A 43,529-nucleotide genomic window follows, 5' to 3' on the forward strand; every position below is an offset into this window, starting at 1 on the left:
GGCATTTCGCAGCGCTGAACAGAGTGAGTCTGCCAGGAGAGCCCGCAGGGATGCGGGCGAAAGGTGGGGCTGGAACAGGGATGTTCCATCCCCGCCGGTCCGTCAGGCAGGCGAATGGCGTGAAGGTACCGCGTCAGCGGCGCGAGGACCGCCCGCCTCTGAGCGGCCCCAGACTGCGTTATCCCCCCATGCTTAACGGGTAAGTATTACGCCTGATAAGGCGGCCTTTTTCACACTCAGGGTTACAGCCCTTTATGCGGCCCAAACACTTCATAGTGAATGCGTGACGCCTCTACGCCCGCGTCGCGCAGCTGACCGGCGACAAACTGCATAAAGCCCACCGGTCCGCACAGCCAGAACTGCGTGCGCGCATCCTGTAACCGCGCGGATTCGCTGGCCAGATCCATGGTGCCTTCGGCATCGAAACGGCCTGCGTCAGCGGCTTCCGGCACGCGATACCAGACGCGCTTAGTGAAATCGCGCAGGCGAGCGCCGGTTTGCGCCACTTCATCGGCAAAGGCGTGCTGCGCGCCGTTTTCCGTGGCGTGCAGCCAGGTTACCGGCGCGGCGTGCTGCTGCTCGGCAAGCGCGTGCAGCATCGCCAGCGTCGGCGTGACGCCGACGCCCGCCGAAATCAGCGCCACTGGCGTATCGGTTGCGACATCCATAAAGACGTCGCCGTGCGGCGCGGTCAGCTCCAGCACATCGCCCACCTGCGCCTTCTCATGCAGCCAGCCGGAAACGCTGCCCTGCGCGTCGCGCTTCACCGCGATACGGTAGGTTTTGCCGTTGCTGGTGTGGGTCAGAGAGTACTGGCGGTTCTGCTGAAAGGCGAATTCCACAGGATGCAGCTGCACGGTGAGATACTGGCCTGGCTTAAACGGAGCGACAGGGCCGCCATCCACCGGCGTCAGGGTAAAGCTCTTAATCACCGCGCTCTGCGCCTCGATGGCGCTAATGCGGAAGGCGCGCGTGCCGCGCCAGCCGCCCTGCAGTTGTTCGGTTTCCTGATAAATCGCCTCTTCGCGCTGGATAAACACATCCGCCAGCACGCCATAGGCGCGTCCCCATGCCGCCAGCACTTCCTCGCCCGGATTCAGCAGCTCTTTAATCGTCGCCAGCAGGTTTTCGCCAACGATGGCGTACTGCTCTGGCTTAATTAGCAGACTGGTATGTTTCTGCGCGATTTTTTCTACCGCCGGCAGCAGCGCCGCCAGATTATCGAGATTCGCCCCGTAGGCGCAGATGGCGTTGAACAGCGCTTCGCGCTGATCGCCGTTGCGCTGGTTGTTCATATTGAACACGTTTTTCAGTTCGGGATGCTGAGAGAGCATGCGGTCATAGAAGTGCGCGGTCAGTTTTGGCCCGACGGCTGCAACGGCGGGAAGGGTCGATTTCACGGTAGCGATGGTTTGGGCGTCAAGCATGGGAAGATCCTCGGGTTACTTAAAGTTGTATTTTAAATGCATGTTATAATCGCGCATCAAAGCTTGTAAATAACCCACAGGGAAATCAGGGGTTGCCGGTGGCAAGCTTTAGGTACAAATTGAAAAAATCTGCGTCACAACCTGAGGAAAAATCGTGGTAATGCCAGCAGGCGGAAAAGCGTAAAAAACCTTTGCCAGCGGCGAGCCAATCGTTTGCGTGCCAGGGCGAATTGGCGCTACCGTCCCCTGGCAAAACGGTTTACACTGTTGGCCTTTGCTCCTTAAGGGAGCCTAAACCGCCGTTAAAAAGTTAGCTGAGTCAGGAGATGCGGATGTTAAAGCGTGAAATGAACATTGCCGATTATGATGCCGAGTTGTGGCAGGCGATGGAGCAAGAGAAAGTGCGTCAGGAAGAGCACATTGAACTGATTGCTTCTGAAAACTACACCAGCCCACGTGTAATGCAGGCGCAAGGTTCGCAGCTCACCAACAAATACGCGGAAGGGTATCCGGGGAAACGCTACTACGGCGGTTGTGAATATGTCGACATCGTTGAGCAGCTGGCTATCGATCGCGCTAAAGCGCTGTTCGGCGCCGATTTCGCCAACGTGCAGCCGCACTCCGGCTCACAGGCTAACTTCGCCGTCTACACCGCGCTGCTTCAGCCGGGCGACACCATTCTCGGCATGAACCTGGCGCACGGCGGTCACCTGACTCACGGTTCGCCGGTCAACCTCTCCGGCAAGCTTTACAACGTTGTGCCTTACGGCATCGATGAGAGCGGTAAAATCGACTACAACGAACTGGCCGAACTGGCGAAAACCCATCAGCCGAAAATGATCGTCGGCGGCTTCTCAGCCTATTCCGGCGTCTGCGACTGGGCGAAAATGCGTGAAATCGCTGACAGCGTCGGCGCTTACCTGTTCGTCGATATGGCGCACGTAGCGGGCCTGGTCGCCGCTGACGTCTATCCGACGCCCGTGCCGCACGCGCACATCGTCACCTCGACCACCCATAAAACCCTGGCGGGTCCGCGCGGCGGCCTGATCCTGGCGAAAGGCGGCGACGAAGACCTCTATAAGAAACTCAACTCTGCCGTCTTCCCGGGCGGGCAGGGCGGTCCGCTGATGCACGTTATCGCCGGTAAAGCGGTGGCGTTCAAAGAGGCGATGGAGCCGGAGTTCAAAACCTACCAGCAGCAGGTGGCGAAGAACGCCAAAGCGATGGTGGAAGTGCTGATCGAGCGCGGCTACGACATCGTCTCAGGCGGTACCCATAACCACCTGTTCCTGATCGATCTGGTAAGCAAAAACCTGACCGGTAAAGAAGCGGATGCCGCGCTGGGCCGCGCCAATATCACCGTCAATAAAAACAGCGTGCCGAACGACCCGAAAAGTCCGTTCGTCACCTCTGGCGTGCGTATCGGGACCCCTGCCGTAACCCGTCGCGGCTTTAAAGAGGCGGAGGTGCGCGAGCTGGCTGGCTGGATCGCTGACGTGCTGGACAACGTTAACAACGAAGCGACCATCGAACGCATCAAGCAGAAAGTGCTGGACGTCTGCGCACGTCTGCCGGTTTACGCCTGAGCATTTAGCGTGTGACCGCGATAAAGGATGGCCTCGGCCATCCTTTTTTATTGCCGTTTTTAGGCTAAAGTAGCGCGCAATTCTCATTATGGACGTTTACTGCGGGAGGCAGAATGGCGATCGGCTCGGCAAAATGGCTCGGTCTCGGCTATTTCACTTACTTTTTTTGCTACGGCATCTATTTGCCTTTTTGGGGCGTCTGGCTAAAGGGCATTGGACTCGACGCGGAAAAAATCGGTCTGCTGCTCGGTTGCGGCATGGTGGCACGCTTTATGGGCAGCCTGCTGATCGCATCGCAGGTCAAGCATCCGGCGCAGCTAATTACCGCGCTGCGGCTGCTGGCGCTGATGACCTGCCTGTTCGCCGCCGGCTACTGGGTCGGGCAGCAGTGGCTGTGGCTGCTGCTGGTGATGGTGGGCTTTAATCTCTTCTTCTCGCCGCTGGTGCCGCTCAGCGATGCGCTGGCCGCCACCTGGACGCAGCAGATTGGACTGAAGTACGGCCCAGTGCGGCTGTGGGGCTCGCTGGCGTTCGTCATCAGCTCGGCGCTGACCGGGCTGCTGGTGAATCACTGGTCGTCGCAGGCGATTCTGGCGCTGCTCTCCGTCGGCGTGCTGGCGATGCTGGGCGGCATGCTGTTGCCGCCGCTTACCCAACCGCAGGGGGAAGAGCGCCACGGCGCGGCCGGCGGCGGCTGGCGGGCGTGGCGCGATCTGCTGCGTGAAAACAGCGTATGGCGCTTTATGCTGTGCGTCACGCTGCTGCAGGGGGCACACGCCGCCTATTACGGCTTCAGCGCCATCTGGTGGCAGCAGAGCGGCTACTCCTCTTCGGTGGTGGGCTATCTCTGGTCGCTTGGCGTAGTGGCGGAGATTGTGGTGTTCGCGCTGAGCAATCGCTTGTTCCGTCGCTGGCGCGCGCGCGACCTGCTGCTGCTCTCTGGCCTCTGCGCCCTGGTGCGCTGGTCGCTGCTGGGGGCAACAACGGCGCTGCCCTGGCTGATTGTGGGACAGATCCTGCACTGCGGCAGCTTTACCGTCTGCCATCTGGCGGCGATGCGCTTTATCGCCGCGCGCAGCGGACCAGACGTGATTCGTCTGCAGTCGATCTACTCGGCGCTGGCGATGGGCGGCGGCATCGCGGTGATGACCATGATCTGCGGCGTGCTGTTTACTCCGCTGCAGGGCCACCTTTTCTGGCTGATGGCGCTGGTAGCGCTGCCGGCGCTCTTTTTGCGTCCGCGCGCGGCTTAAGCTTCCAGCAGCGCCCGAATACGCTGCTGCTGATGTTCGCTCAGCGGCAGCTCGGCGTGGATCAGCGGCGGTGAATAGAGCGGCAGCGAGGTTGCGTAAGGGGAGATCACCAGCGCAATCTCGCGCGGCGCGCCGTCGCGCTGGAAGTCCGCCATATCCTGATACTTGATATTAATCGGCAGCAGGGAGATTTCGCGGATCTGCTGCTCTAGCTGCTGTTCAAGGCAGGGATCGTCGCCGGTCAGCAGCAGCACCTGCTTCTCCTGCAGCGCGCTCTCCTGCATCAGCCAGGCGCCGAAGATCACCGCAATCAGGCTCACCTCTTCCTGACTGAAGCGCAGATTGTAATGGGCCTCAAAATCAGTCAGCGCCTGCTGCGTGGTGCGCAGCAGGCGCGGATAAAGCTTCGTCACCTCCAGCGCCACGCTGTTATCAATGCCGATACCGAAATGAGAGCGGTCGAGTGCCTGCGCCAGATGAGTATAGAGCTGCTCTGTCAGTTCCTGAGGTTCGGCGAAGCGCAGCGCCGCAAGCTGTTCGAACGCGGCAATAAGCCGCTGCGTTGCCTGCATCAGACGCTGGCTGGCAGGATGATGCAGCGTATCGGGACCCGGCGCGTGGATCAGGCTGAACAGCAGCGTCCAGAAGTCCGCCTCGCTGATATGCGGCGCCAGATGGCAGCGCTTTTGCCAGTGAAGAATGACATCCATCGCCGCCTCGCGCTCATATTTTTCCTGTAGCCAGGCGAGCTGGCGCGCGTTGAACAGAGCGGGCTGGCGCTGCATCAGGCCGTACTTCATAAAGATTTGCAGAAACAGGCGATCGCGCGCGCTAAAGTCGCGCGACAGCTTCAGGCTGCAGTGCTGGATCAGCGCCTGGAGGTTGATCTCGTCGTAGAGCGCCTTCTCAATTTTCATCACCTTGAGCCGCTGCCGCAGCGGCGCGGCAAAATGGTCGCGTACGAAAGCTTCAGACAAGCGTAGCCCGCGCCGCAGCCAGTGCAGCAGGCAGAGTCGCCGATCCAGCTCGGTGCCGTGAATACGAAAGCTGCCGTCCACCATCTGGTGCAGTTCCAGCTGGTGATAGCGCTGTATCTCCTCCCCGACATCTTCGATATCCTGTCGGGCGACGGCAGCGTCAACCCCATTCAACTGACAGAGTTTTTCAAGCGTGAGCGCGGGCGTGGGAAGATATAACAGCAGCAGCAAATGGCAACGGCGCTGTGATCGGGTGAAGAGTGGTGCCGAAGAGGGAGCAGAACTCATCAGTCTAGATTCCAGCGGTCCGGTATTGCGCTAAGAATAGCCAATGGCGAAAAAGCCTGCGGCTCTGGTCTGGTTTTTTCTGCAATGCTTCAGCACGGGTCACAATTTTTTGTTACTTATATGCGCTTTCAACGAGGAATGTAACTTTATAACATTATGAGAGGCCTTCTTTTAACGCTACTGCTGCTGATGAGCGCGGCCAGCTCCGCCCATCCGCACAGCTTTATCGACATGAAAACCGAACTGCTTGCCGACGGCGAGAGATTTACCGGACTGAAAATGAGCTGGACGATGGACGAAATTACCTCAGCCGACCTGCTTTATGACGCGGGCAACGCGAAGCCGGGCAGCGAGGCGTGGAAAAAGCTGGCGGCAGAGGTCATGGCGAACGTGCTAGGACAGCACTACTTTTCCGAGGTGTGGCACAACGGCCAGCGCGTCAAATTCCTTAATTTGCCGACCAGCTACGGCCTGTCGCGCAGCGGCAACAAAGCGGTGCTGGACTTTACCTTGCCGCTGGCGGAGCCACCCTTGTTAGCGGACCAGCACTTCGAGATCCTGACCTTCGATCCCACCTATTTCGTCGATATGACCTATGAGAACGCCCGTGCGCTTAGCCTGTCGAAGGAACTCCAGGCGCGCTGTCAGCTTGCCCTGCAAACGCCGAAGCCGGACGATAACCTGAAGCAGTACGCGCTGTCGCTGGACAAAGCCGACGCGCCGCCCGAGCAGATGGACCTGGGGCGACAGTTCGCGCAAAAGGTGACGCTGACATGTCGCTAACGCTTTCCGCTTCCCGTGCGCGGCGCGTCTGGCCGCTAGCGCTGCTGGCCGTGGCGCTGGCGGGAGCCGCCTTCGCGCTGTGGCAGCACTGGCCGCAGATCCTGCTGCAAAGCGTTATCTGGCAGAAAGGGCTGCATCAGCAGATGACTCAGCTGCTGCAACAGGTCAAAACCGATCCCCGTCAGGCAGGCGCGATGCTGATGCTGTTCAGCCTGGCCTACGGCGTGCTGCATGCGCTGGGGCCGGGCCACGGCAAAGTGGTCATCACCACCTTTCTCGCGACGCATCCGGCGCGTCTGACGACGACGCTAAGGCTGACGTTGCTGGCGTCGCTGCTGCAGGGCGCCGTGGCGATTGGGCTGGTGACGCTTATGCTGGTGATATTACAAACCTCCTCGCGCCAGCTGCATCTGAGCAGCTACTGGCTGGAGAAGAGCAGTTATCTGCTGGTGATCGGGCTGGGTCTGTGGATCGGCGCGCGGGCAATAAATAGCCTGTGGCGCCAGCGGCAGCCGCGCGCGCCGGTGACAATCCATCGTCTGCGCGCCGCGCATCAGCACGACGCGTACTGCGGCTGCGGGCATGCCCATGTGCCGAGCGCGCAGCAGGTTGCCGGCGCGGTCAGCGTCAAAACCCAGCTGCTGCTGGTGGCATCGATGGGGCTGCGTCCCTGTTCGGGCGCCATCATGATGCTGCTCTTTTCGCGCGTTATCGGCGTCTACCTGTGGGGCGTGTTGTCGGCTGTGGCGATGGCGCTGGGCACGGCGCTGACCATTTCGGCTATCGGCCTGCTGGTGCAGCGTTCGCGGGCGCTGGCGCAGCGGCTGGGCGCAAACAGCGGCGCGGCTTCCACGGCGGCGCTGGCAATACCTCTGCTGGCGCTGGTCGGCAGCGCGCTGCTGATCGCGGCAGGCCTGGCGTTATGGCAGAGCGCCGCGCCCGGCATCGGCGGCGGCCTGCGCGCTTTCGCCTGAACGATATAGCAAGCGAAGCAGATAAAGTATTATTTTTTGCCTTTGCTTTATCGCGCTTTGCTTATCGCATGCTTTGCGCTGCGCTAATCGCACTATATTGCTGCGGATGGTGGTGAAAATAGTTTTCTCGTCTACGCTAAATAACACAACCGGATGTTATGTCCCTTTAATAATATTGATTATTTAACGTTGTCTGTTGCGAGGAGAACTACCATGCATGAAACCCGGATTAATAATGGTACAACAGAAACCATTACTGAAACGCACGCGGGATTACCGTTAAAACGTATTTCCTGGAGCGCAGTATTCGCTGGGGTAATTGGCGCGCTGATTGTCCATATTTTACTGACGCTGCTCGGCACCGCCATCGGCGCTACTACGGTCGATCCGCAGCAGGAACAAAACCCGCTGCAGCATCTTGGCACCGGTGCCCTGATCTGGACCGGCGTCAGCATGTTAATCGCGATGGCGGTGGGTAGCTACCTCGCGGGCCGTCTGGCGCAGCGTGAAGGCGCGCTGCACGGTCTGCTGATGTTTGGTCTGAGCACCTTATTTACCATCTGGCTGGCGGTCTCTTTAGCCAGCAGCCTGATTGGCGGCGCGTTCAATATTATTGGCGCGGGTTTCCAGGCGGTGGGCAGCGGTATTTCCGCCGCGGCGCCAACGGTCACCGATTATGCCAAACAGAAGCTGCAGGAAAATAATATCAATCTGGACGATCTGCAAAATGAATTGCAGACCACGCTGCGCCAGACCGGCAAACCTGAGTTGCAGCCTGAGAATTTAAAGCAGGATGCGAACAACGAAGCGAATAATGCGGAGAACCAGGCGAAAAACACCGCGCAAAATCCGCAGAATGCTGATACCGATATTACCAACTGGATTAGCGGCGTGATGAATCGTCATGCTGATACGCTGCAGGCGGCTGACCGCGACGCGCTGAAAAATATTATCAAGGCGCGCACCGGCAAAAGCGATCAGGAAGTTGAGCAGATCGTTAGCCAGACCGAACAGAGCTATCAGAAAGCGATGCAGCAGTATCAACAGCTGAAGCAGCAGGCAGAACAGAAAGCGCGCGAAGCGGCGGAGCAGGCTGCTGCGGCAACCGCGAAAGCGAGCTGGTACGCCTTCTTTATGCTGCTGATTGAAGCGGTGCTGGCAGGGGTGATGGGACGCGTAGGTCGTCGCACTCAGCCGCGTCAGGTACTGAGTCACGAACGTCGTTAAGATTGAGATGTAGCTAATAAAAAGGCGGCTGAAAAGCCGCCTTTTTTTATGCAAATACGCACTGATTCTGAAACGGGGGTGGCATAAACCGAAGAGCAAAGCGTCCCGCGCCATGGATGGCGCGGGCCGAGCGGTCAGGGATGACTCAAGCGACTTTGCGATCGGTTTATGCCGCCCACGTGGGCACGGAATCTATTTGAAAACAGCGGCTGAAAAGCCGCCTTTTTCATTTTAGCGCTTCAGCGCTTCGCTCAGCTCGTCACGCATGCTGGAGAGCAGCGATTTCACCACGCGCGGATTGCCCGCCACGATGTTGCCCGAGTGCATATAACCGTGGCCGCCGGTAAAGTCCGTGACCAGACCGCCCGCTTCGCGTACCAGCAGTTCGCCTGCGGCGAAATCCCACGGCTTCAGGCCGATCTCAAAGTAACCGTCGACGCGGCCGGCGGCGACATAGGCCAGATCCAGCGCGGCGGAGCCGGTGCGGCGGAAATCAGCGCACTGGGTAAACAGCTTCGCCACCAGGTTAATATAGGCAGGCGCGTGCTGCTTGGTCTTGAACGGGAAGCCGGTAGCGAGAATAGTGCCGTCGAGGTCGCGCGCGGTGCTGCCGCGCAGACGATAGCCGTTAAGCTGCGCACCCTGACCACGTACCGCGGTAAAAAGTTCGTTGCGCATCGGATCGTACACCACGGCCACTTCGGTGCGGCCTTTGATGCGTACGGCGATAGAAACAGAGAAATGCGGCAGGCGTTTGATAAAATTGGTGGTGCCATCCAGCGGATCGATAACCCATTGAATGTCCTGATCGTCGCCCGGCAGTTCGCCACTCTCTTCCGTTACGATAGAGTGCTGCGGGTATGATTTGCGAATCACTTCGATAATCAGTCGTTCTGCATCACGGTCAACATTGGTAACAAAGTCGTTGCTGCCTTTCTGGCTCGCTTCGACCGCGTCCGGGGTTTCATAATTCTTGGCAATCAGGTTGCCGGCCTTGCGCGCAGCGCGCACGGCGATGTTGAGCATCGGATGCATCGGTATCTCTCACTGGATGTTAAAGAACGAGGAAAAACGGCGCGGAGTATAGCAGCGCGTTCTTTAAATGTCTCGACTTATGTTAGCATGCTGCCCATCATTTCCTCACTGACGCCAATCTATGCTGCATAACATTCGAATCGTACTGGTGGAAACCTCTCACACCGGCAACATGGGCTCCGTGGCCCGCGCCATGAAAACCATGGGCCTGAGCAATCTCTATCTCGTTAACCCGCTGGTCAAGCCTGACTCGCAGGCGATCTCCCTGGCGGCGGGCGCCAGCGACGTTATCGGCGATGCCCAGATCGTCGATACGCTTGACGAGGCGATCGCCGGCTGCAGCCTGGTGGTCGGCACCAGCGCCCGATCCCGCTCGCTTCCCTGGCCGATGCTCGATGCGCGCGAATGCGGCGTAAAAAGCGTGGAAGAGGGCCAGCAGGCGCCGGTGGCGCTGGTGTTTGGCCGCGAACGCGTCGGCCTGACCAACGAAGAGCTGCAAAAGTGCCACTATCACGTCGCCATTCAGGCCAACCCGGAATACAGCTCGCTCAACCTGGCGATGGCGGTGCAGATCATCGCCTATGAAGTGCGTATGGCGTGGCTGACGGCGCAGGAGAAGGCGCAGCCCGCGCCAGAATATGCTGAATCGCCCTATCCACTGGTGGACGATCTGGAGCGCTTCTATCACCACATGGAGCAGATGATGCTCAACAGCGGATTTATCCGCGAGGGCAATCCAGGCCAGGTGATGAGCAAGCTGCGTCGCCTCTACACGCGCGCCCGTCCCGAGCGCGACGAGCTGAATATCCTGCGCGGCATGCTCGCCTCGTTTGAAAAGCGCAAAGGCGAGAAAGAGTAGTTGAGTAAATTACTCGGTTAAATAGTTGAGCAAAATAGTAGGTTAAATAGTTGACCAAAACACTCGGGAATGTCAGACTTCGGCTATCTTTTGCTAATCCTCCGATAACCGGACGCTATTGAGGTAGTACGCTATGAGACTGACATCCAAAGGACGTTACGCCGTTACCGCCATGCTGGACGTTGCCCTGCATTCCCATGAAGGGCCGGTTCCGCTGGCTGATATTTCCGAGCGTCAGGGCATTTCGCTCTCCTATCTGGAGCAGTTATTCTCGCGTCTGCGCAAGCACGGCCTGGTGGCCAGCGTGCGCGGCCCAGGCGGCGGCTACCTGCTGGGCAAAGCGTCGAACGCCATCGCGGTGGGTGAAGTGATCACCGCCGTCGATGAGTCGGTTGACGCCACCAAGTGTCAGGGCAAAGAGGGTTGCCAGGGCGGCGAACGCTGCCTGACGCACGTGCTGTGGCGCGATCTCAGCGTGCGCATCAGCGAGTTCCTCAACAACATCACGCTGGCTGAACTGGTGAATAACCAGGAGATCCTTGACGTGGCCGATCGTCAGAATACCCAGGACAATCGTCGCTTCCAGAACAATCGCGTTCAGGAAATCAACGTCAATCTCCGCGCCTCCTGATCCCCCGCTTTGCGGCCCTTACTGCTAACGCGGTCAGGGCCGAATCTGCTATAAAGACGTATGATTTTCGATACGGAGCTTTAGCGCAATGAAATTACCGATTTACCTGGATTATGCCGCTACCACGCCGGCCGATCCGCGTGTGGCCAGCAAAATGATGCAGTTCCTGACGCTGGACGGCACCTTTGGTAATCCGGCTTCACGCTCGCACCGTTTCGGCTGGCAGGCGGAAGAGGCGGTAGACGTTGCGCGTAATCAGATCGCGGAACTGGTCAACGCCGACCCGCGTGAGATCATTTTCACTTCCGGCGCCACCGAATCCGACAACCTCGCCCTGAAAGGCGCCGCCCATGCCCAGCGCGCGCGCGGCAACCACATCATCACCAGTCAGACTGAACATAAAGCGGTGCTCGACAGCTGCAAACAGCTGGAGAGCGAAGGCTTTAGCGTCACCTATCTGGCACCGCCCGCTAACGGCATCATTACGCCGGATGCGGTGCAGGCGGCGCTGCGCGACGACACCGTGCTGGTGTCGCTGATGCACGTCAATAATGAGATCGGGGTGATCCAGGATATCGCCGCCATCGGCGAAATCTGTCGCGCGCGCGACATCCTCTTCCACGTCGACGCCACCCAGAGCGTCGGCAAACTGCCGATCGATCTCAGCGAACTCAAGGTCGATCTGATGTCGTTCTCCGCCCACAAACTCTACGGGCCGAAAGGCATCGGCGCGCTCTACGTGCGCCGCAAACCCAAAGTTACTCTCGACGCGCAGATGCACGGCGGCGGACACGAGCGCGGCATGCGCTCCGGCACGCTGCCGGTGCATCAAATCGTCGGCATGGGCGAAGCCTTCGCGCTGGCTCGAGAGGCGCGCGACAGCGAAATGGCGCGGCTGGCGACGCTGCGTGCGCGCCTGTGGCAGGGACTGAGCGCGCTGGACAACGTGCAGCTCAACGGCGATCTGGCGCAGAGCACGCCCACTATTCTTAATGTCAGTTTCGCAGGCGTTGACGGCGAATCGCTGATTATGGCGTTAAAAGACCTGGCGCTCTCATCGGGTTCGGCCTGCACCTCCGCCAGCATGGAGCCCTCTTACGTGCTGCGCGCCATCGGGCTGGACGAGGCGCTGGCGCACAGCTCGCTGCGCTTCTCTCTTGGCCGCTTCACCACGCAAGAAGAGATCGACTACGCGATTGCGCTGGTGCAAAAGGTGGTGACCCGCCTGCGCGCGCCCGTGTCCGCCGCACGATAATAGTCGCGCTGCTGTCCGGTGAAGGCCGCTAACGGCGCGCCTTCCACCGGATCCGCTGGCGTCACCCGACAATATCTGTTATCAGGTCTGACGTTTAACCGCTAAAGCCTGCGCTTCTGGCTGGACGATACTTATTACGCATACGGAGTTTCGCGATGACAACACAACCGATGAACATTACGCTGAGCCACCAGCCCGCTGATGCGCGCTGGGGCGAAAAAGCGATTCTGACCAGCAACGACAGCGGCCTCACCATTCATCTGAGCGGCGCGGATCAGCTCACTACCATTCAGCGCGCGGCGCGTAAAATCGACGGCCAGGGCATTCGCCATGTGGCGCTGAGCGGCGAAGGCTGGGATCTCGAGCCGTGCTGGGCGTTCTGGCAGGGCTATCGCGGGCCGAAAGGGCAGCGCAACGTGGTGTGGCCTGCGCTCAACGAGCAGGATCAGGCGGAATTTTCCCGCCGTCTGCGCATTATCGACTGGGTGCGCGACACCATTAACCTGCCGGCCGAAGAGCTGGGTCCGGAAGATCTGGCGCACAGCGCGATCGATCTGATCCGGGAAGTGGGCGGCGACGCGGTCAGCTATCGCGTCACGCGCGGCGACGACCTGCGCGCGCAGGGCTATCTTGGCCTGCACACCGTGGGTCGCGGCTCCAGCCGTCCGCCCGTGCTGCTGGCGCTGGACTACAACCCGAGCGGCGACGAGAGCGCGCCGGTCTTCGCCTGCCTGGTGGGTAAAGGCATCACCTTCGACACCGGCGGCTACAGCCTGAAGCAGAGCGCCTTTATGGACTCGATGAAGTCCGATATGGGCGGCGCGGCCACCGTGACCGGCGCGCTGGCGCTGGCGATTGCGCGCGGCCTTAAGCAGCGCGTGAAGCTGTTCCTCTGCTGCGCCGACAATATGGTCAGCGGCAACGCCTTCCGCCTCGGCGACATCATCCGCTACCGCAACGGCAAATCGGTCGAAGTGATGAACACCGATGCGGAAGGGCGCCTGGTGCTGGCCGACGGCCTGATCGACGCCAGCGAACAGCAGCCGACGCTGCTGATCGACGCCGCGACGCTGACTGGCGCGGCGAAAACCGCGCTGGGCAACGACTACCACGCGCTCTTCACCTTCGACGACGTGCTGGCGCAGTCGCTGATGGGCAGCGCCACCAGCGAGAACGAGCCTTTCTGGCGTCTGCCGCTGGCGGAGTTCCATCGCAGCCACTTGCCGTCTAATTTCGCCGATCTCAACAATATCGCCAGCGCGGCGCATGCAGCGGGCGCCAGCAGCGCAGCGGCGTTCCTGTCGCACTTTGTCAGCCGCTATCAGGAGGGCTGGCTGCACATTGACTGTTCGGCGACCTACCGCAAAGGCGCGGTGGATCAGTGGTCGGCGGGCGCAACCGGTATCGGCGTGCGCACCCTGGCGAACCTGCTGCTCAAGTAAAGGATCTGGCGACGGCGCGCGCCGTCGCCTTAGCGAGAAAGGCAAATCATGAACCGTCTTGAAGAAGTGCTGAAGCTGGCGGCGACCGAGCCGGCGCACCGTCCGGAATTTTTTCAGCTGCTGCTGACCGCCGACGTCTGGGTGCCGGGCGAAAGCACCGAAGCCCAGTTCGCGGCGGATACGCCGGTCGAGCTGCAGCACTGGGAAAAAGAGGATGGCCGCAGCGTCATTCCGTTCTTTACCTCGCAGGAGGCGATGAGCGAAGCGATTGCGGGCGAGCAGGCTTATCTGCGCCTGCCGGTGCGCACGCTGTTTGAGATGACGCGCGGCGAAACGCTGTTCCTCAATCCCAAACTGCCGGACGGCAAAGAGTTTTCTCCGGCGGAGATTGCGCATCTGCTGGGGGAAGAGGGCGACGCCCTGAGCCAGCAGACCGTGCTGGAAGGCGGCCACGCGCTGCTGCTGTCGGAGGTGGCGACGCCACCCGCGCAGATGATCGACTCGCTGACGCAGCTGTTCAGCAAATACAAACAGGTGCGTCGCGCCTTTGTCGCCAGCATCCGCGAACGCGCGGACGAGCAGCCCAATCTGCTGATCGGCATCGAGGCGGAAAGCGACATCGAGGCAATTATCCAGGCGGCGGGCCGCGTCGCAACAGACACGCTGCCGGAGGACGCGCCGATCGACATCTGCGAAGTGGTAGCGGACGAGAAGGGCATCAGCCACTTTTTTACCGCCCACATCACGCCGTTTTACGAGCGTCGCTGGGGCAGTTTCCTGCGCGATTTCAAAGGCAGCCCGCGCATTATCTGATTCGGGTGCGGCGTCCTGCCGCACCTGCTGTTTACTTCTCGATCGGCAAATCGTCCCGGCTGCCCCATTCGCCCCAGGAGCCATCATAGAGGGCAACGTTGCGCGCGCCCAGCACGGTCAGCGCCAGTATCACCACCACGGCGGTCACGCCTGAACCGCAGCTCGCCACCACCGGCTTATCCAGCTTCACGCCCGCGCGGGCGAAGATTTCGCGCAGCTCCGCTTCCGGCTTCAGCGCGCCGTTCGCCACCAGTTCGTTCCAGGGCAGGTTAAGGCTGCGGGGAATATGACCGCGATGCAGACCCGGACGCGGCTCATCCACCTCGGCGTTAAAGCGGTTCGCCGCGCGCGCGTCAACGATCTGCGCGCCGCCTTCGTGGCTGATCAGCAGCACATCGGTCAGGCGTTTAACCTGGGTCTCGTCGAAGGTCGCGTCGAATTCCCCTTCCGGCAGCGCGACCGGTCCGGTGGCCAGCGGCAGATCGGCCGCTTTCCAGCCCTGCAGGCCGCCCGCCAGAATCGACACCTGTTCCACGCCGAACGCGCGCAGCATCCACCAGGCGCGCGGCGCGGAAAACAGGTTGCCCTCGTCGTAGACCACCAGATGCTTATCGCTGTTAACGCCCAGCTCGCGCATCGCCACGGCGAAACGCTCGGCGCGCGGCATCATATGCGGATAGGGGCTGGTGTGATCGGAAAGCGCTTCGATATCGAAAAAAGGCGCGTTCGGCAGATGACCCGCCAGATACTCCGCCGTGATATCGCGCACCGCCTCCTGGCCAGGGGGGAGCATGCGGGCGTCCAGCACCTGCACGCTCTCCTCGGCGTAATGCTCCTGTAACCAGTCGGCGGAAACAAATATGGCTGTCATAGCAACCTCTTCTTATCGTCAGGAAAAGCCCAGTGTCGGGGAATGTGAAGGCTATCTCAAGGGCGGCATTGCTAAAATTGCGGGTTTGCGGTGAAATTGCGCGGCGAAATTATACCATCTGGGACGGGTAGGGGATTGACCATGGAAAGAGCTGTTAAACGCCTGCTCTCTGGCGTCGTGCTGGGCGCAGCGCTGCTGGGCGGTGCCACCTTTATGCTGACCGCCGCCGAGCCGACCGCGCAGCAGGCGGCGAAAACGCTGAGCGTGATCGACTTTTCTGAGCTGCAGCTGGACGGCGCGGCCGCGCTGGTACTGACCTTCAACGCGCCGCTCGACGACAAGCAGGATGTCGCCGCGCAGGTCACGCTGGTTGACGACAGCAGCGGCAAGGTCGACGGCGGCTGGGAGCTGGCGCAGAACGGCAAGTCGCTGCGCTTTCGCCATCCAGAACCTTCGCGCAAGCTGACGGTCAACGTTGCGGCGGGCGTGCGCGCCGCCAGCGGCGCCACCTTAGCCAGCCCCTTTAGCCAGTCCCTGACCACGCGCGATATCCAGCCGATGGTCGGCTTCGCCAGCCGCGGTTCGCTGCTGCCGCTGCGCCTGACGCAGGGGCTTCCCGTACTGGCGCTCAACGTTTCCAGCGTCGACGTCGATTTCTTCCGCGTTAAAAGCGCCGCGATGAACGATTTCCTCGCGCAGTGGAACTACGGCAACAATCTCTCTTACTGGCTGTCGCGCGAGCTGCTGAAAAACGCCGATCTGGTCTATACCGGCCGTTTCGACCTCAACCCGGCGCGCAACACGCGCGAGAAGCTGCAGCTACCGCTGGCGGATGTGGCGCCGCTGAAGCAGCCGGGCGTCTATCTGGCGGTGATGAAACAGGCGGGCGCCTATAACTACACGCTGCCCGCGACGCTTTTTACCCTGAGCGACATCGGCCTGTCGCTACACCGCTTCCCCGGTGAACTGGAACTCTTTGCCCAGAGCCTGGCGAGCGGCACGCCCCTTGCCGACGTCAGCGTGCAGCTGCTGGATGAGAAGGGCCGACAGCTGGCCAGCGGCGTCAGCGACGGCGACGGTCATCTGCGCCTGCCGGCGCAGGGGAAAGGCAAACTGCTGCTCGCCACGCAAAAGGGCCAGACCTCGCTGATTGACCTTAAGCTGCCCGCGCTCGATCTGGCGGAGTTTCCCGTCGCCGGCCCGCAGGGCTACGACAAACAGCTGTTTGTTTTCGGCCCGCGCGATCTCTATCGTCCCGGCGAAACGGTGATCGTCAACGCGCTGCTGCGCGATGCCGACGGCAAGCCGCTGCCCGCGCAGCCACTGAAGGCCGAGGTGGTGCAGCCCAACGGCGAGGTGGCGCAATCCTTTGTCTGGCAGCCGGAGAACGGCTTCTATCAGCAGCGCTTCGCGCTGCCCGCTTCGGCGATGACCGGCGACTGGACGCTGCGCCTCAACAGCGGTGACGGCCAGCCGCGCAGCTGGATCTTTCACGTCGAAGATTTCCTGCCAGAGCGCATGGCGCTGACGTTGCAAAACAGCGACAGCCCGCTGTCGCCTGACGACGACGTCGTGTTCGCTATTGAAGGTCGCTATCTCTACGGCGCGCCCGCGGCGGGCAACGAACTACAGGGGCAGCTGATGTTGCGACCGGCGCGTGAGGCGGTCGCCGCGCTGCCGGGCTACCAGTTCGGCGACATCATGGAAGAAGAGAGCAAACGCAACCTGGATGATATCGACGACACGCTGGACGACGAAGGCAAGCTGCAGCTGACGGTAGAGAGCGAGTGGGCGCAGATCCATTCGCCGCTGAACCTGATCCTGCAGGCGAGCCTGCTGGAGACCGGCGGGCGACCAGTCACGCGCCGCGTAACCCAGGCGATCTGGCCCGCGCCCGCGCTGCCCGGCATTCGTCCCTTGTTCAACAGCGAATCGGTCTATGACGACCGCTACGATCGCTACACCCAACAGCCGACGGTGCCGGAAAACAGCGTCGCTGACTTTGACGTGGTGTATGCCAACAGCAAAGGCGAGAAGCTGGCGGCAGAGGATCTTGAGGTGCGGCTGATCCGCGAACGGCGCGACTACTACTGGAGCTTCTCCGACAGCGAAGGCTGGCAGATGCGCCACGACGAGAAAGATCTGCAGGAAGAGGCGCAGCGTATTTCGCTGGCGGCGGGCAGCAGCCGGAAGGTGAGCTTCCCGGTGGAGTGGGGATCCTATCGTCTTGAAGTGCAGGCCGGGGAGAAGATCGTCTCCAGCGTCCGCTTTCGCGCAGGCTACTGGTGGGAAGACAACACCAACGGCACCGGCGCGCTGCGCCCGGATCAGGTGAAGCTTAAACTCGACAAAAGCGTCTTGCGCCCCGGTGAAACCGCCCATGTGCAGGTGGAGTCCCCGGCGGCGGGCAAAGGCTATCTGATGGTGGAGTCGAGCAGCGGCACGCTCTGGTGGCGGCCGATTAGCGTGCCGGCGGGCGGCGCGACCATTGACGTGCCGCTCGACCCCAGCTGGACGCGCCACGACCTCTATCTCAGCGCCATTGTGGTGCGCGACGGCGATAAAGCCAGCGGCGCGACGCCGAAACGCGCCGTTGGTCTGCTGCATCTGCCAATGGCGACCGAGGCGCGGCGTCTCGACCTGACGCTGGACGCGCCGCCGAAAACGCGTCCTGACCAGACGCTAGAAGTTAAGGTGAAGGCCAGTCGCGCCGGCGGCGAACTGCCGCAGCGCATTCAGGTGCTGCTGTCGGCGGTGGACAGCGGGGTGTTAAGCATCACCGACTATAAAACCCCCGATCCCTGGGAAGGGTTCTTTGGCCGCAAGCGCTATAACGCCGATCAGTATGACGTTTTCGGTCAGCTGATTGAGGGCGGCGGACGCCTGGCGGCGCTGCGCTTCGGCGGCGACGGCGACGATGACTCGGCTTCGCGCGGCGGGAAAAAGCCGCTGACCCAGGTCAATATCGTGGCGCAGCAGCTGCAGACCCTGACGCTGGATAGCAACGGCGAGGGCACGCTGGCGCTGCCGATCCCGCAGTTCAACGGCGAGCTGCGGCTGATGGCGCAGGCGTGGAGCGACGACAGCTTTGGCGCGGCGGATCGCAAAGTGGTGGTGGCCGCGCCGCTGATCAGCGAGCTGGCGACGCCGCGCTTTATGGCCAGCGGCGATCAGGCGATGCTGGCGCTCGATCTCACTAACCTCACCGACGCGCCACAGTCGCTGAAGGTCGAGGTGCAAACCCAGGGGCTGCTGGCACTGAGCGGCGCCGCCTCCCATCGCGTTCAACTGGCGAAAGGGGCGCGCACCACGCTGCATATTCCGGTGAAAGCGCAGGGCGGCTTCGGCGAAGGCGCGGTGCAGGTGCGGGTCTCCGGGCTAACGCTGGCGGGCGAAGCGCTGGCCGACAGCCAGCGCAGCTGGACCATCGGCGTACGTCCCGCCTATCCGGCGCAGACGCTGAGTTTCGACGGCGAGATGCAGGCCGGGCAGAGCTGGCAGCTGCCCGCCAGCGCCTTTAGCGGGCTGCAGCCTGACACGCTAATCGGCCAGCTCTCGCTCAGCAACCAGCCGCCGCTGAACATCGCCTCCTATATCAGCGCGCTGTACGCCTATCCCTACGGCTGCCTGGAGCAGACCGCCAGCGGCATCTGGCCGTCGGTGTTCACGAATCAGGCGCAGCTTCGCGCCATGGGCATTAAAACAGGCAGCGACGAGGCGCGCCGCGCCGCCGTCGATACCGGCATCGCGCGTCTGACGGGCATGCAGCGCGGCAACGGCAGCTTCGGCCTGTGGAGCAAAGAAAGCGAAGAGGAATTCTGGCTGACCGCCTATGTCACCGATTTTCTGCTGCGCGCCAGCGAAGCGGGCTACGGCGTACCGGCCGAGACAATCGCCCGCGCCGACGAACGGCTGCTGCGCTATCTGCAGGATCCGGCGCAGATCGACACGCACGGCAGCAGCGACGAAGAGGCGCTGCGCTTCAGCGTGCAGGCCTACGCGGGTATGGTGCTGGCGCGTCAGCAGCAGGCGCCGCTTGGCGCGCTGCGCGCCCTCTACGAGAAGCGCGACAAGGCGAAATCGGGACTGGCGCTGGCGCAGCTTGGCGTGGCGCTGAAGCTGATGGGCGATGCGCAGCGCGCCCAGCTGGCGCTGGCACAGGGCGTTGGCCTGACGCGCGCCTCAGACAACTGGCTGGGCGATTACGGCACGCCGCTGCGCGACCGCGCCCTGATCCTCGCGCTGCTGGCGGAGAATCAGCTGATGCCGGACGCGCAGCGCGCGCTGATGAACGATCTGGCGAAAGAGGCGCGCGGCCAGCGCTGGTTCTCAACCCAGGAAAACAACGCGCTGTTTCTCGCGGCGCGCACGCTGCAGCAGCATAAGGGCGAAGCCTGGCAGGCGACGCTGGCGGGCGAGGCGCAGCCGCTGGAGAGCAGTGCACCGCTGACGCAGGGATTGAATGAGAGCCAGCTGCAGCGCGGCGTGACGCTGACCAGCCGCAGCCAGGCGCCGCTCTACGGCGTGCTCAACGTAACCGGCTATCCGCTCGCCGCGCCGACGCCGATGCACAACGTGCTCAACATCACCCGCGACTACTTTACGCTCGACGGCAAACCGGCGGATCTCGATAACCTCAGCAGCGGCCAGCTGCTGGTGGTGCGGCTGAAGATTTCCGCCAGCAAACGCGTCAGCGACGCGCTGGTGGTGGATCTGCTGCCGGCCGGTCTGGAGCTGGAAAACCAGAACCTCAGCGACAGCAGCGCCAGCCTCGGCGACGGCGCAGATGCGCTGAAAGAGAGCATGATGGATATGCAGCAGGCGGATATCCGGCATATCGAATTCCGCGACGATCGCTTTGTCACGGCGCTGGCGCTGAGCGGCTACAAAACCGAGACGCTGCTCTATCTGGCGCGCGCCGTGACGCCGGGCAGCTACCGGCTGCCGCCGCCGCAGGTCGAGTCGATGTACGTGCCGGAGTGGCGCGCGGTCGGCGCGACGCCGGAGAAAATCAGTGTCCGGTAAGCGATGAAGCAACAGGGCGGGAAAACGCGGTGGCGCTGGCTGCCGCTGGCTTTTTTAGCGCTTCTGCTGGCGCTGTTCGGCCTGGATAGGCTGTTTCCGCTGCCGCTGCGCGAGGTGCAGCCGGCGCGCGTGGTAGTGGCGGAAGATGGCACGCCGCTCTGGCGCTTCGCCGATCAGCAGGGCGTCTGGCGCTATCCGGTCACGCTCGACGAGGTGGCGCCCGCCTATCTCGAGGCGCTGCTCAACTATGAAGATCGCTGGTTCTGGCGTCATCCAGGCATCAACCCCGTGGCGATTCTGCGCGCGGCGGGGCAGAACCTGCGCGCGGGCACCATCGTTTCCGGCGGCAGTACGCTGACGATGCAGGTGGCGCGTCTGATCGATCCGCAGCCGCGCACGCTGCGCGGCAAGGCGGTGCAGGCGTGGCGCGCGCTGCAGCTGGAGTGGCACTTGTCGAAGCGTGACATTCTGACGCTCTACCTGAATCGCGCGCCCTTTGGCGGCACGGTGGAGGGGGTGGGCGCGGCGAGCTGGATCTGGCTCGGCAAGCCGCCGTCTCAGCTGACGCAGGGCGAAGCCGCGCTGCTGGCGGTGCTGCCGCAGGCGCCCGGCCGGCTGCGACCCGACCGCTGGCCGCAGCGCGCCGAAGCGGCGCGCAACAAGGTGCTGCGGCGGCTGGCGGAAAACCGCGTCTGGCCGCAGCAGCGGGTCGACGAGATCCTGCAGGAGCCGGTCTGGCTGCCGCCGCGCCAGATGCCGCAGACCGCGCCGCTGCTGGCGCGCCGTCTGCTGCAGCTCTCGCCGCAGAACAAGATTGTGTCGACGATCGATTTTTCACTACAGCGCGAGCTGGAAAGCCTCACCGCCGCGCTCAGGCCACAGTTGCCGCCGCGCACCTCGCTGGCGATGCTGGTAGTGGATCACACCGATATGCGCGTGCGCGGCTACGTCGGCTCGGTGGATCTGCGCGACGACAGCCGTTTCGGCCATGTCGATATGATCGCCAGCGTGCGCTCGCCGGGATCGCTGCTGAAACCCTTTATCTACGGCATGGCGCTCGACGACGGCCTGATCCACGGCGAATCGCTGCTGCAGGATGTACCGCGCCGCTTTGGTGACTACCGGCCCGGCAATTTCGACAGCGGCTTTCACGGCCCGGTCAGCGCCAGCGAGGCGCTGAAGCGATCGCTGAACCTGCCTGCGGTGCAGCTGCTGGACGCGCTCGGACCGAAAAGCGTAACGGCGCGGCTGCGCAACGTGGGGCTGAACCTGCGCTTCCCGCCGGGCGCGGAGCCTAACCTGTCGCTGGCGCTGGGCGGAACCGGCACGCGTCTGGATGAGCTGGTAGCGGCCTACAGCGCCTTCGCCCGTCAGGGCAACGCCGCGCAGCTGCGCTGGCTGGCGGACCAGCCGCTGCAGCAGCGTCGCCTGCTGTCGCCGGGCGCAGCCTGGATCGTACGACGTATGCTGGCGGGCGAGGCGCAACCCTCGGCCAGCGGCACGGCGGGCGACATCGTGCCGCTGGCGTGGAAAACCGGCACCAGCTACGGCTACCGCGACGCCTGGACGATTGGCATTACGCCGCGCTATCTCATCGGCGTCTGGGTTGGACGACCGGACGCCACGCCGGTCGCCGGGCAGTTCGGCTTCGCCTCGGCGGTGCCGGTGATGCATCAGGTGGCGAATCTGCTCGCCGGACATATGCCGGCCGGCGGCACGCCGCGCGATCCGCGTCCCGCCTCGGTCAGCGCGCAGAGTATCTGCTGGCCGGGCGGCCAGCCGCTGCCTGCTGGCGATGAGAACTGCCGCCAGCGCCGTCAGAGCTGGGTGCTCAACCAGACCGTGCCGCCGACGCTGCTGGCGCCAGGTCAGGAGGGGATCAACGGCCTGCGGCTGCGCTACTGGCAAAGCCCGCAGGGCGCGCGCGTGGCGGCGGACTGCCCCGACGCGCAGAGCCGCGAGCGGCTGATGTGGCCGCTGCCGCTCGAGCCCTGGCTGCCGCAGGCCGAGCGACGCGCGCAGCGCCTGCCGCCAATCGATCCCGCCTGCCCGCCGTTACAGCAGGGCAACGCGCCGCCGATGATCGTCACCGGCGTCATCAACGGACAGCATCTGCAGCCGCTGCCCGGCAGCGCGGTGCTGCTGCTGCCGGTGGCGGTGCAGGGCGGCCAGGGCGCGCGTCGCTGGTGGTTTTTAAACGGCGAACCCGTGGAGCAAACGGAGGCATCGAACCGCGTGCAGCTGGCGCTGCGCGAGGCCGGCCCCTGTCAGCTGGTGGTGATGGATGAGGCGGGACAGCTGGCCAGCGTCGCCTTTACCCGCGACTGAACCGCGGCCTGTTGCACAAAATTTGCCTGCCTGCACCGACGAAAATCAATAAATTTCCATAAATCATACGATAGCTAATAGGCAACGCCCGTTGATCTCCCTATAATCGGCGCGTTTTCTTACCGGGAGCGGGTTCCCGGTTTCTTCAGGATGCTAAAGACAGAGGTCAACATGGCAATCGAACGTACCTTCTCCATCATTAAACCAAACGCCGTTGCTAAAAACGTGATTGGCGCCATCTACAACCGTTTTGAGAGCGCAGGCTTCAAAATCGTTGGCGCTAAAATGCTGCAGCTGAGCAAAGAGCAGGCTGAAGGTTTCTACGCTGAGCACCAGGGCAAACCGTTCTTCGACGGCCTGGTCGAGTTCATGACTTCTGGTCCGGTTGTGGTGTCTGTGCTGGAAGGCGAAAACGCCGTTCAGCGTCACCGCGATCTGATGGGCGCCACCAACCCGGCTAACGCCCTGGCTGGCACCCTGCGCGCTGACTACGCAGACAGCTTCACCGAAAACGCCACACACGGCTCTGACTCTGCCGAGTCTGCCGCGCGTGAAATCGCCTACTTCTTCGGCGAAAACGAGATCTGCCCGCGCACGCGTTAATCGCGTCGAGGCCAGCTGGAGCGCGCGCTTTACAAATTTGTTGCTAGCGCGTTGCCCTCTACCCTGGCATCACACCGCAGATGTTGTACAATATCGCGCCCTTGTTGAGCCTGGCTCAGCAAGGGCGTCTTTTTTTCCTATCCTTAACCAGAGCCATAACGTGTAATAACGAGGCCAGAGAACATTATGTCCGAACAGATTGTGACGCCGTCGTCCGCTTCCCCCGTTGTTGTCGCCCCTAAAAGCGAAAAAATTAACCTGCTCGATCTTAATCGCCAGCAGATGCGCGAGCTTTTCCTCTCGATGGGCGAAAAGCCGTTCCGCGCCGATCAGGTGATGAAGTGGATGTATCACTACTGCTGCGATGATTTCGAGCAGATGACCGACATCAACAAGGTGCTGCGCAACAAGCTGAGCCAGATCGCGGAAATTCGCGCGCCGGAAGTGGCGGAAGAGATGCGTTCCAGCGACGGCACCATCAAGTGGGCGATCCGCGTCGGCGATCAGCTGGTGGAAACCGTTTATATTCCGGAAGACGATCGCGCCACGCTCTGCGTCTCCTCGCAGGTGGGCTGCGCGCTGGAGTGTAAATTCTGTTCGACGGCGCAGCAGGGCTTCAACCGCAATCTGCGCGTTTCCGAGATCATCGGACAGGTGTGGCGCGCGGCGAAAATCATCGGCGCCGCGAAGGTGACCGGCCAGCGTCCTATCACCAACGTGGTGATGATGGGCATGGGCGAGCCGCTGCTCAATCTTAACAATGTCGTGCCGGCGATGGAGATCATGCTGGACGACTTCGGTTTCGGCCTGTCGAAACGTCGCGTTACGCTCTCGACTTCTGGCGTGGTGCCGGCGCTGGATAAGCTGGGCGATATGATCGACGTCGCGCTGGCGATTTCGCTGCACGCGCCGAACGACAAGCTGCGCGACGATATCGTACCGATTAACAAGAAGTACAATATCGAGATGTTCCTCGGCGCGGTGAAGCGCTATCTGGCGAAATCAAACGCCAACCAGGGACGCGTCACCATCGAGTACGTCATGCTGGACCACGTCAACGACAGCACCGACGACGCCCATGAGCTGGCGGTGCTGCTGAAAGAGACACCGTGCAAAATTAACCTGATCCCGTGGAACCCCTTCCCAGGCGCGCCTTACGGCCGCAGCTCCAACAGCCGGGTTGACCGCTTCGCGAAAGTGCTGATGGAGTACGGCTTTACCACTATCGTGCGTAAAACCCGCGGCGACGACATCGACGCGGCATGCGGACAGCTGGCGGGCGACGTGATCGACCGCACCAAGCGTACGATGCGTAAAAAAATGGCGGGCGAGCCCATCTCTGTGAAGGCGCTCTGAAAAAGGGAAAATAGCGATTTTACCGGGTCGTGACGCGTGGCAGTCTGCCTCCACGCGCCCTCTTCGCGACCAGGAGAATCGACATGGGTAAGGGATTGCCGGCCAGCCTGCTGGCCCTGATTGTTGTAACCGGGTGTGTCAGTCGCAGCCCGCAAACGGGCGCGGCGGAGACCCGTCTGACGCTGGGGATGCACTATCTGGCGGCGGGGGATTTCGCCGCCGCGCGCCGCAACCTCCAGCGGGCGCAGGCTGCCGCGCCGCGCGACTATCGAATGGCCCTGGCGCTGGCGCGGCTGGCGCAAAAACAGGGGCGTCGCGATGAGGCGGCGCGCCGCTTTCAACAGGCGCAACGGCTGGCGCCGGCAAATGGCTTTGTCGCTAACAATTACGGTGCGTTTCTCTGCGCTTTAGGGCAGTATGACGAAGCGCATCAACAGTTTAAGCGGGCGAGGGATGCGTCGGAGAGCGAGGCCCGCGCCGATGCGTGGGAGCTGTCGGGATATTGCTATCTCCAGGCGGACGACACGCTGGCCGCGCGAGCGGCGCTGAGTCGGGCGCTCGAGGCGAATCGCGCAAAAGGCGATGCGTTGCTGGATGAGGCGGAAAAACAACGTGTACTCTATCCGGCGCGTGCTTTACTGTTAACTGAGCTTTATCAGCAATATCTGCCTGCTACGGCGCGCAGCTTAGAGTTACAGATACGTTTCGCCGCGCAACAGGGAAACGCTGCTGACGTTACACGTTATGGCGACCGGTTGGCGCGAAGTTTTCCACAATCGATACAGTACCAGCGTTATTTAGCTAATGAATACTGAAGCCACTCAAGACAACTCTGCAGTACATTCCACAGGCGAACGCCTGCGTCTGGCCCGTGAGAAAATGGGGCTGACCCAGCAAAACGTGGCTGAACGCCTGTGCCTGAAACTTACGACCGTACGCGATATCGAAGAGGACAAAGCGCCTGCCGATCTGGCGTCGACCTTTTTGCGTGGATACATTCGCTCCTATGCCCGTCTGGTGCACATTCCTGAAGAGGAACTGCTGCCGATGATGGCGAAGCAGACGCCGGTGCGCGCGGCCAAAATCGAGCCGATGCAGCACTTCTCGCTGGGCAAACGCCGCAAGAAACGCGACGGCTGGCTGATGATTTTCACCTGGCTGGTGCTGTTCGTGGTCATTGGCCTGACCGGCGCCTGGTGGTGGCAAAACCATAAAGCGTCGCAGGACGATCTGGTCTCTATGGCCGATCAGAACGGCAGCAGCGGCGACAACAGCCAGTCGATTCCGCTCGACGGCGGCAATGACGCTGGCGACCAGACCGCCGCGCCAGCCGCGCCGGACGAAACCAACGGCGCAGACGTCAGCGCGGCGGCGCCAGCCGCCAGCCAGCCCACCAGCACCGCCCCTGCGCAAGCCAGCGGCAACAGCGCCGCGCCGGCCGCAACCTCGGCAAACAACGCTGTGGTCTCGCCGAGCCAGGCGCCTGTGGACAACGCCGCCAGCCCGTCGGCCACCGCCGGCCAGCTGCCGACCAGCGCCGCCGCCGTTGGCGAAGCGGCCGCCGATCCCAACACCGTGGTGATGAACTTCAACGCCGACTGCTGGCTGGAAGTCTCGGATGCTACCGGTAAAAAACTGTTCAGCGGAATGCAACGTAGCGGTGGTAAACTCAGCCTTTCCGGCACCGCTCCCTATCGCCTGAAGATTGGCGCACCGTCTGCGGTGCAGGTGCAATACCAGAATCAGCCTGTTGATTTAAGTCGTTTTATCCGTACTAACCAGGTTGCTCGCCTGACATTGGGTGCGCAATAACGCAGCATCGCGCCCCGGGCAATTGTGGAGAAAGAATATGCATAACGAAGCACCCATTATCCGTCGTAAATCAACCCGGATTTATGTCGGCAAGGTGCCTGTCGGCGACGGCGCGCCTATCGCCGTCCAGTCGATGACCAATACCCGTACTACCGATGTTGACGCCACGGTCAATCAGATCAAAGCGCTTGAGCGCGTCGGCGTCGATATCGTCCGCGTCTCCGTTCCCACCATGGACGCCGCTGAAGCCTTTAAGCTGATCAAGCAGCGCGTCAACGTGCCGCTGGTGGCGGATATCCATTTTGACTACCGCATCGCGCTGAAAGTCGCCGAATATGGCGTCGACTGCCTGCGCATCAACCCAGGCAATATCGGCAACAACGAGCGTATTCGCCAGGTGGTGGACTGCGCGCGCGACCACAATATTCCGATCCGTATCGGCGTTAACGCCGGTTCGCTGGAAAAAGATCTGCAGGAAAAGTATGGCGAGCCGACGCCGCAGGCGCTGCTGGAGTCAGCGATGCGTCACGTCGATCATCTCGATCGCCTTAACTTCGATCAGTTTAAAGTGAGCGTGAAGGCGTCGGACGTGTTTCTTGCCGTCGAATCCTACCGCCTGCTGGCTAAGCAGATCGATCAGCCGCTGCACCTCGGTATCACCGAAGCGGGCGGCGCGCGCGCAGGCGCGGTGAAATCCGCCATCGGCCTTGGTCTGCTGCTTTCAGAAGGGATTGGCGACACGCTGCGTATATCGCTGGCGGCCGATCCGATCGAAGAGGTCAAAGTTGGCTTCGACATCCTGAAGTCGCTGCGCATTCGCGCGCGCGGCATCAACTTTATCGCCTGTCCCACCTGCTCGCGTCAGGAGTTCGACGTTATCGGCACGGTGAATGCCCTTGAGCAGCGGCTGGAAGATATCATCACGCCGATGGACGTTTCGATTATCGGCTGCGTGGTCAACGGCCCTGGCGAAGCAACGGTGTCGACGCTGGGCGTGACCGGCGGTAACAAGAAAAGCGGCTTCTACGAAGATGGCGTGCGCCAGCGCGATCGTCTCGACAACGACGATATGATCGATCAGCTTGAAGCGCGCATCCGCGCGAAAGCGACCATGCTGGACGAAAATCGTCGCATCAACGTTCAGCAGCTGGAAAACTAAGGGTCGGCGCGCGCAGCGCGACTTTGTTTAATGAACCTGTGCGGTTTCATCCTCATAAGGTATGATGCCGGACAGGTTTTTTTGCATTAAGAGATTTTAACGTGGCGAAGAATATTCAAGCTATCCGCGGCATGAACGATTATCTGCCGGCGGATACGGCTCTCTGGCAACGCATTGAAGGGTCGCTCAAGCAGGTGCTGGCCAGCTATGGCTACAGCGAAATCCGCATGCCGATCGTCGAGCAGACTCCGCTGTTTAAACGCGCCATCGGCGAAGTGACCGATGTGGTTGAAAAAGAGATGTACACCTTTGACGACCGCAACGGCGAAAGCCTGACGCTGCGCCCGGAAGGCACCGCAGGCTGCGTGCGCGCCGGCATCGAGCACGGCCTGCTCTACAATCAGGAGCAGCGCCTGTGGTATATGGGACCGATGTTCCGCTACGAACGTCCGCAGAAAGGCCGCTATCGCCAGTTCCATCAGCTGGGCGCCGAGGTGTTCGGCCTGAACGGCCCGGACGTGGACGCCGAGCTGATTATGCTGACCGCGCGCTGGTGGAAAGTGCTGGGCATCGCCGATCATGTGCGTCTGGAGCTGAACTCCATCGGCTCGCTGGAGGCGCGCGCGCGCTACCGCGAGGCGCTGGTGGCGTTCCTGGAGCAGCACAAAGAGACGCTGGACGAAGACAGCCAGCGCCGTATGTATACCAACCCGCTGCGCGTGCTGGACAGCAAAAATCCTGAGATGCAGGCGCTGCTTAACGACGCGCCGCAGCTGATGGACCATCTTGACGACGAATCACGCGAGCATTTCCAGGGCCTGTGCGCCCTGCTGGACGACGCGGGCATCGCCTATCGCGTCAACCAGCGCCTGGTGCGCGGCCTCGACTACTACAACCGCACCGTTTTCGAATGGGTGACCGAGAGCCTCGGCGCGCAGGGCACGGTATGCGGCGGCGGTCGCTACGACGGTCTGGTCGAGCAGCTGGGCGGGCGGGCCACGCCAGCCGTCGGTTTCGCTATGGGATTAGAGCGTCTGGTGCTGCTGGTGCAGGCGGTGAATCCGCAATTTGAACCGACGCGCGTTGTTGATGTCTATGTTATCGCTTCGGGCCAGGGCGTTCAGTCCGCTGCGATGCAGCTGGCGGAAAAACTGCGTGACGAAGCGCCAGAGCTGAAGCTGATGACTAACTTTGGCGGCGGCAACTTCAAGAAGCAGTTCGCCCGCGCCGACAAGTGGGGCGCGCGCATCGCGCTGGTGGTTGGCGAAGATGAAGTGAAAGCGGGTCAGGTGGTTATCAAAGATCTGCGCAGCGGCGATCAGCAAACGCTGGCGCAGACAGAGGCTGCTGCTGCATTGCGCACGCTGTTGCAGTAAGCGTGGCACGGCACCAACCAGAAAAGGAGAGGGATCGCGTGGAAGTCTATAGCAATGAAAACGAGCAGGTCGACGCGTTACGCCGCTTTTTTGCCAATAACGGCAAGGCGCTGGCGGTCGGCGTGATCATCGGCATTGCCGCGCTGGGCGGCTGGCGCTACTGGGCCAGCCATGAAGATAGCTCGTCAAAAGCGGTCTCTGCGCAGTATCAGCAGGTGACCACCGCGATGAAAGCCGATCAGCCAGCGACGCTGGATGCGGCGGCGAAGTTCGCCAGCGAAAACAGCAATACCTATGGCGCGCTGGCGGCGATGGATGTGGCGAAGCAGTATGTCGACGCCAACCAGCTGGATAAGGCCGCTTCCCTGCTGGAAAACGGCCTGAAAAACACCAGGGATGCCAATCTGCAGGCGGTGATCAACCTGCGGCTGGCGCGCATTCAACTGCAACAGAATCAGGCGGACGCCGCCCTTAAAACCCTCGACGCTGTCAAGGGCGATGGCTGGACAGCCATTGTGGCGGATATCCGCGGCGAAGCACTGCTGAGCAAAGGCGACAAGCAGGGCGCGCGCGCGGCGTGGAGCAAGGGCGTCGACTCAGACGCCTCTCCGGCGCTGAAGCAAATGATGCAGATGAAGATGAATAACTTAAGCTAAGCCAGTCAAGAGAGAGCGCATGGAATTACGTAAATACCTGCTGCCAGGGCTGATTTCAGTCACTTTGCTCAGCGGTTGCTCGCTGTTCAGCGGCGAAGAAGATGTAGTGAAAATGGCCCCGCTGCCGAAGGTGGAAAACCAGTTTACTCCTCAGGAAGTGTGGAGCACGTCGGTTGGTGACGGCGTCGGCGACTTCTACTCTAACCTGCATCCGGCATGGCAGGACAATACCGTATTTGCGGCGGATCGTTTCGGCGTGGTTAAAGCGCTGGACGCCTCCAACGGCAAAGAAAAATGGAAGGTCGATCTCTCAGAGAAAACCGGCTTCTTCTCGAAAAATATCTCAGCCTTGCTCTCTGGCGGCGTGACCGCGGCGGGCGAGCATCTCTATATCGGCAGCGAGCGCGGTCAGCTTTTCGCGCTTAACAGCAGCGATGGCAGCATCGCCTGGCAGACTAAAGTCGCCGGCGAAGCGCTGTCGCGTCCGGTGGTCAGCGATGGCCTGGTGCTGGTGCACACCAGCAACGGCATGCTGCAGGGCCTGGATCAGAGCAGCGGCGCGGTGAAGTGGAGCGTTAACCTCGACATGCCTGCGCTGTCGCTGCGCGGCGAATCTGCGCCTGCGACCGCGTTCGGCGGCGCCATTGTCGGCGGCGATAACGGCCGCGTCAGCGCGGTAATCATGAATCAGGGCCAGATTATCTGGCAGCAGCGCATCTCTCAGCCGAGCGGCGCGACAGAGATCGATCGTCTGAACGACGTCGACACCACGCCGGTGATCGTTAACGGCGTGGTCTATGCGCTGGCCTACAACGGCAACCTGACCGCGCTCGACCTGCGCTCTGGTCAGATCCTGTGGAAGCGCGAAATCGGCGGCGTGAAAGATCTGATCGTCGACGCGGGCCGCATCTATCTGGTGGATCAGGATGACCGCGTGATCGCGCTCAACGCCGACGGCGGTGTTGCCATCTGGCGTCAGAGCGATCTGCTGCATCGCAACCTGACGGCGCCGGTGCTGTTTAACGGCTACCTGATCGTCGGCGATAGCGAAGGCTATCTGCACTGGCTCAACACCTCGGACGGGCGTTTCGTGGCGCAGCAGAAAGTCGACAGCGACGGCTTCCAGACCGAGCCGGTGGTCGCCAGCGACAAGCTGATCATTCAGGCCAAAGGCGGTGAGGTTTACGCGATTACGCGTTAATCTGCTATCGGAGTTAGCCTTCCGTTTAACGGCTCCTGACGCGTCAGGAGCCGTTTCGTTTTTAGTCAGGCATGATATTCTTAGCGCCTTCAGCCTGAACCTCGCGGTTAAAACCGTTATAATCACGCCATTCGGGCGATACATTTTTTTTATTGAGGCACTGTTATGATACCTGTGGTCGCGCTGGTTGGGCGTCCCAATGTGGGGAAATCCACGCTGTTCAACCGGTTAACGCGCACTCGTGATGCGCTGGTGGCGGATTTTCCTGGACTGACTCGCGATCGCAAATATGGTCGCGCCGAAGTGGAAGGGCGCGAATTTATTGTTATTGATACCGGCGGTATCGACGGCACCGAAGAGGGCGTTGAAACGCGTATGGCGGAGCAGTCGCTGCTGGCGATTGAAGAGGCCGACGTGGTCCTGTTTATGGTCGACGCTCGCGCGGGCGTGATGCCGGCGGACAAGCAGATCGCCAACCATATCCGTTCGCGTCAGAAAGCAACGTTCCTGGTGGCCAACAAAACCGACGGTCTCGATCCCGATTCGGCGGTTGTCGATTTCTACTCGCTGGGTCTGGGCGAAATTCACGCTATCGCCGCCTCGCACGGTCGCGGCGTCACCAGCCTGCTGGAAACCGCGCTACTGCCGTGGATGGATGAAGTCGATCCGCGCGAAGTAACCGAAGAAGACGAAAACGAAGCCTACTGGGCGGCGCTGGCGGCGGAAGAGAACGGCGACACGCAGGAAGAAGAGGAAGAAGAGTTCGACCCGACCGGTCTGCCGATCAAGCTGGCAATCGTCGGCCGTCCCAACGTCGGCAAGTCTACCCTGACCAACCGCATCCTCGGCGAAGATCGCGTGGTGGTGTACGACATGCCGGGCACCACGCGCGACAGCATCTATATTCCGATGGAGCGCGACGGCCGCGAATATATTCTGATCGATACCGCTGGCGTGCGTAAGCGCGGTAAGATCACCGATACGGTAGAGAAATTCTCCGTGATTAAAACGCTGCAGGCGATCGAAGACGCCAACGTGGTGCTGCTGGTTATTGACGCGCGCGAAGGCATCTCCGATCAGGATCTGTCGCTGCTCGGCTTCATCCTCAACAGCGGTCGCTCGCTGGTGATCGTGGTGAACAAATGGGATGGTCTGACGCAGGAAATTAAAGACGAAGTCAAAGAGACGCTGGATTATCGCCTCGGCTTTATCGACTTTGCCCGCGTGCACTTTATCTCTGCGCTGCACGGCAGCGGTGTCGGCAACCTGTTCGAATCGGTCACCGAAGCCTATGACTGCTCGACCAAACGCGTCAACACCTCAATGCTGACGCGGATCATGAACATGGCGGCCGAAGACCATCAGCCGCCGCTGGTGCGCGGTCGCCGCGTGAAGCTGAAGTATGCTCACGCCGGGGGTTACAACCCGCCTATCGTGGTGATCCACGGTAATCAGGTGAAGGATCTGCCGGATTCCTACAAGCGTTATCTGATGAACTACTTCCGTCGTTCGCTTAACGTCATGGGCACACCGATCCGTATCCAGTTTAAAGAAGGCGACAACCCCTTTGCGGGCAAACGCAATCTGCTGACGCCGACGCAGCAGCGCAAGCGCAAGCGTCTGCTTTCGCACCTGAAGAAAAACAAGCGTTAATTAAAAAGGGGACCGTCAGGTCCCCTTTTTTATGGGCTGCAGAAAGGTCGCCACACATTTGCTTACGTCTGCGAACAAGGTAAAAGGCGCTGCACGAAGCGTGCAATTTGAGACACTTAACGCCTTATTTGTAGCAAAAATGCTATTGCCACGTTTAGTTCCCGTTATAGATGTTCACCTCATTATGTACCAGGTGGTACAATCCTGGCGCGCATTGTCATGGTGGCAGAAAATTCTTAATGCCTCCTCGCTCACAATGCCTGCAACCCGGACCCAGGTCCGTACCATTACGACGTAAAATAAAGCTAACCCTACGCATCAGATGTCGTGACGCCTCAGCGCGGCTAACCCACGTTGAGGCGCGGGTGCTTTATTTTTTCAGGAGAGTTTGTGTTATGGCTGAAACATCATCCCGATCCGGCAAAGGATTGGGTATCTGGTCGATTTTGCTAGGGCTGGTACTGCTGGCAATCGGCCTGTTCTTTGCAATCGGCGGCGGCAAGCTGGTCTCGCTTGGCGGCAGCTGGTACTTCCTGATTGCAGGCATTGTCATGCTGCTGTCGGCGATCCAGTTCTTCCGCCGCAAGTCCTCTGCCGTTGTGCTGTTTATTCTGGTCTTCGTCGGCTCGCTGATTTGGGCGCTGGCGGATGCGGGCTGGACCTTCTGGCCGCTGGTGTCGCGCCTGATGGTGCCGTCGGGCCTGATGCTGCTGGCGTTTCTCACCTGGCCTGCGCTGCGCAAGCGCGAAGGTAAATCCTCGCTGGCGAAGGTCTCTTACGTGCTGTCAGCGGTGATCGCCGTCGGCATGGTCGGCACGCTGGTGCAGATGTTCCAGCCGCATCCCACCGTGGCCTTCACCGGCAAAGAGCTGCCGCTGATCCCGGTTGATAAGAGCAAGCCGCAGCAGGACTGGAATAACTACGGCCGTACGCCGGGCGGCGACCGTTTTGCCGCTATCGACCAGATCACTCGCGACAACGTGAAAGATCTTAAGGTCGCCTGGACATTCCACACCGGCGATACGCCGATCAGCCCGACCGGCAACGGCGCAGAAGATCAGCAAACGCCGCTGCAGATTGGCAATACGCTCTATCTCTGTACGCCGCACAACAACGTGATTGCGGTGGAAGCAGACAGCGGCAAGCAGATCTGGAAACGCGAAATCAACGCGCAGGCGGAAGTCTGGCCGCGCTGCCGCGGTCTGGCCTACTTCGACGCCACTAAACCGCTGACGCAGCCGAGCAAGCCGGGCTCAACGCCAGTACCGGCGCCGAGCATTGCGGCGGGCGACAGCTGCCAGCGTCGCATTCTGATGAACACCATTGATGCGCGCCTTATCGCCATCAACGCCGACAACGGCGAGTTCTGCGAAGATTTCGGCAACCACGGCGTGGTGAACCTGAAAGAGGGCCTGGGCGAAGCGCAGGATCCGAAATATCAGCTGACTTCCGCGCCAACGCTGGCGGGGACGACGGTTGTGGTTGGCGGCCGCGTGGCGGATAACGTGCAGACCGATATGCCTGGCGGCGTACTGCGCGGCTTTGACGTCATCACCGGCAAGCAGCGCTGGGCGTTTGACCCAGGCAACGTCGATCCGAACGCCGTGCTGATGCCGGGTCAGGATTACAAACGCAGCACCCCGAACTCCTGGGCGCCGATGTCTTACGATCCGGCGATGAACACCGTGTTTATCCCGATGGGCAGCTCATCTGTCGATCTGTGGGGTGCCAACCGTACCGCGCTCGATCATAAATATGGCGCTTCCGTGCTGGCGCTGGACGCCACCACCGGCAAAGAGAAGTGGGTTTACCAGACCGTGCATAACGATCTGTGGGACTTCGACCTGCCGATGCAGCCGAGCCTGGTGGACTTCCCGATGAAGGATGGCACCACCAAACCTGCCGTGGTGATCGGCGGTAAAACCGGCATGATTTTCGTGCTGGACCGCGAAACCGGCAAGCCGCTGACGAAAGTCGAAGAGCTGCCGATGCCGCAGGGCCATATCCCGAATGAGCAGTACACCAAAACGCAGCCGCACTCGACCGAGATGCCGCAGATTGGCAACCAGACGCTGAAAGAGTCGGACATGTGGGGTGCCACGCCGTTTGACCAGCTGGCATGCCGCATCGCCTTTAAATCGATGCGCTATGACGGCCTGTTCACCGTGCCGGATACTGACAAATCCCTCAGCTTCCCGGGTTCGCTCGGCGGCATGAACTGGGGCAGCATGTCGTTCGACCCGAACAACCAGTATATGTTCGTTAATGATATGCGTCTGGGCCTGTGGGTGCAGATGATCCCGGCCGATACCAGCAAAATCGCACGCGGCAGCAACGGCGGCGAAGCAATCAACACCGGTATGGGCGCGGTGCCGCTGAAAGGCACGCCGTATGCGGTCAACAAAAACCGCTTTATGTCGCCGCTGGGCATTCCGTGTCAGGCACCGCCGTTCGGCACGCTGTCGGCAATCGATATGAAGACGCGCAAAATCGTCTGGCAGGTGCCGGTCGGCACCGTGCAGGATACCGGCCCGTTCGGGATTAAAATGCGTGCGCAGATGCCAGTCGGCATGCCGACGCTGGGCGGTACGCTGGCAACGCAGGGCGGCCTGGTGTTTATCGCTGGCACCCAGGACTACTACCTGCGCGCCTTCGACAGCTCGACCGGTAAAGAGGTGTGGAAAGCACGTCTGCCGGTGGGCAGCCAGGGCGGTCCAATCAGCTACGTGTCACCGAAAACCGGTAAGCAGTACATCCTGATCTCCGCAGGCGGCGCGCGTCAGTCGCCGGATCGCGGCGACTATGTGATTGCCTACGCGCTGCCGTAACGGCTAAGCGTAACCCATCAAACCCTGCGCTCCGGCGCGGGGTTTTTTATTTGGCGCACAGGAAAGTGTAAGCGTGGCGGCTGTTGCAAAAGCCTTTGAGAAGCAGGTCGCTAAGTCGCGGTACGGCAGTTGGGCAGGAAAGCGGAGCGGGTATAATCGCGGCGGCGCTTGAGGTTTCTGCCTTGAGCGATCGGCAAGCTGGTTGTGAGGCAGAAAAGAGAAAGCCCCGTAGTTAATTTTCATTAACCCACGAGGCTGCCCCACTGTCCGAACAACAGCAGGGTAGCCTCTTACCGCGCTCTGCGCAAGGAGGAGTGACCATGAAATTGCCACAGCTAACGCTGGTTTGTTGCGTATTACTGGTGTGTCTCACACTTTTAATCTTTACCTGGCTGACGCGGAAATCGCTGTGCGAGATCCGCTACCGGGACAACCAGCGCGAGGTGGCTGCTTCGATGGCTTACGAATCTGGTAAGTAGCAACCGGAAGGCGGGGAATCTCCCCGCCTTTACCGGCTGTTGGCTGGACAGCGCTTAAGCGCCTTCATAAGGCCGCCACGGATGTGGCGGCCTTTTTTAATGGGCGCCCTCGTCGCCGTCGCGCCACAGCGCCTCCAGCTCTGGCGGCGCAACCTGTTCCGGGATCAGCAGCACGATAGTGCCGATTCCACGGTGGGTGGCGTAGCTAATCTGAATGCGGAAGTAGCGCTGATCGCTGCGCCCAATCTGCGGTGCTTTATCTTCTGGCTCGCCCAGCGGCAGCGCCTGCTCCAGAACCTGACAGACGCGCTGTTTTTGCGGCTGCGGCAGCTGGGCCAGCGCAAAGCGCCGCGCCCCGCGCAGGCCGGGAATAAAAGCCAGTCCGCCTTCGCGCTCAACTTCTATCACCGCGTCGTCGGTCAGTTCGGGAAGGGAACTCATAGCACGCCGACCTCCTTCCATGCCTGTTCAATTGACTGCGCGACCGAGCGGTTAAAGCGGCGCTCGCCGTGCTGCACGGTCAGGCGGGCGAAGGTGCTGAAGTCGGCGTCCTGCGGCAGGGATTTGTCGCACACCGTGTCGTACCAGGCCTGGCCCGCCAGTTCCCAGGCATAGCCGCCCAACGCTTTCGCCGCCAGATAAAAGGCGCGGTTGGGAATGCCGGAGTTAAGATGCACGCCGCCGTTATCTTCGCGCGTCTGAATATAGTGATCCATATGGGCGGGCTGCGGATCTTTGCCCAGCATCGGATCGTCATAGGCGGTGCCTGGCTCTGCCATCGAGCGCAAACCGCGGCCGTTAATACCGCTGGCCAGCAGCCCTTCGCCGATAATCCAGTCCGCTTTATCCGCGCTCTGCTTCAGATGAAACTGCTTCACCAGCGAGCCAAACACGTCGGAAAGGGATTCGTTCAGCGCGCCAGCCTGCTCAAAGTAGATCAGTCCCGCTTCTGTCTCGGTAACGCCGTGCGCCAGCTCGTGCGCCACTACATCAATAGCGATGGTGAAACGATTGAAGATTTCGCCGTCGCCGTCACCGAACACCATCTGCTGACCGTTCCAGAAGGCGTTTTGATACGCTTTGCCGTAGTGCACGGTGCCAAGCAGTTTCAGCCCCTGATTGTCGAGCGAATTACGCTGATAAGTTTGCCAGAAGAAGTCATAGGTGACGCCAAGATAATCCCACGCCTCTCTGGCGGCGACGTCGCCCGTCTCAGGTTGACCTTCGCTGCGCAGCAGATCGCCAGGCAGGCTTTGGGTGTTTTTCGCATCGTAGATTTCGCGATCGACATGACCGCCCGCCGCCGTCTGCGGCGCCACCGGCTTCTGCCAGTTCTCCGCCATCAGATGCTGGACGTGCACCAGCGTGCGGCGCGCATAATCTTGCTGCGGGCCAGAACCGTGGGCCACGATGTTGCGCAACATATAGGGAGGAATAACGCTGTAGGACATACCCGACTCCTTGGCACAAGTAATGTGTCAAAAAGTATAGTCTTTGTTCAGGATGGAGTTTTACGGCGTCGCTTTTTTTCCGGCAGCACGCTGGTCACCTGACTTTCCACCCAGCCGTCGTCGAGCCGGGTGCGTAGCATATCGCCGCTTTGTAGCTGAGCGGTTTTTTTCACCACCTGGCCGGAGAGATCGGTGGTGACGCTGAAACCGCGCGCCAGCGTCGCCAGCGGGCTGACGCCTTCCAGCTGTGCGGCGAGCGTCGCAAAGCGCTGCCTGTCGTGATTAAGCCTTTTTTCCAGACTCTGCTGCAGGCGGTAGCGCATCTGCTCCAGCTGGCGCTGCGCCTGGAACAGACGCGGCTGCGGCTGGTGCGCGGCGAGCCGCTGTGCCAGGCGATCCTGCTGGCGCATCGTCTGACGCAGCCGGTTTTCCATCGCCTCGTTCAGCCGCTGCTGCAGACGGAACAGGGCGGTCTGCTGACGCGCCAGCCGTAGCTGCGGATGCTGCTGCTGCAGGCGGTGATTGAGGCGCGAGAAGCGGCGTTGTTGCTGCGCCAGATAGTAATCCATCGCCATTTCCAGCCGTTGTTGCTGTGAGAGCAACTGTCGCAGCAGTTCTGTCTGATTTCTGCTCACAATTTCAGCAGCGGCGGAGGGCGTCGGCGCGCGCAGGTCGGCGACAAAATCGGCGATGGTGACGTCGGTTTCGTGGCCGACGGCGCTGACCACCGGAATGCGGCTGGCGAAGATAGCGCGCGCGACGCGCTCCTCGTTAAAGCTCCACAAATCTTCCAGCGAACCGCCGCCGCGCCCGACAATCAGCACGTCGCACTCCGCGCGCTGATTGGCCAGTTCGATGGCGCGCACGATGGCGGCTGGCGCGTCGGCGCCCTGAACCGGCGTCGGATAGATCACCACCGGCAGCGAAGGATCGCGGCGGTGCAGCACGCGCAGCACGTCGTGCAGCGCGGCGCCGGTCGCCGAGGTGATCACGCCCACCTGCTTCGCCGGCTCAGGCAGCGGCTGTTTGTGCTGCTGGTCAAACAGGCCTTCGCCTGCCAGTTTCGTCTTCAGCAGCTCAAACTGCTGCTGCAGCGCGCCTTCGCCAGCTGGATGCATGCTTTCGATAATCAGCTGATAGTCGCCGCGCGGCTCATAAAGCGTGATGGTGGCGCGCACCAGAATCTGCTGGCCGTGCTGAGGACGGAAGGTGACGCGGCGGTTGCTGTTGCGGAACATGGCGCAGCGCACCTGTGCACCGTCATCCTTTAGCGTGAAGTACCAGTGGCCCGACGCGGGCTGAGAAAAGTTAGAGATCTCCGCGCTCAGCCACACCGATCCCATCTCCTGTTCCAGCAGTTGACGCACCGTGGTATTCAGGCGAGTGACGGTAAAAACATTAGCAACTGGCGGTAGCGACATGTGATGGAGATCAAATAGTAAATCAGAGGGTTAATTAACCGATACTACATGGCTGATAGCGAGGATCAAGAGTTTTTCGAAAATAATGCTGGAGGCAAACGATTACGGCCTGTATAATGCCGCGGCAATATTTTATCTGTTCTCATTCACCCCAGGTTGAGATATTGCCATGCTAAGAATCGCTAAAGAAGCCCTTACTTTCGACGACGTTCTGCTCGTTCCTGCTCACTCCACCGTTCTGCCAAACACGGCCGATCTCAGCACTCAGCTGACGAAAAACATTCGTCTCAACATCCCGATGCTCTCCGCCGCTATGGATACCGTAACCGAAGCGGGACTAGCTATTGCGCTGGCGCAGGAAGGCGGTCTGGGCTTTATCCACAAAAACATGTCGATTGAGCGCCAGGCGGAAGAAGTTCGCAAGGTGAAGAAGCATGAAAGCGGCGTGGTAACCGAACCGCAGACCGTGCTGCCGACCACCACGCTGGCGGAAGTGAAAGCCCTGACCGAGCGTAACGGCTTTGCCGGCTATCCGGTGGTAAACGAAAGCAACGAGCTGGTCGGCATCATCACCGGCCGCGACGTGCGCTTTGTTACCGATCTGACCCAGCCGGTGACCGCAGTGATGACGCCGAAAGCGCGTCTGGTCACGGTGAAAGAGGGCGAGGCGCGTGACGTGGTGCTGCAGCGCATGCACGAAAAACGCGTTGAAAAAGCGCTGGTGGTGGACGACAGCTTCCATCTGCTCGGCATGATCACCGTAAAAGACTTTCAGAAAGCCGAACGTAAACCTAACGCCTGTAAAGATGCGCAGGGCCGTCTGCGCGTGGGCGCGGCGGTTGGCGCAGGCGCTGGCAATGAAGAGCGCGTCGACGCGCTGGTTGCGGCGGGCGTGGACGTGCTGCTGATCGACTCCTCGCACGGCCACTCTGAAGGGGTGCTGCAGCGCATCCGCGAAACCCGCGCGAAATATCCTGACCTGGAAATCATTGGCGGCAACGTTGCCACTGGCGCAGGCGCGCTGGCACTGGCGCAGGCGGGCGTGAGCGCGGTGAAAGTCGGCATCGGCCCTGGCTCAATCTGTACCACCCGTATCGTCACTGGCGTCGGCGTGCCGCAGATCACTGCGGTTTCTGACGCCGTCGAAGCGCTGGAAGGCACCGGCATTCCGGTGATCGCCGACGGCGGTATCCGTTTCTCCGGCGATATCGCCAAAGCAATCGCCGCGGGCGCAGCCGCCGTTATGGTCGGCTCGATGCTGGCCGGCACCGAAGAGTCTCCGGGCGAGATTGAACTCTACCAGGGGCGCTCGTTCAAATCCTATCGCGGCATGGGATCGCTGGGCGCGATGTCTAAAGGCTCCTCTGACCGCTACTTCCAGAGCGATAACGCCGCCGACAAACTGGTGCCGGAAGGCATCGAAGGCCGCGTCGCCTATAAAGGCCGCCTGAAAGAGATCGTTCACCAGCAGATGGGCGGCCTGCGCTCCTGTATGGGCCTGACCGGCTGTCCGACCATTGATGACCTGCGCACCAAAGCGGAGTTTGTGCGCATCAGCGGCGCGGGCATCAACGAAAGCCACGTGCACGATGTGACCATCACCAAAGAGTCACCGAACTACCGTATGGGATCCTGATCCCGTAAGATTTATCGCCCGGCTTAAGCCGGGCGCTTTCATTATCTAGTTACCCGTTCTGGAAACGCCTCAATGACGACGGAAAATATTCATAAGCATCGCATTCTGATTCTCGATTTTGGTTCTCAATACACGCAGCTGGTCGCGCGCCGCGTACGCGAGCTGGGCGTGTACTGCGAACTCTGGGCATGGGATGTCACCGAAGAGCAGATCCGCCAGTTCAACCCGAACGGCATCATTCTTTCCGGCGGCCCGGAAAGCACCACCGAATTCAACAGCCCGCGCGCGCCGGAATATGTGTTCAATGCGGGCGTGCCGGTTCTCGGCGTCTGCTACGGCATGCAGACCATGGCGATGCAGCTGGGCGGCAAGGTCGAAGGCTCTAACGAACGTGAGTTCGGCTATGCGCAGGTTGAAGTGATGACGCCGAGCGCGCTGATCCGCGATATCGAAGACGCCATCAGCGCCGCCGGCAAGCCGCTGCTCGACGTCTGGATGAGCCACGGCGATAAAGTTACCGCTATTCCGTCCGACTTCGTCACCGTCGCCAGCACCGAGACCTGTCCGTTCGCCATCATGGCAAATGAAGAGAAGCGTTTCTATGGCGTGCAGTTCCATCCGGAAGTGACGCACACCCGTCAGGGCCTGCGTATGCTGGAGCGCTTCGTGCTCGACATCTGCGAATGCGAAGCGCTGTGGACGCCGGCGAAAATCATCGAGGACGCGGTTGAGCGTCTGCGCCAGCAGGTTGGCAACGACAAGGTTATTCTTGGCCTGTCAGGCGGCGTCGACTCCTCTGTGACCGCGATGCTGCTGCACCGCGCCATTGGCGATCGTCTGACCTGCGTGTTTGTCGACAACGGTCTGCTGCGCCTGAACGAGGCAGAGCAGGTGCTGGATATGTTCGGCGACCACTTCGGCCTGAATATCGTGCACGTACCGGCGGAAGCGCGCTTCCTTGACGCGCTGGCGGGTGAAAACGACCCGGAAGCCAAGCGTAAAATCATCGGCCGCGTGTTCGTTGAAGTGTTCGACGAAGAGGCAACTAAGCTCACTGACGTGAAATGGCTGGCGCAGGGCACCATCTATCCTGACGTGATCGAGTCCGCCGCCTCCGCGACCGGCAAAGCGCACGTGATCAAATCGCACCACAACGTGGGCGGCCTGCCGAAAGAGATGAAGCTGGGCCTGGTTGAGCCGCTGAAAGAGCTGTTCAAAGACGAAGTGCGCAAGATTGGCCTGGAGCTGGGCCTGCCGTACGATATGCTCTATCGCCATCCGTTCCCGGGCCCGGGTCTGGGCGTGCGCGTGCTGGGCGAAGTGAAAAAAGAGTATTGCGACCTGCTGCGTCGCGCCGATGCGATCTTTATCGAAGAGCTGCGCAAAGCGGATCTCTACAACAAAGTGAGCCAGGCGTTCACCGTCTTCCTGCCGGTGCGCTCCGTGGGCGTGATGGGCGACGGCCGTAAATATGACTGGGTAGTCTCGCTGCGTGCGGTGGAAACCATTGACTTTATGACCGCGCACTGGGCGCACCTGCCGTATGATTTCCTCGGCCGCGTCTCTAACCGCATCATTAACGAAGTTAACGGCATCTCGCGCGTGGTCTACGATATCAGCGGCAAGCCGCCAGCGACCATTGAGTGGGAATAGGCCTCATAAGTAATTGATTTAATAAAATTAAACTATGCCATTAATGATATATTTATCATTAATGGCATTTTTTTCAGGTTGAAAGTATATGTTGGAAAAATATCATTTTTGGACGAATAATTTTTATATGTATTTGATTTATTATTTTTCAAAGCTTTAATGGTTATGTTATTAATACTTTCTTTACAGTTGTTTCTGCTTTGGTATGGAATGTTATATTGAATACCTTTTCCCTGCTTTTCTGTACTTTGCATTCAGCATCTCATACATCCGATACAGGCTGATTATGCTGAAATACACGTAGAAAATGTTGGGAGTTAGCGAAAACTGTGCGAGAGGTAACTTTAGTTCCTGACATCGTGATGTTGAAATGATGTTTTCTATCTGAATTTTCTTCAGGTTCACGAAATAGAAATTTTATTTAAAACGCGATTTTGGCTCCCACATGCATTGCATCTTCAAAATGACGTTTATCAAATTATGAGACGAACATTGGCTCTGCCGCCTTCGTAGTGATTTTTGTGATAATACCTATTGCTAGAAGCGCCAAAAATTCTGCCGCGACTTTTTTATCGGGTTTCCAAGAGTTCTTACGTTTGACGTTCCTGTGAAAATAGAAACCTCTTTTTTCGACTAGATGATTAATAACGTCATCTGCATTTGTTTCCGTCAACATGAGCTTCGCCGTATCCGAGTTCCGATCTTTCTTTAAAGGAATCAAATCTTTGATTGCAATCTCAACAATATTACTAAATTCTTGGTTTGATTTTAGTACAGCTTGCAAGCCTTAATTTTTTAAATTGACCCTTCCTATACAGAGATTCGAGCAGCAGGAATGAGTAGGGAAAGGAATTTATGAAACCCTGATTTTTGAGCACCTTGCGAGAATTTGTAAAAAACTAGAAGACCTAATTACGTATCGTGAAAATTTTTGATGTGTATGGTATCTATCAAACTTATTTTATTATTAATTTTTTTGTTTTTTATAATGAATTTTTTGAATTATTAATAATAAAATTAGTATCTATGTTCAATCTAAAAAAATGGTATGACAAATTTTAAATAACATTTGATTGCGCTTGGTGGTTTGTTGTGTTTATTGGGTGATTGAGGTTTACGGATATTTTCCAGTGTTAAATGCTATTTGTTTGTGATAATTAATTAGTGAGGTTAATTGGTGATACTATAGATTTAAATAGGTGTCCATACTGATAAAATATGCTATTAATTATCCAGTTTGGGTTACATAAGCTTTAGTGTTCATTTTTATATTTTTAAGCGTGATTTGAAATAAAGATTGTATATAAAAATTTTTTATTAAATAAGTTTATATAATTCGGTCGATAAACTAAAACTTACAAGTCTAATGATTATGATATCTTCTATCACGTCACTACTATCAAAATATTCATCTATGTTTAATATAAACACTGAGCTATTAGTAGGCAATATATCATTACCTTTTATCTCA

Annotated in this window: 33 protein-coding genes; 25 read left to right on the forward strand and 8 right to left on the reverse strand. The window is 60.0% G+C overall.

All coding sequences use genetic code 11. The features are described from left to right. Positions 1-242 precede the first annotated feature (242 nt). Positions 243-1,427, reverse strand: coding sequence for an NO-inducible flavohemoprotein (hmpA, locus tag B2J69_RS19645; RefSeq protein ID WP_081141453.1), 1,185 nt, complete (start codon positions 1,425-1,427; stop codon positions 243-245). 332 nt (positions 1,428-1,759) lie between these two features. Here hmpA and glyA point away from each other — a divergent pair, with 332 nt between their 5' ends. Further along, the gene (gene glyA / locus B2J69_RS19650; RefSeq protein ID WP_081141456.1) at positions 1,760-3,013 is read left to right on the forward strand and encodes a serine hydroxymethyltransferase; all 1,254 of its coding nucleotides are present in this window, start codon (positions 1,760-1,762) and stop codon (positions 3,011-3,013) included. Positions 3,014-3,126: 113 nt separating this feature from the next. Then, positions 3,127-4,266, forward strand: a complete 1,140-nt coding sequence (locus B2J69_RS19655) for a 3-phenylpropionate MFS transporter (protein ID WP_081141459.1) — start codon at positions 3,127-3,129, stop codon at positions 4,264-4,266. Here B2J69_RS19655 and csiE read toward each other — a convergent pair. Then, complete coding sequence (gene csiE / locus B2J69_RS19660; RefSeq protein WP_081141462.1) at positions 4,263-5,531, reverse strand: stationary phase inducible protein CsiE; 1,269 nt, start codon at positions 5,529-5,531, stop codon at positions 4,263-4,265. The genes B2J69_RS19655 and csiE overlap by 4 nt on opposite strands. 156 nt (positions 5,532-5,687) lie before the next feature. On the opposite strand from csiE, the gene B2J69_RS19665 reads away from it, so the two are divergent. From B2J69_RS19665 to B2J69_RS19675, 3 genes are all read left to right on the forward strand, one after another. Further along, entirely contained in the window at positions 5,688-6,314 is a 627-nt protein-coding gene (locus B2J69_RS19665; protein ID WP_081141464.1) for a DUF1007 family protein, read from the forward strand. Further along, complete coding sequence (locus tag B2J69_RS19670) at positions 6,305-7,288, forward strand: nickel/cobalt transporter (RefSeq protein ID WP_081141467.1); 984 nt, start codon at positions 6,305-6,307, stop codon at positions 7,286-7,288. Before B2J69_RS19665 ends, B2J69_RS19670 begins: the two co-directional genes overlap by 10 nt. A gap of 213 nt (positions 7,289-7,501) precedes the next feature. Further along, positions 7,502-8,515, forward strand: a complete 1,014-nt coding sequence (locus tag B2J69_RS19675; protein ID WP_081141469.1) for an MFS transporter — start codon at positions 7,502-7,504, stop codon at positions 8,513-8,515. A gap of 231 nt (positions 8,516-8,746) precedes the next feature. Here the strand turns inward: B2J69_RS19675 and suhB are convergent, their stop codons facing one another. Next, positions 8,747-9,550, reverse strand: a complete 804-nt coding sequence (suhB, locus tag B2J69_RS19680; RefSeq protein ID WP_081141471.1) for an inositol-1-monophosphatase — start codon at positions 9,548-9,550, stop codon at positions 8,747-8,749. 121 nt (positions 9,551-9,671) lie between these two features. Between suhB and trmJ the strand changes: the two genes are divergently transcribed. The 5 genes from trmJ to sseB all read left to right on the forward strand — a co-directional run bounded on the left by trmJ (position 9,672) and on the right by sseB (position 14,550). Continuing rightward, positions 9,672-10,409 (forward strand): tRNA (cytosine(32)/uridine(32)-2'-O)-methyltransferase TrmJ, encoded by a 738-nt coding sequence (trmJ, locus tag B2J69_RS19685; protein ID WP_081141473.1) that lies wholly within the window; start codon positions 9,672-9,674, stop codon positions 10,407-10,409. Between the two features lie 133 nt (positions 10,410-10,542). Beyond that, positions 10,543-11,040: a Fe-S cluster assembly transcriptional regulator IscR gene (gene iscR, locus B2J69_RS19690; protein ID WP_081141475.1), complete on the forward strand. Its 498-nt coding sequence runs from the start codon at positions 10,543-10,545 to the stop codon at positions 11,038-11,040. An 88-nt stretch (positions 11,041-11,128) separates the two neighbouring features. Continuing rightward, positions 11,129-12,295 carry an IscS subfamily cysteine desulfurase gene (locus B2J69_RS19695; RefSeq protein ID WP_081141477.1) on the forward strand — a complete coding sequence of 389 codons (1,167 nt, stop codon included), beginning with the start codon at positions 11,129-11,131 and terminating at the stop codon, positions 12,293-12,295. A gap of 155 nt (positions 12,296-12,450) precedes the next feature. Beyond that, positions 12,451-13,737: an aminopeptidase PepB gene (pepB, locus tag B2J69_RS19700; protein WP_081141480.1), complete on the forward strand. Its 1,287-nt coding sequence runs from the start codon at positions 12,451-12,453 to the stop codon at positions 13,735-13,737. Positions 13,738-13,785: 48 nt separating this feature from the next. After that, positions 13,786-14,550, forward strand: coding sequence for an enhanced serine sensitivity protein SseB (gene sseB / locus B2J69_RS19705; protein WP_081141483.1), 765 nt, complete (start codon positions 13,786-13,788; stop codon positions 14,548-14,550). 31 nt (positions 14,551-14,581) lie between these two features. Here sseB and sseA read toward each other — a convergent pair whose 3' ends face one another. Further along, positions 14,582-15,421: a 3-mercaptopyruvate sulfurtransferase gene (gene sseA / locus B2J69_RS19710; protein WP_081141486.1), complete on the reverse strand. Its 840-nt coding sequence runs from the start codon at positions 15,419-15,421 to the stop codon at positions 14,582-14,584. A 141-nt stretch (positions 15,422-15,562) separates the two neighbouring features. Between sseA and B2J69_RS19715 the strand changes: the two genes are divergently transcribed. From B2J69_RS19715 to B2J69_RS19775, 13 genes are all read left to right on the forward strand, one after another. Next, a complete protein-coding gene (locus B2J69_RS19715) occupies positions 15,563-20,446 on the forward strand; it encodes an alpha-2-macroglobulin family protein (protein WP_081141489.1) in 4,884 nt (1,627 codons plus the stop codon). Positions 20,447-20,449: 3 nt separating this feature from the next. Further along, positions 20,450-22,774, forward strand: a complete 2,325-nt coding sequence (gene pbpC, locus B2J69_RS19720) for a peptidoglycan glycosyltransferase PbpC (protein WP_081141490.1) — start codon at positions 20,450-20,452, stop codon at positions 22,772-22,774. A 171-nt stretch (positions 22,775-22,945) separates the two neighbouring features. Beyond that, entirely contained in the window at positions 22,946-23,377 is a 432-nt protein-coding gene (ndk, locus tag B2J69_RS19725) for a nucleoside-diphosphate kinase (protein ID WP_003848684.1), read from the forward strand. Between the two features lie 186 nt (positions 23,378-23,563). After that, on the forward strand, positions 23,564-24,733 hold the full coding sequence (locus B2J69_RS19730) for a bifunctional tRNA (adenosine(37)-C2)-methyltransferase TrmG/ribosomal RNA large subunit methyltransferase RlmN (RefSeq protein WP_081141491.1): 1,170 nt from the start codon (positions 23,564-23,566) through the stop codon (positions 24,731-24,733). Between the two features lie 83 nt (positions 24,734-24,816). Next, positions 24,817-25,548 carry a type IV pilus biogenesis/stability protein PilW gene (pilW, locus tag B2J69_RS19735; protein ID WP_081141492.1) on the forward strand — a complete coding sequence of 244 codons (732 nt, stop codon included), beginning with the start codon at positions 24,817-24,819 and terminating at the stop codon, positions 25,546-25,548. Continuing rightward, positions 25,538-26,545, forward strand: coding sequence for a cytoskeleton protein RodZ (gene rodZ / locus B2J69_RS19740; RefSeq protein ID WP_081141493.1), 1,008 nt, complete (start codon positions 25,538-25,540; stop codon positions 26,543-26,545). Before pilW ends, rodZ begins: the two co-directional genes overlap by 11 nt. Positions 26,546-26,582: 37 nt before the next feature. Further along, entirely contained in the window at positions 26,583-27,704 is a 1,122-nt protein-coding gene (ispG, locus tag B2J69_RS19745) for a flavodoxin-dependent (E)-4-hydroxy-3-methylbut-2-enyl-diphosphate synthase (RefSeq protein ID WP_033753912.1), read from the forward strand. A 101-nt stretch (positions 27,705-27,805) separates the two neighbouring features. Further along, positions 27,806-29,080, forward strand: a complete 1,275-nt coding sequence (gene hisS, locus B2J69_RS19750) for a histidine--tRNA ligase (RefSeq protein ID WP_081141494.1) — start codon at positions 27,806-27,808, stop codon at positions 29,078-29,080. A 38-nt stretch (positions 29,081-29,118) separates the two neighbouring features. After that, the gene (locus B2J69_RS19755; protein WP_081141495.1) at positions 29,119-29,736 is read left to right on the forward strand and encodes a YfgM family protein; all 618 of its coding nucleotides are present in this window, start codon (positions 29,119-29,121) and stop codon (positions 29,734-29,736) included. A gap of 19 nt (positions 29,737-29,755) precedes the next feature. Continuing rightward, on the forward strand, positions 29,756-30,937 hold the full coding sequence (gene bamB / locus B2J69_RS19760) for an outer membrane protein assembly factor BamB (protein WP_081141498.1): 1,182 nt from the start codon (positions 29,756-29,758) through the stop codon (positions 30,935-30,937). A 165-nt stretch (positions 30,938-31,102) separates the two neighbouring features. After that, a complete protein-coding gene (gene der / locus B2J69_RS19765; protein WP_081141501.1) occupies positions 31,103-32,590 on the forward strand; it encodes a ribosome biogenesis GTPase Der in 1,488 nt (495 codons plus the stop codon). Between the two features lie 395 nt (positions 32,591-32,985). Beyond that, complete coding sequence (locus tag B2J69_RS19770; RefSeq protein ID WP_081141504.1) at positions 32,986-35,418, forward strand: glucose/quinate/shikimate family membrane-bound PQQ-dependent dehydrogenase; 2,433 nt, start codon at positions 32,986-32,988, stop codon at positions 35,416-35,418. 320 nt (positions 35,419-35,738) lie between these two features. Then, positions 35,739-35,897, forward strand: a complete 159-nt coding sequence (locus tag B2J69_RS19775; RefSeq protein ID WP_081141507.1) for a type I toxin-antitoxin system Hok family toxin — start codon at positions 35,739-35,741, stop codon at positions 35,895-35,897. A 96-nt stretch (positions 35,898-35,993) separates the two neighbouring features. On the opposite strand, the gene B2J69_RS19780 is transcribed toward B2J69_RS19775, so the two are convergent. Genes B2J69_RS19780 through xseA form a run of 3 tightly spaced genes read right to left on the reverse strand, consistent with a single transcriptional unit; the run spans position 35,994 to position 38,769 of the window. After that, positions 35,994-36,338 carry a protealysin inhibitor emfourin gene (locus B2J69_RS19780; protein WP_081141510.1) on the reverse strand — a complete coding sequence of 115 codons (345 nt, stop codon included), beginning with the start codon at positions 36,336-36,338 and terminating at the stop codon, positions 35,994-35,996. Beyond that, the gene (locus B2J69_RS19785) at positions 36,335-37,348 is read right to left on the reverse strand and encodes a M4 family metallopeptidase (RefSeq protein ID WP_081141513.1); all 1,014 of its coding nucleotides are present in this window, start codon (positions 37,346-37,348) and stop codon (positions 36,335-36,337) included. Before B2J69_RS19785 ends, B2J69_RS19780 begins: the two co-directional genes overlap by 4 nt. A gap of 47 nt (positions 37,349-37,395) precedes the next feature. After that, entirely contained in the window at positions 37,396-38,769 is a 1,374-nt protein-coding gene (gene xseA, locus B2J69_RS19790) for an exodeoxyribonuclease VII large subunit (RefSeq protein ID WP_081141516.1), read from the reverse strand. Positions 38,770-38,938: 169 nt separating this feature from the next. Here xseA and guaB point away from each other — a divergent pair, with 169 nt between their 5' ends. Further along, positions 38,939-40,405 carry an IMP dehydrogenase gene (gene guaB / locus B2J69_RS19795; RefSeq protein ID WP_081141519.1) on the forward strand — a complete coding sequence of 489 codons (1,467 nt, stop codon included), beginning with the start codon at positions 38,939-38,941 and terminating at the stop codon, positions 40,403-40,405. A 72-nt stretch (positions 40,406-40,477) separates the two neighbouring features. After that, positions 40,478-42,058, forward strand: coding sequence for a glutamine-hydrolyzing GMP synthase (gene guaA / locus B2J69_RS19800; RefSeq protein WP_081141522.1), 1,581 nt, complete (start codon positions 40,478-40,480; stop codon positions 42,056-42,058). Between the two features lie 478 nt (positions 42,059-42,536). Here guaA and B2J69_RS19805 read toward each other — a convergent pair whose 3' ends face one another. Further along, positions 42,537-42,842 carry a hypothetical protein gene (locus tag B2J69_RS19805; protein WP_081141524.1) on the reverse strand — a complete coding sequence of 102 codons (306 nt, stop codon included), beginning with the start codon at positions 42,840-42,842 and terminating at the stop codon, positions 42,537-42,539. Positions 42,843-43,529: the final 687 nt, after the last annotated feature.

This window comes from Pantoea latae (assembly GCF_002077695.1).
Taxonomy (GTDB): Bacteria; Pseudomonadota; Gammaproteobacteria; order Enterobacterales; family Enterobacteriaceae; genus Pantoea; species Pantoea latae.

Excerpts from the sequence above, each read along its gene's own strand:
- glyA (WP_081141456.1), top strand. The coding sequence starts at position 1,760 with ATGTTAAAGCGTGAAATGAACATTGCCGATTATGATGCCGAGTTGTGG.
- B2J69_RS19780 (WP_081141510.1), bottom strand. The coding sequence starts at position 36,338 with ATGAGTTCCCTTCCCGAACTGACCGACGACGCGGTGATAGAAGTTGAG.
- ispG (WP_033753912.1), top strand. The coding sequence starts at position 26,583 with ATGCATAACGAAGCACCCATTATCCGTCGTAAATCAACCCGGATTTAT.
- der (WP_081141501.1), top strand. The coding sequence starts at position 31,103 with ATGATACCTGTGGTCGCGCTGGTTGGGCGTCCCAATGTGGGGAAATCC.
- pilW (WP_081141492.1), top strand. The coding sequence starts at position 24,817 with ATGGGTAAGGGATTGCCGGCCAGCCTGCTGGCCCTGATTGTTGTAACC.
- B2J69_RS19665 (WP_081141464.1), top strand. The coding sequence starts at position 5,688 with ATGAGAGGCCTTCTTTTAACGCTACTGCTGCTGATGAGCGCGGCCAGC.
- iscR (WP_081141475.1), top strand. The coding sequence starts at position 10,543 with ATGAGACTGACATCCAAAGGACGTTACGCCGTTACCGCCATGCTGGAC.
- B2J69_RS19785 (WP_081141513.1), bottom strand. The coding sequence starts at position 37,348 with ATGTCCTACAGCGTTATTCCTCCCTATATGTTGCGCAACATCGTGGCC.
- B2J69_RS19675 (WP_081141469.1), top strand. The coding sequence starts at position 7,502 with ATGCATGAAACCCGGATTAATAATGGTACAACAGAAACCATTACTGAA.
- B2J69_RS19715 (WP_081141489.1), top strand. The coding sequence starts at position 15,563 with ATGGAAAGAGCTGTTAAACGCCTGCTCTCTGGCGTCGTGCTGGGCGCA.
- B2J69_RS19695 (WP_081141477.1), top strand. The coding sequence starts at position 11,129 with ATGAAATTACCGATTTACCTGGATTATGCCGCTACCACGCCGGCCGAT.
- pepB (WP_081141480.1), top strand. The coding sequence starts at position 12,451 with ATGACAACACAACCGATGAACATTACGCTGAGCCACCAGCCCGCTGAT.
- hmpA (WP_081141453.1), bottom strand. The coding sequence starts at position 1,427 with ATGCTTGACGCCCAAACCATCGCTACCGTGAAATCGACCCTTCCCGCC.
- trmJ (WP_081141473.1), top strand. The coding sequence starts at position 9,672 with ATGCTGCATAACATTCGAATCGTACTGGTGGAAACCTCTCACACCGGC.
- rodZ (WP_081141493.1), top strand. The coding sequence starts at position 25,538 with ATGAATACTGAAGCCACTCAAGACAACTCTGCAGTACATTCCACAGGC.
- B2J69_RS19655 (WP_081141459.1), top strand. The coding sequence starts at position 3,127 with ATGGCGATCGGCTCGGCAAAATGGCTCGGTCTCGGCTATTTCACTTAC.
- suhB (WP_081141471.1), bottom strand. The coding sequence starts at position 9,550 with ATGCATCCGATGCTCAACATCGCCGTGCGCGCTGCGCGCAAGGCCGGC.
- B2J69_RS19770 (WP_081141504.1), top strand. The coding sequence starts at position 32,986 with ATGGCTGAAACATCATCCCGATCCGGCAAAGGATTGGGTATCTGGTCG.
- guaA (WP_081141522.1), top strand. The coding sequence starts at position 40,478 with ATGACGACGGAAAATATTCATAAGCATCGCATTCTGATTCTCGATTTT.
- pbpC (WP_081141490.1), top strand. The coding sequence starts at position 20,450 with ATGAAGCAACAGGGCGGGAAAACGCGGTGGCGCTGGCTGCCGCTGGCT.
- csiE (WP_081141462.1), bottom strand. The coding sequence starts at position 5,531 with ATGAGTTCTGCTCCCTCTTCGGCACCACTCTTCACCCGATCACAGCGC.
- B2J69_RS19670 (WP_081141467.1), top strand. The coding sequence starts at position 6,305 with ATGTCGCTAACGCTTTCCGCTTCCCGTGCGCGGCGCGTCTGGCCGCTA.
- xseA (WP_081141516.1), bottom strand. The coding sequence starts at position 38,769 with ATGTCGCTACCGCCAGTTGCTAATGTTTTTACCGTCACTCGCCTGAAT.
- sseB (WP_081141483.1), top strand. The coding sequence starts at position 13,786 with ATGAACCGTCTTGAAGAAGTGCTGAAGCTGGCGGCGACCGAGCCGGCG.
- bamB (WP_081141498.1), top strand. The coding sequence starts at position 29,756 with ATGGAATTACGTAAATACCTGCTGCCAGGGCTGATTTCAGTCACTTTG.
- ndk (WP_003848684.1), top strand. The coding sequence starts at position 22,946 with ATGGCAATCGAACGTACCTTCTCCATCATTAAACCAAACGCCGTTGCT.
- B2J69_RS19730 (WP_081141491.1), top strand. The coding sequence starts at position 23,564 with ATGTCCGAACAGATTGTGACGCCGTCGTCCGCTTCCCCCGTTGTTGTC.
- B2J69_RS19775 (WP_081141507.1), top strand. The coding sequence starts at position 35,739 with ATGAAATTGCCACAGCTAACGCTGGTTTGTTGCGTATTACTGGTGTGT.
- sseA (WP_081141486.1), bottom strand. The coding sequence starts at position 15,421 with ATGACAGCCATATTTGTTTCCGCCGACTGGTTACAGGAGCATTACGCC.
- guaB (WP_081141519.1), top strand. The coding sequence starts at position 38,939 with ATGCTAAGAATCGCTAAAGAAGCCCTTACTTTCGACGACGTTCTGCTC.